General features: G+C 66.8%; 51 protein-coding genes, 4 pseudogenes and 3 riboswitches (1 of these 58 only partly in view). Of the genes and pseudogenes, 35 read left to right on the top strand and 20 right to left on the bottom strand.

The genetic code is table 11. The features are described from left to right. On the top strand, window positions 1-58 hold the final stretch of the coding sequence (locus tag GV001_RS16380; protein ID WP_160081716.1) for a chaperone modulator CbpM. Its footprint begins 254 nt before the window's first position; the window shows 58 of its 312 coding nt (coding positions 255-312); its start codon lies off the left edge, out of view; it ends in the stop codon at window positions 56-58. 8 nt (window positions 59-66) lie between these two features. On the opposite strand, the gene arsJ is transcribed toward GV001_RS16380, so the two are convergent. From arsJ to GV001_RS16365, 3 genes are all read right to left on the bottom strand, one after another. After that, window positions 67-1,284: an organoarsenical effux MFS transporter ArsJ gene (gene arsJ, locus GV001_RS16375; RefSeq protein ID WP_160081714.1), complete on the bottom strand. Its 1,218-nt coding sequence runs from the start codon at window positions 1,282-1,284 to the stop codon at window positions 67-69. Window positions 1,285-1,461: 177 nt separating this feature from the next. After that, window positions 1,462-2,466, bottom strand: a complete 1,005-nt coding sequence (locus GV001_RS16370; protein ID WP_160081712.1) for an ArsJ-associated glyceraldehyde-3-phosphate dehydrogenase — start codon at window positions 2,464-2,466, stop codon at window positions 1,462-1,464. A 29-nt stretch (window positions 2,467-2,495) separates the two neighbouring features. Beyond that, window positions 2,496-2,852, bottom strand: a complete 357-nt coding sequence (locus tag GV001_RS16365; RefSeq protein WP_160081710.1) for a metalloregulator ArsR/SmtB family transcription factor — start codon at window positions 2,850-2,852, stop codon at window positions 2,496-2,498. Between the two features lie 340 nt (window positions 2,853-3,192). On the opposite strand from GV001_RS16365, the gene GV001_RS16360 reads away from it, so the two are divergent. The 7 genes and pseudogenes from GV001_RS16360 to GV001_RS16340 all read left to right on the top strand — a co-directional run bounded on the left by GV001_RS16360 (window position 3,193) and on the right by GV001_RS16340 (window position 10,184). After that, a complete protein-coding gene (locus GV001_RS16360) occupies window positions 3,193-4,500 on the top strand; it encodes a dicarboxylate/amino acid:cation symporter (RefSeq protein WP_160081708.1) in 1,308 nt (435 codons plus the stop codon). Window positions 4,501-4,781: 281 nt separating this feature from the next. Next, window positions 4,782-5,372: a phosphatase PAP2 family protein gene (locus GV001_RS16355; protein ID WP_160081706.1), complete on the top strand. Its 591-nt coding sequence runs from the start codon at window positions 4,782-4,784 to the stop codon at window positions 5,370-5,372. Between the two features lie 182 nt (window positions 5,373-5,554). Next, entirely contained in the window at window positions 5,555-7,288 is a 1,734-nt protein-coding gene (gene aceK / locus GV001_RS16350) for a bifunctional isocitrate dehydrogenase kinase/phosphatase (protein WP_160081704.1), read from the top strand. A gap of 112 nt (window positions 7,289-7,400) precedes the next feature. Next, window positions 7,401-7,526, top strand: a complete 126-nt coding sequence (locus GV001_RS20210; RefSeq protein WP_256664946.1) for a PA1414 family protein — start codon at window positions 7,401-7,403, stop codon at window positions 7,524-7,526. Window positions 7,527-7,812: 286 nt separating this feature from the next. Next, window positions 7,813-8,091: pseudogene (locus GV001_RS20435) on the top strand (PAS domain-containing protein); the annotation flags it as partial. A 312-nt stretch (window positions 8,092-8,403) separates the two neighbouring features. After that, window positions 8,404-9,378: pseudogene (locus GV001_RS20430) on the top strand (methyl-accepting chemotaxis protein); the annotation flags it as partial. Window positions 9,379-9,584: 206 nt separating this feature from the next. Further along, on the top strand, window positions 9,585-10,184 hold the full coding sequence (locus GV001_RS16340; RefSeq protein WP_160081700.1) for a tRNA-uridine aminocarboxypropyltransferase: 600 nt from the start codon (window positions 9,585-9,587) through the stop codon (window positions 10,182-10,184). A 143-nt stretch (window positions 10,185-10,327) separates the two neighbouring features. Here the strand turns inward: GV001_RS16340 and GV001_RS16335 are convergent, their stop codons facing one another. The 3 genes from GV001_RS16335 to GV001_RS16325 form a co-directional block, all read right to left on the bottom strand. Further along, the gene (locus GV001_RS16335; protein ID WP_160081698.1) at window positions 10,328-11,686 is read right to left on the bottom strand and encodes an HlyD family type I secretion periplasmic adaptor subunit; all 1,359 of its coding nucleotides are present in this window, start codon (window positions 11,684-11,686) and stop codon (window positions 10,328-10,330) included. Between the two features lie 25 nt (window positions 11,687-11,711). Further along, complete coding sequence (locus GV001_RS16330; RefSeq protein WP_372238592.1) at window positions 11,712-13,859, bottom strand: type I secretion system permease/ATPase; 2,148 nt, start codon at window positions 13,857-13,859, stop codon at window positions 11,712-11,714. Window positions 13,860-13,934: 75 nt separating this feature from the next. Then, window positions 13,935-15,293, bottom strand: a complete 1,359-nt coding sequence (locus tag GV001_RS16325; RefSeq protein ID WP_160081694.1) for a TolC family outer membrane protein — start codon at window positions 15,291-15,293, stop codon at window positions 13,935-13,937. 463 nt (window positions 15,294-15,756) lie between these two features. Between GV001_RS16325 and GV001_RS20425 the strand changes: the two are divergent. Beyond that, window positions 15,757-17,497 (top strand): annotated as a pseudogene (locus tag GV001_RS20425) (retention module-containing protein); the annotation flags it as partial. A 255-nt stretch (window positions 17,498-17,752) separates the two neighbouring features. Here GV001_RS20425 and cobF read toward each other — a convergent pair. Genes cobF through GV001_RS16305 form a run of 3 tightly spaced genes read right to left on the bottom strand, consistent with a single transcriptional unit; the run spans window position 17,753 to window position 20,210 of the window. Next, a complete protein-coding gene (cobF, locus tag GV001_RS16315) occupies window positions 17,753-18,520 on the bottom strand; it encodes a precorrin-6A synthase (deacetylating) (protein WP_160081681.1) in 768 nt (255 codons plus the stop codon). Continuing rightward, the gene (locus GV001_RS16310; RefSeq protein WP_256665002.1) at window positions 18,517-19,227 is read right to left on the bottom strand and encodes a VWA domain-containing protein; all 711 of its coding nucleotides are present in this window, start codon (window positions 19,225-19,227) and stop codon (window positions 18,517-18,519) included. Before GV001_RS16310 ends, cobF begins: the two co-directional genes overlap by 4 nt. Further along, window positions 19,209-20,210, bottom strand: a complete 1,002-nt coding sequence (locus GV001_RS16305; RefSeq protein WP_160081677.1) for an ATP-binding protein — start codon at window positions 20,208-20,210, stop codon at window positions 19,209-19,211. Before GV001_RS16305 ends, GV001_RS16310 begins: the two co-directional genes overlap by 19 nt. A gap of 481 nt (window positions 20,211-20,691) precedes the next feature. Between GV001_RS16305 and GV001_RS16300 the strand changes: the two genes are divergently transcribed. Continuing rightward, entirely contained in the window at window positions 20,692-21,765 is a 1,074-nt protein-coding gene (locus GV001_RS16300) for a 3-deoxy-7-phosphoheptulonate synthase (protein WP_160081675.1), read from the top strand. Window positions 21,766-21,770: 5 nt separating this feature from the next. Here GV001_RS16300 and cobN read toward each other — a convergent pair whose 3' ends face one another. Both cobN and cobW read right to left on the bottom strand, forming a co-directional pair. Beyond that, window positions 21,771-25,505, bottom strand: coding sequence for a cobaltochelatase subunit CobN (gene cobN / locus GV001_RS16295; protein ID WP_160081673.1), 3,735 nt, complete (start codon window positions 25,503-25,505; stop codon window positions 21,771-21,773). Window position 25,506: 1 nt separating this feature from the next. Then, window positions 25,507-26,559, bottom strand: a complete 1,053-nt coding sequence (cobW, locus tag GV001_RS16290) for a cobalamin biosynthesis protein CobW (protein ID WP_160081671.1) — start codon at window positions 26,557-26,559, stop codon at window positions 25,507-25,509. A gap of 93 nt (window positions 26,560-26,652) precedes the next feature. Then, window positions 26,653-26,857: riboswitch (cobalamin riboswitch) on the bottom strand. A 60-nt stretch (window positions 26,858-26,917) separates the two neighbouring features. Then, a riboswitch (cobalamin riboswitch) is annotated at window positions 26,918-27,139 on the top strand. Window positions 27,140-27,380: 241 nt separating this feature from the next. Here cobW and GV001_RS16285 point away from each other — a divergent pair. Genes GV001_RS16285 through cobM form a run of 4 tightly spaced genes read left to right on the top strand, consistent with a single transcriptional unit; the run spans window position 27,381 to window position 29,463 of the window. Next, window positions 27,381-27,566 carry a CbtB-domain containing protein gene (locus GV001_RS16285; protein ID WP_160081669.1) on the top strand — a complete coding sequence of 62 codons (186 nt, stop codon included), beginning with the start codon at window positions 27,381-27,383 and terminating at the stop codon, window positions 27,564-27,566. An 11-nt stretch (window positions 27,567-27,577) separates the two neighbouring features. After that, complete coding sequence (locus GV001_RS16280) at window positions 27,578-28,291, top strand: CbtA family protein (RefSeq protein ID WP_160081667.1); 714 nt, start codon at window positions 27,578-27,580, stop codon at window positions 28,289-28,291. After that, window positions 28,284-28,682 carry a cobalamin biosynthesis protein gene (locus GV001_RS16275; RefSeq protein WP_160081665.1) on the top strand — a complete coding sequence of 133 codons (399 nt, stop codon included), beginning with the start codon at window positions 28,284-28,286 and terminating at the stop codon, window positions 28,680-28,682. Before GV001_RS16280 ends, GV001_RS16275 begins: the two co-directional genes overlap by 8 nt. A 13-nt stretch (window positions 28,683-28,695) precedes the next feature. Then, window positions 28,696-29,463 carry a precorrin-4 C(11)-methyltransferase gene (cobM, locus tag GV001_RS16270; RefSeq protein ID WP_160081663.1) on the top strand — a complete coding sequence of 256 codons (768 nt, stop codon included), beginning with the start codon at window positions 28,696-28,698 and terminating at the stop codon, window positions 29,461-29,463. Here the strand turns inward: cobM and GV001_RS16265 are convergent. Further along, window positions 29,432-29,728: a hypothetical protein gene (locus GV001_RS16265; RefSeq protein ID WP_160081661.1), complete on the bottom strand. Its 297-nt coding sequence runs from the start codon at window positions 29,726-29,728 to the stop codon at window positions 29,432-29,434. The genes cobM and GV001_RS16265 overlap by 32 nt on opposite strands. A gap of 73 nt (window positions 29,729-29,801) precedes the next feature. Between GV001_RS16265 and GV001_RS16260 the strand changes: the two genes are divergently transcribed. From GV001_RS16260 to GV001_RS16180, 18 genes are all read left to right on the top strand, one after another. Next, entirely contained in the window at window positions 29,802-30,473 is a 672-nt protein-coding gene (locus GV001_RS16260; RefSeq protein WP_160081659.1) for a DNA-3-methyladenine glycosylase I, read from the top strand. A gap of 44 nt (window positions 30,474-30,517) precedes the next feature. Beyond that, on the top strand, window positions 30,518-31,285 hold the full coding sequence (locus tag GV001_RS16255; RefSeq protein ID WP_160081657.1) for an NAD-dependent deacylase: 768 nt from the start codon (window positions 30,518-30,520) through the stop codon (window positions 31,283-31,285). A gap of 69 nt (window positions 31,286-31,354) precedes the next feature. Continuing rightward, window positions 31,355-31,960, top strand: a complete 606-nt coding sequence (locus GV001_RS16250; RefSeq protein ID WP_160081655.1) for a C40 family peptidase — start codon at window positions 31,355-31,357, stop codon at window positions 31,958-31,960. A 77-nt stretch (window positions 31,961-32,037) separates the two neighbouring features. Further along, on the top strand, window positions 32,038-32,559 hold the full coding sequence (locus tag GV001_RS16245; protein WP_160081653.1) for a C40 family peptidase: 522 nt from the start codon (window positions 32,038-32,040) through the stop codon (window positions 32,557-32,559). Then, the gene (locus tag GV001_RS16240) at window positions 32,556-33,218 is read left to right on the top strand and encodes an O-methyltransferase (protein WP_160081651.1); all 663 of its coding nucleotides are present in this window, start codon (window positions 32,556-32,558) and stop codon (window positions 33,216-33,218) included. Before GV001_RS16245 ends, GV001_RS16240 begins: the two co-directional genes overlap by 4 nt. Before the next feature lie 23 nt (window positions 33,219-33,241). Further along, window positions 33,242-33,462: riboswitch (cobalamin riboswitch) on the top strand. 146 nt (window positions 33,463-33,608) lie between these two features. Then, window positions 33,609-34,220, top strand: a complete 612-nt coding sequence (gene cobO, locus GV001_RS16235; RefSeq protein ID WP_160081649.1) for a cob(I)yrinic acid a,c-diamide adenosyltransferase — start codon at window positions 33,609-33,611, stop codon at window positions 34,218-34,220. Next, window positions 34,220-35,512: a cobyrinate a,c-diamide synthase gene (locus GV001_RS16230; protein ID WP_160081647.1), complete on the top strand. Its 1,293-nt coding sequence runs from the start codon at window positions 34,220-34,222 to the stop codon at window positions 35,510-35,512. The genes cobO and GV001_RS16230 overlap by 1 nt, the downstream gene beginning before the upstream one ends. Continuing rightward, window positions 35,509-36,159, top strand: a complete 651-nt coding sequence (gene bluB, locus GV001_RS16225; RefSeq protein ID WP_160081645.1) for a 5,6-dimethylbenzimidazole synthase — start codon at window positions 35,509-35,511, stop codon at window positions 36,157-36,159. Before GV001_RS16230 ends, bluB begins: the two co-directional genes overlap by 4 nt. Further along, the gene (cbiB, locus tag GV001_RS16220) at window positions 36,156-37,064 is read left to right on the top strand and encodes an adenosylcobinamide-phosphate synthase CbiB (protein WP_160081643.1); all 909 of its coding nucleotides are present in this window, start codon (window positions 36,156-36,158) and stop codon (window positions 37,062-37,064) included. The genes bluB and cbiB overlap by 4 nt, the downstream gene beginning before the upstream one ends. Beyond that, complete coding sequence (gene cobD / locus GV001_RS16215) at window positions 37,057-38,049, top strand: threonine-phosphate decarboxylase CobD (protein ID WP_160081641.1); 993 nt, start codon at window positions 37,057-37,059, stop codon at window positions 38,047-38,049. The genes cbiB and cobD overlap by 8 nt, the downstream gene beginning before the upstream one ends. A gap of 8 nt (window positions 38,050-38,057) precedes the next feature. Continuing rightward, window positions 38,058-39,512: a cobyric acid synthase gene (locus GV001_RS16210; protein WP_160083436.1), complete on the top strand. Its 1,455-nt coding sequence runs from the start codon at window positions 38,058-38,060 to the stop codon at window positions 39,510-39,512. Between the two features lie 63 nt (window positions 39,513-39,575). After that, window positions 39,576-40,097 (top strand): bifunctional adenosylcobinamide kinase/adenosylcobinamide-phosphate guanylyltransferase, encoded by a 522-nt coding sequence (gene cobU / locus GV001_RS16205; protein ID WP_160081639.1) that lies wholly within the window; start codon window positions 39,576-39,578, stop codon window positions 40,095-40,097. Next, window positions 40,094-41,143 (top strand): nicotinate-nucleotide--dimethylbenzimidazole phosphoribosyltransferase, encoded by a 1,050-nt coding sequence (cobT, locus tag GV001_RS16200; RefSeq protein ID WP_160081637.1) that lies wholly within the window; start codon window positions 40,094-40,096, stop codon window positions 41,141-41,143. Before cobU ends, cobT begins: the two co-directional genes overlap by 4 nt. Beyond that, on the top strand, window positions 41,143-41,715 hold the full coding sequence (cobC, locus tag GV001_RS16195; protein ID WP_160081635.1) for an alpha-ribazole phosphatase family protein: 573 nt from the start codon (window positions 41,143-41,145) through the stop codon (window positions 41,713-41,715). The genes cobT and cobC overlap by 1 nt, the downstream gene beginning before the upstream one ends. 2 nt (window positions 41,716-41,717) lie before the next feature. Beyond that, on the top strand, window positions 41,718-42,461 hold the full coding sequence (locus GV001_RS16190; RefSeq protein ID WP_160081633.1) for an adenosylcobinamide-GDP ribazoletransferase: 744 nt from the start codon (window positions 41,718-41,720) through the stop codon (window positions 42,459-42,461). 215 nt (window positions 42,462-42,676) lie between these two features. Next, window positions 42,677-43,885, top strand: a complete 1,209-nt coding sequence (locus tag GV001_RS16185) for an MFS transporter (protein WP_160081631.1) — start codon at window positions 42,677-42,679, stop codon at window positions 43,883-43,885. Then, entirely contained in the window at window positions 43,882-44,004 is a 123-nt protein-coding gene (locus GV001_RS20205) for a hypothetical protein (RefSeq protein WP_256664945.1), read from the top strand. Before GV001_RS16185 ends, GV001_RS20205 begins: the two co-directional genes overlap by 4 nt. Before the next feature lie 251 nt (window positions 44,005-44,255). Then, window positions 44,256-44,807 (top strand): glutathione peroxidase, encoded by a 552-nt coding sequence (locus tag GV001_RS16180; RefSeq protein WP_160081630.1) that lies wholly within the window; start codon window positions 44,256-44,258, stop codon window positions 44,805-44,807. 59 nt (window positions 44,808-44,866) lie between these two features. Here GV001_RS16180 and GV001_RS16175 read toward each other — a convergent pair whose 3' ends face one another. The 6 genes from GV001_RS16175 to GV001_RS16150 all read right to left on the bottom strand — a co-directional run bounded on the left by GV001_RS16175 (window position 44,867) and on the right by GV001_RS16150 (window position 51,571). Continuing rightward, window positions 44,867-46,150 carry an OmpP1/FadL family transporter gene (locus GV001_RS16175; protein ID WP_160081629.1) on the bottom strand — a complete coding sequence of 428 codons (1,284 nt, stop codon included), beginning with the start codon at window positions 46,148-46,150 and terminating at the stop codon, window positions 44,867-44,869. A 138-nt stretch (window positions 46,151-46,288) separates the two neighbouring features. Beyond that, window positions 46,289-46,768, bottom strand: coding sequence for a hypothetical protein (locus GV001_RS16170; RefSeq protein WP_160081628.1), 480 nt, complete (start codon window positions 46,766-46,768; stop codon window positions 46,289-46,291). Between the two features lie 354 nt (window positions 46,769-47,122). After that, window positions 47,123-47,800 carry a polysaccharide lyase family 7 protein gene (locus GV001_RS16165; protein WP_160081627.1) on the bottom strand — a complete coding sequence of 226 codons (678 nt, stop codon included), beginning with the start codon at window positions 47,798-47,800 and terminating at the stop codon, window positions 47,123-47,125. A 410-nt stretch (window positions 47,801-48,210) separates the two neighbouring features. Beyond that, the gene (locus GV001_RS16160) at window positions 48,211-50,748 is read right to left on the bottom strand and encodes a penicillin acylase family protein (RefSeq protein ID WP_160081626.1); all 2,538 of its coding nucleotides are present in this window, start codon (window positions 50,746-50,748) and stop codon (window positions 48,211-48,213) included. Window positions 50,749-50,865: 117 nt separating this feature from the next. After that, window positions 50,866-51,066 (bottom strand): SEC-C metal-binding domain-containing protein, encoded by a 201-nt coding sequence (locus GV001_RS16155; protein ID WP_160081625.1) that lies wholly within the window; start codon window positions 51,064-51,066, stop codon window positions 50,866-50,868. Window positions 51,067-51,073: 7 nt separating this feature from the next. Continuing rightward, entirely contained in the window at window positions 51,074-51,571 is a 498-nt protein-coding gene (locus GV001_RS16150) for an LEA type 2 family protein (RefSeq protein ID WP_160083434.1), read from the bottom strand. 112 nt (window positions 51,572-51,683) lie between these two features. Between GV001_RS16150 and GV001_RS16145 the strand changes: the two genes are divergently transcribed. Then, entirely contained in the window at window positions 51,684-52,214 is a 531-nt protein-coding gene (locus GV001_RS16145; protein WP_160081624.1) for a hypothetical protein, read from the top strand. Between the two features lie 33 nt (window positions 52,215-52,247). On the opposite strand, the gene GV001_RS16140 is transcribed toward GV001_RS16145, so the two are convergent. After that, on the bottom strand, window positions 52,248-52,715 hold the full coding sequence (locus GV001_RS16140; protein WP_160081623.1) for a YchJ family protein: 468 nt from the start codon (window positions 52,713-52,715) through the stop codon (window positions 52,248-52,250). A gap of 4 nt (window positions 52,716-52,719) precedes the next feature. Further along, window positions 52,720-53,217: a DUF6231 family protein gene (locus GV001_RS16135; RefSeq protein ID WP_160081622.1), complete on the bottom strand. Its 498-nt coding sequence runs from the start codon at window positions 53,215-53,217 to the stop codon at window positions 52,720-52,722. A gap of 431 nt (window positions 53,218-53,648) precedes the next feature. Here GV001_RS16135 and GV001_RS20200 point away from each other — a divergent pair. Next, window positions 53,649-54,002, top strand: a pseudogene (locus tag GV001_RS20200) (OmpA family protein); the annotation flags it as partial. Between the two features lie 122 nt (window positions 54,003-54,124). Further along, the gene (locus GV001_RS16125; RefSeq protein ID WP_160081620.1) at window positions 54,125-54,859 is read left to right on the top strand and encodes an OmpA family protein; all 735 of its coding nucleotides are present in this window, start codon (window positions 54,125-54,127) and stop codon (window positions 54,857-54,859) included. Window positions 54,860-54,982: the final 123 nt, after the last annotated feature.

Here is a 54,982-nt window from a genome sequence, read left to right as displayed (position 1 = left end):
CCTGATCGAGGAAGTGGCGCGGCTCAAGGGCCGGCTCAAGGCTGCCGGCCTGGACTGAGCCCCGCGCTAGCGTGACGCGCTGGCATGCCTGGGCAGGCCCAGGGAGATCAGCGCGGCGAGCAGGACGAAGGCCGAGGAAATCCACAGGCAGGCTGCCAGGCCATGGGCCTGGTAGATCCAGCCGGAGAGCAGGGTGCCGAGCAGGCGGCCGAGGGCGTTGGACATGTAGTAGAAGCCCACGTCCAGCGACACGCCGTCTTCCTTGGCGTAGCTGACGATCAGGTAGCTGTGCAGCGAGGAGTTCACCGCAAACAGCACACCGCACAGCAGCAGGCCGCCGAGCAGCACCCACTGCGCCGATCCGTCGACCTGCAAGCCGAGGGCGATGGCCGCCGGCAGGCCGGCCAGCAGCGCGGCCCAGACGAAGGCAGCGCGGCCGTCCGGCAGCTGGCCGCTGCGCTTGCCGGTGATGGCCGGGGCCAGGGACTGGACCATGCCGTAGCCGATCACCCAGCAGGCAAGGAAGCCGCCGACCAGCCAGAAGTCCCAGCCGAACACCGTGCTCAGGTACACCGGCAGGGCCACCACGAACCACACATCGCGAGCGCCGAACAGAAACAGGCGGGCGGCCGAGAGGATGTTGATCGCCCGGCTCTTGGACAGCAGCTCGCGGAACTTGGGTTTGGCCTTGGCCTTGCCCAGGTCTTTGCGCAGCAACCCCAGGCTGGCCAGCCAGATCAGCGCCAGCACGGCGGCCATGGCCAGCACCGCGCCGGTGAAGCCGAGCAGGGCCAGCAGGGCGCCGCCAAGGAAGAAACCGACGCCCTTGAGTGCGTTCTTCGAGCCGGTGAGGATCGCCACCCACCTATACAGCCTGCCTGGCTCGCCGGCGGGTACCAGCAGCTTGAGCGAGCTCTTGGCGCTCATCTTGTTGAGGTCCTTGGCGATACCCGACAGCGCCTGCGCGCCCATCACCCAGGGCACCGTGAGCCAGGCGGCTGGTACGCAGAGCATCAACAGCGCCGCCACCTGCAGGCCGAGGCCGAGGTTCATGGTGCGATTGAGCCCCAGGCGCGCGCCCAGGTAGCCACCGAGCAGGTTGGTGACCACGCCGAAGATTTCGTAGAACAGGAACAGCGCGGCGATCTGCAGCGGCGAGTAGCCGAGGCTGTGGAAATGCAGCACCACCAGCATGCGCAGGGCGCCGTCGGTGAGGGTGAAGGCCCAGTAGTTGCCGGTTACCAGCAGGTATTGGCGCACGGCGGGCGAGAGGCTGGCGAGCATGAGGTTATCCCGTGAACGGAGCGCAGGCTGGCGTCATGGGTGCGCTGCGCGCACCACAGAATGTAGGGTGGGTTAGTCGCGTAGCGACGTAACCCACCGTCGATGCCGATAGGCATCGCTATGGCGTAGCTCGTGGCCGGGTGGTGGGTTACGCCTTTGGCTAACCCACCCTACGGGTCAATTCGCCAGGCCGACCATCCGCGCCAGCTCCACGGTGCGGTTGGCGTAGCCCCACTCGTTGTCGTACCAGGCGTAGAGCTTCACCTGGGTGCCGTTCACCACCAGGGTCGACAGCGCATCGATGATCGAGGAGCGCGGGTCGCTGCGGTAGTCGATGGACACCAGCGGCCGTTCCTCGTAGCCGAGGATGCCCTTGAGCGGGCCTTCGGCCGCGGCCTTGAGCAGGGCGTTGACTTCCTCGGCCGTGGTGGCGTGCTCGACCTCGAACACGCAGTCGGTCAGCGAGGCGTTGGCCAGCGGCACGCGCACGGCGTGGCCGTTCAGCTTGCCGCGCAGTTCGGGGAATATCTCGGCAATCGCCGTGGCCGAGCCGGTGGTGGTGGGGATCAGGCTCATGCCCGAGGCGCGGGCGCGGCGCAGGTCCTTGTGCGGCTGGTCGAGGATGCTCTGGGTATTGGTCAGGTCGTGGATGGTGGTGATCGAGCCGTGGCGGATGCCCAGGTGCTCGTGGATCACCTTGACCACCGGCGCCAGGCAGTTGGTGGTGCAGGAGGCGGCGGTGACGATGCGGTGCACGGCCGGGTCGAACAGCTGCTGGTTGACTCCCATCACCACATTGAGCGCGCCGGCTTCCTTGACCGGGGCGCTGACCACCACGCGCTTGACGCCCTGGTCCAGGTAGCCCTGCAGCACGGCGACGGTCTTCATCTTGCCGCTGGCCTCGATCACCAGGTCGCAGCCGCTCCAGTCGGTATCGGCGATGGCCTTGTTGGCCGTGACCTTGATCGACTGGCCGTCGATCAGCACGCAATCGCCCATGCTGCTCGCCTCATGCTGCCAGCGCCCGTGTACCGAGTCGAAATTGAGCAGGTGGGCGTGGGTGGCGGCGTCGCCGGCCGGGTCGTTGATCTGCACGAACTCCAGCTCCGGCCAGCCCCAGGCGGCGCGCAGGGCCAGGCGTCCGATGCGGCCGAAACCGTTGATACCGACTTTGAGGGTCATGGAAGTATTCCTGAAAGATGTAGTGAGGGTTAGCAGCAGGCAGCGGCGCGCTCGGGGCGACCGCCCATGTTTTCCAGGCGCTGGGCGAGCGGGTCGAGCCAGTCGCGGTTGGCTTCCAGGGCGGTGCGCAGGATGTTCGGCACCCACTCCGGCAGCTCCGGGTGCAGGCTGTAGTACACCCACTGGCCCTGGCGGCGGTCGGCCAGCAGGCCGCAGGTGCGCAGCTGGGCCAGGTGGCGGGAGATCTTCGGCTGGCTTTCGTCCAGGGCGCAGGTCAGCTCGCAGACGCACAGCTCGCCTTCACGGGTAATCAGCAGCATCAGGCGCACGCGGGTGTCGTCGGCCAGGCATTTGAAGACGTCGGTCGGGGTCAGGGGTTCGCTCATGCTGGCGTTCTCCATACATTTGATTTTTCGAATATATGAAATTTCATATGTTAGGTAAAGCCATGGCGAGCGCAATGCGCCGGGCAGGGTGGGGAAAACCCGCCGCGTACTTGGCGGGAATCCGCCAAAAGCGTCGCTCTTGAGTGACCTTGTTATTTGTTAAGTAGTTGTTATTAAAGGGTTTTGTATAAATTAAGGCGGCTGGCACAAGCCTTGCGATAAGCGCTGCAGCTCCCCGGTGGAGCCCACAACAAATCCCTCCAGTGCAGGAGGGTTAGCGCTCAATGCGGCTGCGCGGCCTCGCGGACATCGAGGCAGGCGCAGCAAGAGAGGAACTGCCATGACCCGCAAACCGCTGTACAAGAGCCTGTACGCCCAGGTGCTGGTGGCCATCGCCATCGGTATCGCCCTCGGACATTTCTACCCGGAGACCGGCGTCGCGCTGAAACCGCTGGGTGATGGCTTCGTCAAACTGATCAAGATGGCCATCGCGCCGATCATCTTCTGCACCGTGGTCAGCGGTATCGCCGGCATGCAGGACATGAAAGCGGTGGGCAAGACCGGCGGCTACGCGCTGCTGTATTTCGAGATCGTCTCCACCGTGGCCCTGCTGATCGGCCTGATCGTGGTCAACCTGGTGCAGCCGGGTGTCGGCATGCATGTCGATCCGTCCACCCTGGATACCAAGGGCATCGCCGCCTACGCCGCCGCCGGCGAGTCGCAGAGCACCGTGGCCTTCCTGCTCAACGTGATTCCCAGCACCATAGTCGGCGCCTTCGCCAGCGGCGACATCCTCCAGGTGCTGTTCTTCTCGGTGATCTTCGCCTTCGCCCTGCAGCGCATGGGCGACCTGGGCAAGCCGGTGCTGCAGTTCATCGACCAGATCGCCCAGGTGATGTTCGGCATCATCAACATGATCATGAAGGTCGCACCCATCGGTGCCTTCGGCGCCATGGCCTTTACCATCGGCCAGTACGGCGTCGGTTCGCTGGTGCAGCTGGGCCAGCTGATGATCTGCTTCTATATCACCTGCGCGCTGTTCGTTCTGCTGGTCCTCGGCGGTATCGCCAAGGCCCACGGCTTCAGCATCCTCAAGTTCATCAAATACATCCGCGAAGAGCTGCTGATCGTGCTCGGTACCTCGTCCTCGGAGTCGGCCCTGCCGCGCATGCTGGACAAGTTGGAGAAGCTCGGCGCGAACAAGTCGGTGGTCGGCCTGGTGATTCCTACCGGCTACTCGTTCAACTTGGACGGCACCTCGATCTACCTGACCATGGCCGCGGTGTTCATCGCCCAGGCCACCGACACGCCGATGGACATCACCCACCAGATCACCCTGCTGGCGGTGCTGCTGATCGCCTCCAAGGGCGCGGCCGGGGTGACCGGCAGCGGCTTCATCGTGCTGGCGGCCACCCTGTCTGCAGTGGGCCACCTGCCGGTTGCCGGCCTGGCGCTGATCCTCGGCATCGACCGCTTCATGTCCGAGGCCCGCGCCCTGACCAACCTGATCGGCAACGGCGTGGCCACCATCGTGGTTGCCAAGTGGTGCAAGCAGCTCGACGAGACCACGCTGCAGCAGCAACTGGCCGCTGGCGGGCAGACCGTGCAGGCCGCGCCGGATCTGCTTGGTCAGCAGAAGGTCGCCTGACTGCCTGATTTCACCGCCCTGTCGGCAGGGCGGTACTCTCCTGGCCCGTCCTCGTGACGGGCTTTTTTTGTCTGCGTGCCGGGCGATTTGTTAGAGATGCTTCACAGCCTGAGCAGATCGCGCGGACAGCCGGGCGGCGGCTGCGCGTAGAATGGCCGCCCTCACGAACGACTCTGGAATGGATGCCATGTCGACTGATTCGCGCTCGCCTGCGCGCTGCATTAACCGTCCCCCGGCTTGCCGACTGAACCGCGCCGCTCTGGCGAGCGAGGGTTGAGCGGATGCAGAGTCACGATTTCTTCATCAACCTGATTCTCAGCGTGATCATGATCGTTGGGGTCTACCAGTTCTATTTCCTGACCCAGCGCTACACCCTGGTGGAAGTGCGCACCTTCCACTCGCGCCTGGACGAGAAGATGCCGTTCTGGCCGTCCTGGTCCTGGATCTACAGCTTCCTCTACTACCCGGCGATCCTCTACATCAACTGGCTGGTGGAGAGCCCGCGCGACTTCACCATCATCGCCTTCTCCTACATCGTCCTGCTGGTGATGCAGATGGTCTGCTTCAGCGCCTTCCCGGTGTCGACCCCCGAGCACTGGCGCAGCATCAACACCGGCAGCAGCTGGTCCGAGCGCTTCCTGCTGTTCGTCCAGCGTTTCGATGCGCCGTCCAACTGCTTCCCCAGCATGCACGTCTCGGTGGCCACCCTGACGGCGCTGCTGGCGCTGGGCTCGCTGGGGCCCTGGGTGTTCCTGTTTCCGTTGCTGATCGCCCTGTCCTGCACCTTCACCAAGCAGCATTACCTGGCCGACCTGCCCGCCGGCGCGCTGCTGGGCTGGGTAGCCTACCAGGTTTACCTGCTGCTGATCTGATAGCTCCTGCACTACATCAGTGCTTTAAGGCGGCGTTCCTTCCCCGGACGCCGCCTTCTTTTTTTGCTGGATAGCTCCTGGCAACCCGCACTTTTCTGCCTTGCCGGCGCGCGATTGCGACTTTCCCTGGCGCGCTGCTCTGGCTAAGCTCGCGGTTCCGCATCCGCAGCAGAGGTTCTCCCATGGCGCAGCAACGACCGGCCGCCGATATCGCCCGTCAGATCCTCGACGGTTTCGACGACTATCGCGAGCACTTCCGTGAGATCACCAATGGCGCCCGGGCGCGGTTCGAGAAGGCCCAGTGGCAGGAGGCGCAAGCCGCCTCGGCGGCGCGCATCAACCTCTACGAGGAAAAGGTCAGCGAAGTGGGCAAGCGCCTGCGGGCCAGCTTCAGCGACGACTTCCTGCTGGATGTCGAACTGTGGCCGCTGGTGAAAAGCGCCTACATCACCCTGATCGACCAGCGCTACGACGACGAACTGGCGGAGACCTGGTTCAACTCGATCTTCTGCGGCCTGTTCAGCCATGACCAGATCAGCGATGGCTGCATGTTCATCCACACCACGCGGCCGGCCCTGCGGCCCCAGGCCAGCGCGCCGCAAACCCGCATCTACCGACCGCAGGGCAACCTGCAGCAGGCCTTGCAGGCGGTATTCGGCGATTACCGCTTCAGCGTCGACTTCGAGAACCTCGAGCGCGATATCCAGCGCCTGGAAACCCAGCTGCGCAACAACCTGCCGGACTGGGTGTGCAAGGACCCGGAGCTGACCATCGAGCTGTTCTCCTCGACCCTCTACCGCAACAAGGGTGCCTATCTGGTCGGGCGCGTCTATACCCGCGACGAGCAGTGGCCGCTGGTGATCCCGCTGCTGCACCGCGAAGGGCAGGGCATCCAGATCGACACCCTGATCACCGACGAGGCGGAAGTCTCGATCATCTTCTCCTTCACCCGCTCCTACTTCATGGTGCGGGTGGAGATTCCGGCGGAGTTCATCGGCTTCCTCAAGCGCATCCTGCCGGGCAAGCACATCGCCGAGCTGTACACCTCGATCGGCTTCTACAAACATGGCAAGTCGGAGTTCTACCGTGCGCTGATCAACCACCTGGCCAGCACCGACGACAAGTTCATCATGGCTCCCGGCGTGCGCGGCATGGTCATGAGCGTGTTCACCCTGCCGGGCTTCAACACGGTGTTCAAGATCATCAAGGACCGCTTCTCGCACTCGAAGAACGTCGACCGCAAAACGGTGATCGAGAAGTACCGCCTGGTGAAGAGCGTCGACCGGGTCGGGCGCATGGCCGACACCCAGGAGTTCGCCGATTTCCGCTTCCCCAAGGCCAAGTTCGATCCGGAGTGCCTGGCCGAGCTGCTGGAAGTGGCGCCGTCCACGGTCGAGATCGAGAACGACGACACCGTGCTGATCCGCCACTGCTGGACCGAGCGGCGCATGATCCCGCTGAATATCTACCTGGAAAGCGCCAACGAGGCCCAGGTGCGCGAGGCCCTGGAAGACTACGGCCTGGCGATCAAGCAGCTGGCCGCGGCAAACATCTTCCCCGGCGACATGCTGCTGAAGAACTTCGGCGTGACCCGTCATGGGCGCGTGGTGTTTTACGACTACGACGAGATCTGCTACCTGACCGAAGTCAACTTCCGGCGCATTCCACCACCTCGCTATCCGGAGGACGAGATGTCTTCCGAGCCCTGGTATTCGGTGGCGCCGCTGGATGTGTTCCCCGAGGAGTTCCCGCCGTTCCTGTTCGCCGACATCCGCCAGCGCCGCCTGTTCAACCAGCTGCATGGCGACCTGTTCGACGCCGCCTACTGGCAGGGGCTGCAGGAGGCGATTCGCGCGGGCAAGGTGATCGACGTGTTCCCCTATCGGCGCAAGGAAGTGGCCGACACCATCCAGTAACGCGACCATTGATCTGCGACAGCCGGCGGCTGGCCGGCACGAACTAACCTATGCTCAGAAGTGGCCGCTGCCAGCGGCCATGACTGCATTGCCCCGGGCTGGAGGAAGTCGCATGAAAGCCAAATTGCACCGTCTTATCCGTCAGTGCCTGATTGCCCTCGGCCTCGTCGAGGCCCCACGCCTGCAGCCGATCCCGGTACGCCGCCAGCCGGCGCCGCGTGACCCGCGCCACAGTTAACAGGCAGCCTGCTAAGCGCTGCTACAAAGCACCTCGGAACAACTTCAGCGGGGCGGCGCAAGACGTCCCGCTGAAGTTGTTGCGCGTGGCATTTCCATTGCCGTCCTTGGGTCATCCTCGAACTCGCGTCGGCCGCGGCTTTTATCCGTACAGCCCCGTACTCTCTGGGCTGTAGCCTGATGTCGGAGTAATGGCACGGGCGTGCTGGTGAATTTTCAGGGCTGTGCTAGACACTATTGAGTGAGCCCGGAAGTCCGCCATCAACCTTATCCAAGGATGATCTCCCATGCGCCAGAATCTCCCCGTGTCTCAGCAGGAAAGAACCTTTCCCGCTGCGGAACGCTTGATCTCGACGACCGACCTGAACAGCAAGATCACCTATTGCAACGACGCCTTCGTCGCCATCAGCGGCTTCACCCGCGAAGAGCTGATTGGCCAGCCGCATAACCTGGTACGCCACCCGGACATGCCGCCGGCGGTATTCGGCCATATGTGGGAGACCATCAAGCAGGGCAAGCCCTGGATGGGCGTGGTCAAGAACCGCGCGAAGAATGGCGATTACTACTGGGTCAGCGCCTATGTCACGCCGATCTACGAGAACGGCAGGATGGCGGGTTACGAGTCGGTACGCTCGCTGCCCACGGCCGAGCAGAAGCGCCGCGCCGAGAGGCTCTACGCGCGCCTGCGGGGCGGCAAGCCGCCGGTGCCCACGCTCGAATCCTGGACCTATGACCTGATGCGTTGCTGGCCACTGATTCTGGCGGGCCTGGTGATACTGGGGTCGCATTGGGTACTCAGTGGTGTCTGGCTGCTCGCGTTCATTCTGGCGGTTATGTTCGCCCTGGGCTCCTTCCAGCTGTACAGCCAGCGGCAGTTGATCCGCAAAACCCTGGCCGAACACCCCAAGGCGTTCACCAGTGCCCTGGTGGCACTGACCTACAGCGATAATCGTGGCGCCCAGGCCTTGCTCGACATGGCGATGATCAGCGAAGAGGCGCGCCTGCAGACCGCCCTGACGCGCCTGGAGGATGCCGGCGAAAACGTGCGGCAACGCGCCGCGCAGTCCGCCGAGCTGTCGCGTTCGGGCGCCGAACTGCTGGACCAGCAACGCAGCGAGACGGATCAGTCGGCGACGGCGATCAACCAGATGGCCGCCACCATCCAGGAGGTGACGCACAACGTGCAGAACACCTCGCACGCCGCCGAGGAGGCCGATCGCCTGGCCCTGCAGGGGCGCCAGTTGGCCGACAGCAGCCTGCAGGCGATGCAGCACATGGCCGGGGCCGTGCATGAGATCGGCCAGGCGGTAAACGACCTGGCCGACTCGACCCAGTCGATCGGCAGCGTGGCCGACGTGATCACCTCGATTGCCGAGCAGACCAATCTGCTGGCCCTGAATGCCGCGATCGAGGCCGCTCGGGCCGGCGAGCAGGGTCGCGGCTTTGCCGTGGTGGCCGACGAGGTGCGGGCGCTGGCCGGACGCACCCGCGAATCCACCGAGCAGATCCACCAGATCATCGCCTCGCTGCGCAGTGGCGCGGATCGGGCGGTGCACACGGCGGGCAAGGGCGAGGCCATCTCCCGCGAGAGCGTGCAGAGCGTCGAGGAGGTGCGTGAGGCCCTGGTCGGGATCAGCACCGCGGTGACCCGCATCACCGGCATGAGCCAGCAGATGGCGGCGGCTTCCGAGCAGCAGAGCCATGTGGCGGAAGATATCAGCCGGCAGATCACCCGCATCGCCCAGTTGTCCGACCACAGCGCCGGGCAGGCGCATCAGGGCGCGGCGATAGGCCAGGAACTGGAACAGATGGCCGAATACCTGCACAGCCTGGCGGAGCGTTTCAACCGCTAGCTGGCCGGCACTGCCTGCGCTTCGATAGGGCGATAAAACGGCCGGCCAGAGCCTGGTCCACTGCCCACGGAAGACCCGGCCATGCCGGGTCTTCTGCCTTGTGCGCTGCCCGTTGCGCGCGGTGGCCATCCGCCTGGCGCCGGTGCTCGGTGCTCGGTGCTGCAGGGGCGCCTGTGGCACACTGCGCGGCCGAAGGAGAGCCCCCGATGTCCCGACCTTGCTGCGCGCGCTGTGCCCGGCCGCAGAGCCATTGCCTGTGCCCATTGCTGGCCAACCTGCCGAGCCGCACGCGGGTGCTGATCCTGCAGCATCCGGATGAGGTGCGGCATGCCCTGAACACGGCACGCCTGGCGGCGCTGGGCCTGCAGAATGCCGAGCTGCGGGTGGGCGAGGTATTTGCCGAGCTGGGGCAATGGCTGGACCCGGCCTATCGCGCCTGTCTGCTGTTTCCGGGGGAGGGCGCGCAGCCGTTGCCGCTGCTGCCTGAAGCTGGCGATGAGCGGCCGTTGCTGCTGGTGGTGCCGGATGGCACCTGGCGCAAGGCCCGCAAGCTGCTGCATCTGAACCCCTTGCTGGCCGCCCTGCCACGGGTCTGTCTGCCGTCGGGGCTGGTCTCGCGCTATCGCTTGCGCAAGGCGCCGGCCGAGGGGGCGCTGGCCACCATCGAGGCGATCACCGTTGCCCTCAACCTGCAGGAAGCGCCGGCCTGTTTCGATGAGCTGCTGCGGCCGTTCGAGGCGTTGATCGAGGGGCAGATCGCGGCGATGGGCGAGGCCACGTTCCGCCGCAACCACCTGCCGCAGTAGACCCTGTGTCGTCGGGCAGTCTCATTGCGCTTGTGCACGAACCGGGAGGCGAGCACTGGTTTGCCTGGGAGCAGCTTCAGCCGCAAATTTCGTGGATAAACCCCCTCCTGCAAGAGCGGCGCGGGCCGCAGCAAAGCCTGCGCCTAGCGCTCGCGCAGTGCCTCCGCCCGGGCCTTGAGCACGGGCTTGAGCAGGTAGTCCAGCACGCTTTTCTCGCCGGTGATGATGTCCACGGTGGCGACCATGCCGGGGATGATCAGCAGCGGGTGCTCGTCGCTGCCCAGGTGGCTTCTGTCGGTACGCACCTGGATCAGGTAGAAGCTGTTGCCTTCCTCGTCGGTGATGGTGTCGGCGCTGATCAGCTCCAGCTTGGCCTTGAGCCCGCCATAGATGGTGTAGTCGTAGGCCGTGAACTTGACCATGGCCTTCTGCCCCGGGTGCAGGAACGCCACATCCTGCGGGCGTACCCTGGCCTCGATCAGCAGGTTGTCTTCCAGCGGCACGACCTCGACCATGGCATCGCCGGGCTGCACGACGCCGCCGATGGTGTTGACCTTGAGCAGCTTGATCACCCCGTGCACCGGCGAAACCACGGTGGTGCGGGTCACCCGGTCATCGATGGCGACACTGGTGGAGGTGACCTTCTTCAGCTCGGTGCGCATTTCATTGAGCTCCTTGAAGGCATCCGAGCGAAAGGCCAGTTCGGACTCTTCGATGCGGCTTCTGATCTCCTCCACCGCCGACTCGGCCCGCGGGATGGCCAGGGTGGTGGCGTCCAGCGAGCCGCGCACCTCCACCGCGCTGCGGCGCAGGCGCAGGATCTCGACCTGGGAGATCGCCCCGGTTGCCACCAGTGGCTGCGACATGTTCAGTTCCTGCTGGATCAGCCCCAGGCTGGAGCGGTATTGCTGGGCCTTGGCACGGAACTCGGCGAGTTCCTGGGTCTTTTGCTGCAGCTGTTCGCGCAGGGTGTTCTGCTCACTCTGCAGGCGTTGCTGGCGCGAGCGATACAGGGCCAGCTCATCCTCGGCCAGCTGCGGTGCGGCTTTCACCAGATCGTCGGGCAGTGCCAGGGGGCGCCCCTCGGCTTCGGCGCTGAGACGTTCGACCCGGGCGACCAGGGCCATGCGGTCGGCTTCGGTCTCACCACGGTTGGAAAGGAAGCGGGTGTCGTCCAGACGCAGCAGGGTGTCGCCCTTGTTCACCACCTGGCCTTCGCGGACGAAGATTTCCGTGACGATGCCGCCTTCGAGGTTCTGGATCACCTGGACCTTGCTCGAGGGGATGGCCTTGCCTTCGCCGGTGGTGACTTCCTCCAGCACGGCGAACTTGGCCCAGACCAGGGCCACCAGCAGGCAGGCGCAGACCGCCCACACGGTAGCTCGGGCCAGCCAGGGCGAGTCTTCGAGGACGGCTCCGTCCACCTCGGGCATGAACTCGGTGTCCTGCTTGTGTTTCTGCAGGCTGCCGAAATAGTCACGAATCGATTGGCTCAGTTCCATGCACGACCTCCAGCGGGTCTGCGCGTCATACCGCCGCCGGGCCGACGCGCCCCTTGCGCAGGGCCTCGATCACGGCTTCTTTGGGGCCATCGGCGACGACATGGCCATTGTCGAGTACTACCAGGCGATCGACCAGGCTGAGCATCGAGGCCCGATGGGTAATCAGCAGCACGGTCTTGCCCTGCGCCAGGCTGTGCAGGCGGTTGCGCAGGATGTCCTCGCTGGTGTTGTCCATGGCGCTGGTCGGCTCGTCGAGCAACAGGACCGGCGGGTCGAGTAGCAGGGCGCGGGCCAGCAATACCGCCTGGCGCTGGCCGCCGGAGAGAAGCTGGCCGCGCTCGCCCACCGGGCGGTCGAAGCCCCGGGGATGCTGCCGGGCCAGTTCGGATACTCCGGTCAGCTCGGCCACTTCGAGCATGCGCGCATCGCTGACATAGCGCGCGCCGAGGGTCAGGTTGTCGCGCAGGCTGCCGGCCAGCAGCGGCAGGTCATGGGCGACATAGCCGATCTGGTGGCGCAGGTCGGCGACATCCAGCTGGCGCAGGTCGAGGCCGTCGAGAAGGATCTGCCCTTCATCCGGGGTGTAGAAGTTCATCACGAGGCGGGCCAGGGTGCTCTTGCCCGAGCCGCTGCGGCCGATGATGCCGACCCGCTCCCCGGCAGCCAGGTGCAGGCTGACCTTGGCCAGGGCCGGCGTGCTCTGCCCGGGATAGCTGAAACTGACCTGGCGCACGTCGATGGCGCCCTTGAGTTGAGTGCGCTCCAGCGGGCGCTGGTCGGCTTGGCGCTCCTGCGGCAGGGCCATCAGGGCGTCGGTGCTGGTCATGGTCAGGCGCGCCTGCTGATAGCGGGTAATCAACCCGGCAATCTGCCCGAGGGGCGACAGCACGCGGCTGCCGAGCATGTAGCAGGCAACCAGGGCACCGACACTCAGGTGGCCGGCAATGATGATGTAAACCCCGGCGACGATGGTGGCCATGCCGGCGAGCTGCTGGAAGAACAGGGTACCGTTGGTGGCCAGGGAGGCCAGGAAGCGACTGTGATTGTCCAGGCGGGTGAGGGCGCCGTGGGTCTTTTCCCAGCGGTGCTGGCGTTCGCTCTCGGCACCGCAGGCCTTGAGGGTTTCCAGGCCGCCGAGCGTCTCGATCAGCAGGGCCTGGCGTTCGGCCCCCAGGACCAGGCTCTTCTGTACCGTGTCGCGCAGGCGGGCCTGGATGATCAGCGCGAAGATCGCAGTGATCGGGAAGGCCAGCAGCGGGATCACCACCAGCCAGCCGCCGAGCAGGCCGATGATCACGATCATCAGGATGGAGAAGGGCAGGTCGATCAGGCTGGTCAGCGTGACCGCCGTGAGGAATTCGCGCAGGCCCTGGAAGTCGTGAATGCTCTGGGCGAAACCGCCAACCGTTGCCGGACGTGCCTTCATCGACATGCCGGTGATGCGTTCGAACAGGGTGGCGGACAGCACCACGTCGGTCTTCTTGCCGGCCACATCCAGCAGGTGGGCGCGCAGCACGCGCAGCAGCAGCTCGAAGCCGCTGCCGATGAACAGGCCGATGACCAGCACCCACAGGGTCGCGGTGGCCTGGTTGGGTACCACGCGGTCGTAGGTCTGCATGACGAACAGCGGCACCATCAGGCCGAGCAGGTTGATCAGCAGACTGGCAAGAACTGCGTCGGTATAGAGCCAGCGCGACAGCTTCAGGGTGTCGCGGAACCAGGCCTCGATGCGTGGTACCAGAGGGTTGCGTACATCCTCCAGCTCATGCCGCGGACGAGCGAACAGGGCCTGGCCCGAGTATTCCAGCGCCAAGTGCTCCCGGCTGACCCATTGCTCGCCGCCTTCGGCTTCGCACGGCAGGATCAGCAGCTTGTTCTGCGGGCCGATCATGCGCAGCACGGCGCTGCGGCCATCTTTGAGCAGCAGCAATACCGGCAGGTTGAGTGGCGAGATGGCGCTCAGCTGGCGCCGCAGGATGCGCCCCTGCAGCCCGGCCCTCGCTGCAGCGCGTGGCAACAGCTCGGCGGTCAGGCGTTGCTCGGGCATGGGCAGGCCGGCCGTGAGGCTGGCCCGGCTGGCGGAACAATCATGCAGTTTGCAAAGGATCAGCAATCCGTCCAACAGCGGGTCGTCATGACTCTGCCGTTGGTCATCGGAGGGTGTCCGCTCCATGGTGGTCAAGGTCACTACTCCTGAGAGGCCGCCAGCCAACAGTGGGCATGTTGGCCGGCGGTCTCTTCGCCGGGATCACTTCATTTCCGGCAGGCGGGCCTCGCTCTTCACTTCGGTGAGGGCTACAGCTTCGGCCGGCAACACCACGTTCTGTTTTTTCAACAGCTCCCCCGTGGCGGAAATCACGCGGTACATGGAGAACTCTTCGATATAACGCACCTCGGTGTAGCGACGGTTGGCGGTAAACAGTTCGTTCTCGCTGTCCAGCAGGTCGAGCAGGGTGCGTTGCCCCAGGCTGAACTGCTGCTGGTAGGCCTCGCGCACGCGCGAGGTGTAGTCAGCATAGTCACGAGCCTCGGGGGTTTGCAGGCGCGCGTTTTCCATGGCGTTCCAGGCCAGGGCCAGGTTCTCGTTGAGCACGCGCAGGGCATTGTTGCGGATGTCCATCGACTGGTTGATCTGGTGTGCTGCCGATTGCAGGCGCGCTTTGTCGCGCAGGCCGTTGAACAAGTTGTAGTTCATGACCACGGCTGCCCGCCAGGTGTTGTAGTGGCCTTCATCGCCCTGGACGTTGTCGTCGGCGGTGGTGGCCAGCTCGAGGTCGAAGCGTGGGTAGAAGGGCGACTTGGCCACTTCGTACTGCTTCTCGGCGGCATTCACATCCGCCTGCGCGGATTTCAGGTAGGGGTTGTTGTCGATCACGGTCTGGCGGGCCAGATTGATGTCCTGCGGGACTTCGCCTTTCACCGTGCTGGGTTGCTCCAGCTCGTCGGGCATGCGCCCGACCGCGCTGAAGAAGTTGGCTTGTGCATCCGCCAGGTTGACCTGTTCGGTGTACAGGTTGTTCTTGGCCAGGGCCAGGCGCGCCTCTGACTGGTCGAGGTCGGCAGTGCTGCCGACGCCCCGCTCGCTGCGCAGGCGGATCTGATCGTTGATGCGCTGGTGCGCCTGGAGGTTGTTCTCGGCCAGGCTCACCATCTCGCGGCGCTTCAGGACGTCCAGGTAGACCTCGGCGGTGCGCAGGGCCAGGCTTTCCGATGTGGCGAGTACGTAGTAGGCCCGCGAGTTGACGACGGCCTCGGTGCGCGCCACCTCGTTGGGGGTGTTGAAGCCGTCGAACAGCATTTGCCGCAGGCGCAGCTCGGCGTCGCGGTAGTTGAGGGTTTCCTTGTTGTGGTCGCCGTCCTGGGCGCGGGTGCTGGGGCTGTCGGTCTGCTCCCGGCCATAACCCAGCAGCAGGTCGACGGTGGGCAGGTAGCCACCTTTGGCAATCTTCACCTCTTCATCCGTAGAGAGGCGGTCATTCATGCTGGCATGCAGTTCCGGATGATTGTCGATGGTGCTCTGGATCGCTTCGGCGAGCGTCATGGCCTGCACCTGGGTACAGAACATGGCGAGCAGGATGCTGCTGCAGAGCGGTTTTAGAACGTGCATGAGGGACTCTCCTTAATTCATCTGCTCGGTCTGTTCGCCAAAATAATGGCACCTGGCTCCTAGAAAGGTGCTTCAGGTCTGTTACATCACAGCTAAGAACATCCTCAAGAGTAGCTAAGAAAAATTCAGAACAAGATTTATGAGAAATAAGTCTTATGCACTCCGTGATAACGGGCACATTGTTTCCTTCGTAAGCCGCGAGAAATGGGGTTTTCATGCCGTTTTGCGGTAACGAATGATGGTCAGTCGCGGTTTGGAGCATAAGGGCGGGGATCTACCCGATGGAGTAGGCCGGTGCAGTTAGGGCGACACTTTTTTGTCGCGTCGGCATGACAAATTAATAACGCACCGATTCAGTCCATCCTGCTTTCTTCCTTCGCACATACCTCGTGGCTCGAAAGGCGATTGACCCTTTTGAAACGTGTCGGCCACGGTCGGCAGTTGTGTTGTGGAGGAAGGACTCATGGCTACTTTGATTGGTATCGTCAGCCAGGTTGTCGGCGAAGTCTTTGCGGTAGCTGGCGATGGATCGCGTCGACCGCTAGTCGAAGGCGATCGTGTCTACAGCGGCGAACAACTCGTAACAGGCGCAGGCGGAGCCGTCTCCATCGCCATGACTAATGGCCAGGTCCTGACGCTTGGCCGTGACAGCAGCATGGGCCTTACCGAACAGCTGCTCGCCGGTGCGGAGGGGGCGTCACAGGGCGCGGCGCTGGACAGTGCTCCGGCGGCCCCGTCCGATGCCGATCTGACCGATGTCGAGAAGCTGCAGGCGGCGATCGAGGCGGGCGTCGACCCGACCCAACTGGGTGAAGCCACTGCTGCGGGCCCGGGCGCCGGTGGCGCTGCAGGCGCTGCAGGTGGCGGGCACAGCTTCGTGCTGTTGAGCGAGGTCGGTGGCGCGCTGGATCCGGTGATTGGCTTCCCCACCGAAGGCCTGGGTTATGTGCCGGAGTTTCCGGATCCCGAGCCTTTCATTGCGGCAGAGCCGGAAGCCGAAGACCCCGCTCCCGATATCGATATCCAGTACGAAGATGCCAATGGCGCCGTGATTGCCGGGCCCGCCACTGTCGACGAAGAGGCGCTGAGCGACGGCAGCAACCCCGACAGCACTGCCGAACAGGCCAATGGCGCGATCATCATCAACTCGCCGGATGGCGTGTCCGCCCTGGAAATCCAGGACGTCAATGGCAACTGGATCAATGTCACCAACGGCGGCGAGGTGCAGGGCAAATACGGCATCCTGACCGTGGATGCGGCCGGAAACTGGCTCTATACCCTCTCCGATAACACGCTCGATCACACCAATCCCAATGCTTCCGGCGCCGCCGACCAAGTCGGCGAGAGTTTCTCGGTGCGCGCCTTCGACCTGGATGGCGATGTGTCGCCAACCCAGCAGCTGAATGTGCAGATCAACGATGACAGCCCCGAAGTCCAACTTGTCCAGGGTGGGGTCTCCGGGCTGATCGTGGATGAGACGGACTTCAGCCTTACCGATACCGGCAATTTTGCCGGAGCATTCCAGGCAGACTTCGGCGCCGATGGCGGCGTCTTGGCCTATTCGCTGGCGATCAACACCCTCGACAGCGGCCTGCGGGATGCCGCCACGGGGGCGAGCATCGAGTTGCACCTGGTGGACGGCGTGATCCAGGGCTGGGTCGGCGGTGACCCCTTGCTGGTGGCTTTCACCGTCAAGGTCAATGCTTCCGGCGATCTGACGCTGACCCAGCTGCGCTCCCTGCAGCATCCGAACCCGGAAAGCGTCGACGAGCCGGTGGCTGTGGCGGGTGGGGTGATCCGGCTGGTGGCGATTGCCACCGATGGCGATGACGATACCGCCAGCGCCAGTCTGGACCTGGGTGGGCTGCTGGTGTTCCGTGACGACGGACCGACTGCTGTGGACGATGGCGCCTTGACCCTGGAAGACACGACGCTGACCGTCAACGTGCTGGCCAATGACGCCGGCGGAGCCGACTCGCCGACCCAATTGGTGGGCGCACAACTTACCGGTGGCAGCGGCACGCTGAGCTTCCTGTCCAATGGAGCGGTGACCTTCACCCCGGCGGCGGGCTTCGAAGGCCTGGCAACCGTCCTCTACACCATCCGCGATGCCGATGGCGATGAGTCGCAGGCGACGCTGAGCATCACCGTAGGACCGGACTCGACGCCGACGGTGAACACGCCGGACCTCAACGGTGACGGCGNGATGAGTTCTTACTGGCCGCCACTGCCCAGAATTTGAGGCGAATGGCTCTGTGGCTGATGCCGAAAATGCAGAAAGGGGTAAATGGCCTGGTGATTTGATCGAAACAGGGGCTTTCGCCTTCAGAAATCCAGATCGATATCCTGAGAAATCACTACTCGCCCAGAGCAACCTGGCGCCAGGTCGAACGGCGCTCAATTGCGAGGCGAGTTTTTCAACGGAATAGGCCGTAACCAGTCGTCCATGCAAGTAGTACTCAACCGCCCGCCGCATCCCTTTTCCTCAACAAATAACTATCCATAATCCACCCATTGCTCTCCCGCGCCTCTGCGCGAGTCGCCGCAATCCGCTGCGCCACCTGATCCAGCGCCCCGGCAATCAGAATCTCGTCCGCCGTCCCCACATAGGCCCCCCAATAGATATGCAGCTCCTGCCCAACAAATCGTAGGTAGCTGTCCTTGGCATCGAGCATCACCGCCACGCTATCCACCCCCTGCGGCCAGCCCTCGGCCAGCAGGCGGCCGGTGGTGATTTCCACGGCGCGGCCGATCTGGTTCAGCGGTATGCGGTGGCGGGCGGTGAGGGCCTGCAGGCTGGTGATGCCGGGGATCACGTCATAGCTGAGGTCGCTGCGCGCGCTAGCGATGGATTCGATGATGCGGATGCTGCTGTCGTACAGCGAGGGGTCGCCCCAGACCATTAAGGCGGCGACTTCGCCGTCGCCCATCTGCTCGTCGATCAGTTGCTCGAACACCGCCTGCTTGTCGCGGTTCAGCTCGTCCACGCTGGCGCGGTAGTCGGCGACGTCGCGTTCGCGCTCCGGTTGCACTCCTTCCGCGAAACGTGGAGTGCAGCCGTCCAGGAAGCGCTCGCAGATTTCCCGGCGCAGGGCATTGAGCTTGTGTTTGGCCGGGCCCTTGTCCATCAGGAAGATCACATCGCTGCGGCGCAGGGCCTTGATCGCCTGTTGGGTGATGTAGTCCGGGTCGCCGGCGCCGATGCCGACCAGCAGCAGTTCTTTCATGGTCTGTTCCAGGTAGGCGCTCGGCTAACGGGCGCCAGTTCGTCGATAGGGTGGTAGTCGGCGCCCAGCTCAATGGCCAGTTGGCGGGCGCGGCCGAGGCGGATGGGCGCGCGCTCGATGTCCAGCAGCAGACCAGGGCAGGGTAGCGGGGCAAGCCGCGGCCAGTCGCGCAGGCGGCCGTCGGTGAGCAGCAGCATCCGCTGTTGTTCGCCCGGTTTGTGGCGTTGCCGGCGGATGAGCCAGGACGTGGCCAGTTGCAGGGCCTCGATGATCGGTGTGCCGCCGCCGGCGCCGAGCTGGTTCAGCCAGGCGTGCAGTTCAGGCGATGCCTTCTGCCCCTGCCACAGCCAGCGGGCCTCGGCGCCGCCGGCTTCGAGCACGGCCAGGCGCGCGCGCTGGCGGTAGGCGCTGGCGAACAGCTCGGCGAGCAGGCCCTTGGCCTGGGCCAGGGCGCCATGCCGCCGGGTGCTGGACGAAGCATCGACTATCACCAGCCACAGCTCGCCAGGGCGCAGGCGGCGGGCGTGCCAGTGCAGGTCGGCGCGGCGGCGCGGGCGGCCGTGGGCGAGGGTCGTCGGCCAGTCGATGCGCGTGGGCGTGCCAGTGCCGCGAGCGCCGCTGCGTCCGCCTTGGGCCTGGCCGGGTTGGGGGAGGGCATCCGCGCCTGGGGCCTGGCGCGGGCGGATGCTCAGGGCTTTTTTGGCCAGGCGGGCGGCTCGCGCCGTTCGCCGACCGCTACGGCCTGTGGTGGCAGCGCGCCCCACTGGCCTTGACCCTGGTCCTGTTGCGCGTGTTGTGGTTCCGGCCGGTTGGGCGCCGGTGCCTGGCTGGCGGCGGGTGGCATGTGTTCGCGGCGGCGATGGGCGAGGACGAAGGATTCCAGGGCGTCGATGTCCTGCGCTTCGATCCGGCTGGCGCCACGCCAGGCGGCATGGGCGCGGGCGCCGCGCAGCCATACCAGGTCGGCGCGCAGGCCGTCCACGGCAGCGGCGAAGCAGCGCTGGGCGATGGCGTCCAGGCTGGCGTCGTCCAGCTCGATTGCGCTCAGGCGTTGACGTGCCTCGGTGCAGCGCTGGCGCAGGGCGTCCTGCTCGTTCTGCCACTGGGCGAGGAAGGCTGCGGGGGCGTCGTCGAAGGCCAGGCGGCGGCGGATGATCTCGGCGCGTTGCGTCGGCTCGGGCGTGCCGCCGAGCTGCACCTTGAGGCCGAAGCGGTCGAGCAGCTGCGGGCGCAGCTCGCCTTCCTCGGGGTTCATGGTGCCGATCAGCACGAAGCGCGCCGGGTGGCTGTGCGACAGGCCATCGCGCTCGATGTGGTTGATGCCGCTGGATGCCACGTCGAGCAGCAGGTCCACCAGGTGGTCGGGCAGCAGGTTGACCTCGTCGACGTAGAGCACGCCGCCGTGGGCGTTGGCCAGCACGCCGGGGGAGAAGCGTACGCGGCCCTCGCCGAGGGCGGCGTCGAGGTCGAGGGTGCCGACGATGCGCTCCTCGCTGGCGCCCAGCGGCAGGGTGACGAAGCGTCCGCCGTCGAGCAGGTCGGCCACGCCGCGTGCCAGGGTGGACTTGGCCATGCCGCGCGGGCCTTCGATCAGCACGCCACCCAGGGCCGGATCGATGGCGGCCAGGCACAGCGCCAGCTTGAACTCGTCGGCGGCCACCACGGCGGCCAGGGGGAAGTGGGGCTGCATGGGGTTACCTCGGATCGAAGGTTGAAAGAGAGTGGGGCGATGGGTTAGCGTGGCAACCATCGTTTTGGAGATCAGCATGTCGTCTCGTCCTTCCCTGAACCGCCTCGTTCGCTCCGCCGCTGTCGGCGTGGCTGGCGTGTGCGTGCAGGTCGAGGCCGTCGCTTATTTCTTTTATGGGTATTGGTTTAGCCAGCGGCGCGCCTGATACCCCACAGGCGCCCCAGAGCAGAGGGTCGCCACCAGAGCGTTTCACGAAACCCCGGTCGGCCACCCGACCGGGGTTTTTGTTTTTTCGGCCCACAAGGCCAACACGATGCACACAGAGGATCGAAACATGACCGCTTACACCGCCTATTACCGCAGCTACCGCAACTCCGCCTGGCGATTTAGCAGCGCTGCCGCGCACCACAGAGACTCCAGTCGAACACCCAGATAGCGCGCCGCGCGTGGCATGAGGCCACGCCGGGCGAGGACCACCGCCATGAATGCTTCCGTTACCGCTCTGCGCGCACCAGCCGTGCCGCCAGCCACCACTCGCCGCCGCGCCACGCCGCTGCCGAGCCCCACCGATCTGCGCCAGCGCCTGCCGCTGTCCGCCGCTCTCACCAGCCAGGTACAGACCCAGCGCGAGGCCATCCGCGCCGTGCTCGACGGCTCCGACCCGCGCCTGCTGGTCGTCGTCGGCCCCTGTTCCCTGCACGATCCGATTTCCGCCCTCGAATACGCCGACCGCCTGGCCGCGCTGTCCTTTGATGTGAGCGACCAGCTGCTGCTGGTGATGCGCGCCTACGTCGAGAAGCCGCGCACCACCATCGGCTGGAAGGGCCTGGTCTACGACCCGCAGCTGGACGGCAGCGGCGACATGGCCGGCGGCCTGGAACTGTCGCGCCGGCTGATGCTGGCCATGCTCGAGCGCGGCCTGCCAGTGGCCACCGAGTTGCTGCAGCCGCTGGTGGCCGGTTATTTCGACGACCTGCTGGGCTGGGCCGCCATCGGCGCGCGCACCAGCGAGTCGCAGGTGCACCGCGAGCTGGTCAGCGGCCTGGATGTGCCGGTGGGCTTCAAGAACGGTACCGATGGCAGCCTGTCGATTGCCTGCGACGCCATGCGCTCGGCGGCGCATCCGCACCAGCACTTCGGCGTGGATGGCCTGGGCCGCCCGGCACTGGTCGAGACCGCCGGCAACCCGGACACCCACCTGGTGCTGCGCGGCGGCCATGGCGGGCCGAACCATGATGCGGCCAGCGTGGCTGTGGCGCGGGCGAGCCTGCAGAAGCAGGGCATCGCCGCGCGCATCATGGTCGACTGCAGCCACGCCAACAGCGGCAAGGACCCGCTGCGCCAGCCGGCGGTGCTGCGCAATGTGCTTGACCAGCGCCTGGCCGGCGACGCCAGCCTGCGTGGGGTGATGCTGGAGAGCCATCTGTTCGACGGTTGCCAGGCGTTGTCCGCCGAGCTGCGCTACGGCGTGTCGATCACCGACGGCTGCCTGGGCTGGAGTGGCACCGAGGCGATGCTGCGCGAGGCGGCCGAGCGGCTGCGGGCAGGGCGCTGAGGGCATCAGGACTCCTCCGCATCCAGCAGCAGGTTTTCCAGCTGCGCCCGGTAGTCGCCGGGTTGCTGCCAGAGGCCGCGCTGCTGGGCTTCCAGCAGGCGTTCTAGCATGTCCTGCAACGCGCCGGGGTTGTGCTGCTGGATGAAATCGCGGGTGTCCTTGTCCAGCAGGTAGGCATCGGCCAGCAGGGCGTACTGATGGTCGTCGACCAGCTCGCTGGTGGCGTCGAAGCCGAACAGGTAGTCGACCGTGGCGGCCAGCTCGAAGGCGCCCTTGTAGCCGTGGCGCTTCATCCCGGCGATCCACTTGGGGTTCACCGCGCGGGCGCGCACCACGCGCCCCAGTTCTTCCTTGAGGGTGCGGATGCGCGGGTTGTCCGGCTGGCTGCTGTCGCCGAAGTAGCTGGCGGCCTTGGCGCCGCGCAGGGTCTCGACCGCCGCCAGCATGCCGCCCTGGAACTGGTAGTAGTCGTTGGAGTCGAGGATGTCGTGTTCGCGGTTGTCCTGGTTGTGCAGTACGGCCTGTAGCTGCTGTAGGCGTTCGGCGAACTGCGCGCGGGCGGGCAGGCCCTCGGCGTCCTGGCCGTAGGCGTAGCCGCCCCAGTTCAGGTAGACCTCGGCCAGATCGGCGCGGGTCTGCCACAGGCGTTCTTCCACCGCGTTCTGGATGCCGGCGCCATAGGCCCCCGGCTTGGCGCCGAAGATGCGCCAGCCGGCCTGGCGCCGCGCCTCGACCGGATCGAGGCCCTGGTCCTGATGGCTCAGGGTTTCCTGCCACACGCGTGCGGCCAGCGGGTTCATGTCCTCGGGTTCGTCCAGCTCCGCCACCGCCTGCACGGCCGTATCGAACAGGCGGATCAGGTTGGCGAAGGCGTCGCGGAAGAAGCTGGACACGCGCAGGGTCACGTCTACCCGTGGGCGGCCGAGCTGCTCCAGCGGCAGCACCTCGATGCGCTCGACCCGCTGGCTGCCGGGCTGCCACACCGGACGCACGCCGAGCAGGGCCAGGGCCTGGGCGATGTCGTCGCCGCCGGTGCGCATGGTCGCCGTGCCCCACACCGACAGGCCCAGGCGCTGCAGATGCTCGCCCTCGTCCTGCAGGTGACGTTCGAGCAGGCGCTCGGCGCTCTGCACGCCGATGCGCCAGGCGGTGGGGGTGGGCAGGTGGCGCACGTCCACCGAATAGAAGTTGCGCCCGGTGGGCAGCACGTCCAGGCGGCCGCGGCTGGGTGCGCCACTGGGTCCCGGCGGCACGAAACGGCCCTGCAGGGCGGCGAGCAGGCCGTGCATTTCGGCGGTGCCGCAGCTATCCAGCAGCGGGGCGATATGGCCGCGCAGTTCGTTCAGCACCGCGGCGCTGGCCGGGCCGGGAGCTGACGATTCGGGCTGTTCGATCAGTTGCAGAGCCAGCAGCTCCAGGCGCTCACGGGTATCGCCACGGCTGCGCCAAGGCTCATCGCTGAGTGTTTGCAGGCAATCTGGGCGCGGACCGTGCCAGGGCTCGGCCGGCTCGCCGCCCAGCGGGTCGAAGTCCAGCGCCAGGTCCTGGGCCAGGGCGCGCAGCAGACTGGCGTGCCGGCCCTGGCCGTCGCCACGGGGGATGCGTACCAGGGACAGCAGGGTGTCGCGGCGCAGGCGTCCGCTCGGTGATTCGCCGAAGCAGTGCAGGCCGTCGCGGATCTGCGATTCCTTGAGGTCGCACAGGTAGGCGTCCAGTTGCGGCAGCCAGCTGTCCGGGGCGTCGTTGACCTGCAGGCCCAGCTCGCGGTCGAGGCTGGCCTCGCGCACCTTGCGCTGGATCTCGCCGCGCAGTTCCAGGGCGCGGCGCGGGTCGAGCTGGCTGGCCTCGTAGTACTCGTCGGCCAGGCGCTCCAGGTCGCGCAGCGGGCCGTAGCTCTCGGCGCGGGTCAGCGGCGGCATCAGGTGGTCGAGGATCACCGCCTGGGTGCGGCGCTTGGCCTGGGCGCCCTCGCCGGGGTCGTTGACGATAAAGGGGTAGAGATTGGGCAAGGGACCCAGGATCGCGCTCGGCCAGCAGGCCTCGGACAGGCCGACGCTCTTGCCCGGCAGCCACTCCAGGTTGCCGTGCTTGCCGACGTGGATCAGCGCGTCGACAGCGAACGCCGTGCGCAGCCAGCAATAGAAGGCCAGATAGCCGTGCGGCGGCACCAGATCCGGGTCGTGGTACACCGCCGCGGCATCCAGCTGGTAGCCGCGTGCCGGCTGGATGCCGACGAAGCACAGGCCGAAGCGCAGGCCGGCGACCATCAGCCGGCCGCCGCGGTACAGCGGGTCCTGCTGGGGCGGGCCCCAGCGCTCCAGTACGGCGCGCTGGTTGGCCGCGGGCAGGCTGGCGAACCAGCGCTGGTAGTCGTCCAGCGCCAGGCTCTGGGCGCAGGGACGCAGGTCGAGATTGTCCAGATCGTTGGTCACGCCGCCGAGCAGCCGGTGGATCAGCGTGGTGCCGTCGTTAGGCAGGCCTTCGACCGGGTAACCCTGCTGCTGCAGGGCACGCAGGATATTCAGCGCGGCGGCCGGGGTGTCCAGGCCGACGCCGTTGCCGATACGGCCGTCGCGGGTCGGATAGTTGGCCAGGATCAGGGCGATGCGCTTGTCGGCGTTGGCCTTGGCCGCGAGCCGGGTCCAGCGCAGCGCCAGCTCGGCGACGAAGTCCATGCCCGGCAGGTGCGGGCGGTAGCGCACCACATCGCTCTGGCTGCGCTCGCTGCGCGCGGCCACGCCCTTGAAGCTGATCGGCCGAGTGATCAGGCGGCCGTCCAGCTCGGGCAGGGCGATATGCATGGCCAGGTCGCGCGGGCCCAGGCCCTGGGCGCTGGCCCGCCACTGCTCTTCGCTGTCCAAGGCGCAGAGCGCCTGCAGCACCGGCACGTCGCGGCGGAACAGCCGCTCCTGTGGTGCTTCAGGGTTGGATTGGGCGAAACCGGTGGTGTTGAGAATCACCGCCGCCTCGGCCTGATCCAGCCAGTTCTCGACCTGCGCCAGGCATTCGGCTTCCTTGAGGCTGGCCACGGCGATGGGTAGCGGGTTGAGCCCCTGGGCCTGCAGGCGCTGGCAGAAGGTGTCGACGAAGGCGGTGTTACCGGCCTGCACCTGGGCGCGGTAGAACAGCAACGCCGCCACCGGCCGGCCCGGCTGCCAGTCGGCGCGCCAGTGCTCGAGGCTTGCCTCGCTGTGGCGCGGGTGATGGATCAGCGTGCGCGGCAGGGCGCGTGGCTCGCTCCAGGGGTAGTCGCGGTCCAGCCAGCGGCTGGCGAGGCAGTAGAGCAGGTGCCGCGCATTGTCAGCGCCGCCCTGGCGCAGGTACTGCCACAGGCGCTGGCTGTCCTCGGCCGGCACGTTGCTCAAGTTGGTCAGCTCGGGATCGGGGCTGTCGTCGCCGGGCACCAGGATGATCCTGGCGCCCTGGCGGCCCAGCTCGACCAGGCGCTCGATGCCGTAGCGCCAGTAGCTGACGCCGCCGTGCACCGAGATCAGGATGACCTTGGCATGGCGCAGGACCTGCTCGACATGGAAATCCACCGAGGCGTGGTTGGGCAGCTGCGCCGGGCTGGCCAGGCGCAGGCTGGGGAAGTTCGCGGGCAGCTCGCGCGCCACCTCGGCCAGCAAGGAGAGGTGCGAGTCGCCGGTGCAGAGGATCACCAGCTCGGCCGGGGTCTGGCCGAGGTCGGCGATGCTGTCGGCCGGCAGGGTGACGCCGGCCTGGGCGCGCAGCAGGTGCATGTCAGCCGGCCAGCGCGGCCTGCAGCTGCGCCTCGATGGCGGTGCGGTCGAGGTCCTGGCCGATCAGCACCAGGCGGCTGACGCGCGCTTCGCCTTCGCCCCAGGCGCGGTCGAAGTGGCGGTCGAAGCGCTGGCCGACGCCCTGCACCAGCAGGCGCATGGCCTTGCCGGGGATGGCGGCGAAGCCCTTGACGCGCAGGATGCCGTGCTCGGCCACGGTGTCCTTCAGAGCGGCCAGCAGGCGTGCTTCCTCGGCCTCCGGCAGGACCAGGTCGAAGGAGTCGAACTGGTCGTGGTCGTGGTCCTCGTCTTCCTCGTCGTGGTGGGTGCGGCGGGCGTCGATATGCAGCTCGGTCGCGCAGTTCAGGCCGAGCAGCACGTCCAGCGGCAGCTCGCCACCCTGAGCCTCGATCACCTTGACCGCAGGCGGCAGTTCCTCGGCCACCTCGGCGCGCACGGCGGCGAGGGCTGCGGCGTCGAGCAGGTCGGTCTTGTTCAGCAGCACCAGGTCGGCGCTGGTCAGCTGGTCGGCGAACAGCTCGTGCAGCGGCGACTCGTGATCCAGGTTCGGGTCCTGCCTGCGCTGGGCGTCCACCTGCTCGGGGAAGGCGGCGAAGGTGCCGGCGGCCACGGCCGGGCTGTCGACCACGGTGATCACCGCATCCACGGTGCAGGCGGTGCGGATTTCCGGCCAGTTGAAGGCCTGCACCAGCGGCTTGGGCAGGGCCAGGCCGGAGGTCTCGATGAGGATATGGTCGAGCTCGCCGCGGCGCGCCACCAGCTCGCGCATCACCGGGAAGAACTCCTCCTGCACGGTGCAGCACAGGCAGCCGTTGGCCAGTTCGAAGATGCGGCCTTCGGCCTCTTCCTCGCTGCAGCCGATGGCGCATTGCCTGAGGATGGCGCCGTCGATGCCCAGCTCGCCGAATTCGTTGACGATCACCGCGATGCGACGGCCACCGGCATGGGCCAGCAGGTGGCGCAGCAATGTGGTTTTACCGGCGCCGAGAAAGCCGGTGACTATGGTGACGGGAAGTTTGGCGAGAGGTTGCATGGCGGCCCCGGAAGCGTCGTGAAAGGGACGGACGGGCAGGGCGGGGCCGCGCGCACGAGCGAGGGCCGAACACCACCGGATCACCCCGCCCGGTTGTCGAAACGTTTGCGAGGCAGGTCTCCTGGCTCACGGCGTGGAGCCCGGGGGGCTCCTGATCCTTCGCCTTCCCACCCATTCAGGGCAGTGGCGTTTCGAAGGATGTCATCCGTTCACAGTTGCGGGGGCAGCCAGGGCATGAACCCTGTTCCCTCTTAGCTTCTTCGGCTGGCGAAGAAGAACCTCGGAAAGGCTGTAAGGCTACGCAGTGCCCGGAGGGCGGTCAACCGCGCGGTTGACGCTGGGCGCGGCTTCGTGATGTTCTAGAAAAGCTGTTTCAGGTGCCTCTCGCCGCCGTGCGCGAGGTGAAACGGGAAGCCGGTGGGCCCTTCTCCGCGTGGAGTGGGCCAGTCCGGCGCTGCCCCCGCAACGGTAAGCGATCGACGGGTCCCCAATGCCACTGTGCCTCGCGCATGGGAAGGCCGACCCGGTTCCTGCAAAGGCGTCGCAAGCCCGGAGACCGGCCTGAATCTTTCGTTAGAACCTTTTCAAGGTCTCGCGAGCTAGCGCCATGCAAGGCAAAAGCAGGCGAGGAAGCGCAGTGTACGAGCGGTACATGAGCATCCGAGCCTGCTTTTAACGCAGCAGGGCCGACGCGCAGCAGACATTGAACTGGTTCGTTGGCAACCCGCGGTGGGCGGGCGTACGCCGGTTTATGGCCCAGGGCGGGCCATTTCCTTGCTGCGACCTTCTGCCGGAATACCCATCCCAGGAAGGTGCTCATCATGTCCAGCCGTACGCTGTCGTCCTCCGCCGCCGTTTCGCTCCCGCTGTCCAAACGTCTGGCCATCGCCGCCGGCAGCTGCCTACTCGGCGCGCTGCTGATCTTCTTCGCCGGTTTCTCGCCCATCGAGGCGATGCACAACGCCGCCCACGATACCCGCCACAGCGCCGCCTTCCCCTGCCACTGAGACCGCCCGCCATGCTCAAACGCATCGCCCAGACCGCGGGCTTCGCCGGCCTGCTGGCCGCCATCGTGCTGACCCTGCTGCAGAGCCTGTGGGTCACCCCGCTGATCCTGCAGGCGGAAACCTTCGAAACCGCCGAACCGGTGGCCGAGCACAGCCACGAGGCACAGGCCGCCACTCATCAGCACGAGCACGAAGGCCATGGCCACGACGGCGAGGCCTGGTCGCCCGAAGATGGCTGGCAGCGCACCCTGGCCACCGGCCTGAGCAACCTGGTGGTGGCTGTCGGTTCCGCCCTGATACTGGCCGGTCTGTTCAGCCTGCGTGCGCCGAGCCGCACCTGGCAGGGCCTGCTCTGGGGCCTGGGCGGCTTCGCCGTGTTCAGCCTGGCACCGTCCGCCGGCCTGCCACCGGAGCTGCCGGGCACCGCCGCCGCCGACCTGCTGCTGCGCCAGTACTGGTGGGTCGGCACGGCTGTCGCCACCGCCGCCGGCCTGGGCCTGATCGCCTTCGCCCGCCACTGGGCGCTGCGTGGCGTCGGCCTGGTGCTGCTGGCCGTGCCGCACCTGATCGGCGCGCCGCAGCCGGACGTGCACCAGAGCCTGGCGCCCGAGGCGCTGGAGCATGAGTTCATCCTCGCCTCGCTGCTGACTAACGCGCTGTTCTGGTCTGCGCTGGGTCTGGCTGCGGCCTGGTTCTTCGCCCGTGGTGCCCGGCAGGATGCCTGATCCGGTGATCATCGCCGGCCTCGGCTGCCGTCGCGGCTGCACGGCGGCCGAACTGCACGAGCTGCTGGAAAAGACCCTGGAGCAGTTCGCGCTGCCGCTGAGCGCGCTGGATGGCCTGGCCAGCAGCACGCGCAAGCGGGGCGAGGCGGGGCTGCTGCAACTGGCCGCCGGCCTCGGCTTGCCGCTGGATTTCTACACCGCCGAGCAACTGATGCCCTACGAGTCGCAACTGAGCGAAGGCTCGGAGTTCGTGCGCGAGTTGACCGGCGCCGCCAGCGTGGCCGAGGCCAGTGCCCTGGCTGGTGCCGTCGAACGCACGGGGCGCTCCGCCTCGTTGCTGTGCCGCAAACGGCGCAGCACCGCTGCCACCCTGGCCATCGCCCGCGCCTGAATCGGAACCTTCCATGACCGTCTATTTCATCGGTGCCGGCCCCGGCGACCCGGAGCTGATCACCGTCAAGGGCCAGCGCCTGATCCGCAGCTGCCCGGTGATCCTCTATGCCGGCTCGCTGGTGCCGGTGGCCGTGTTGCAGGGCCACAACGCCGAGCAGGTGGTGAACACCGCCGAGCTGCATCTGCAGCAGATCATCACGCTACTGGCCGAGGCCCATGCCAGGGGCCAGGACGTGGCCCGCGTGCATTCCGGCGACCCCTCGCTGTACGGCGCCATCGGCGAGCAGATCCGCGAGCTGCGGGCGCTGCAGATTCCCTTCGAGATAGTCCCCGGCGTCACCGCCACGGCGGCCTGTGCGGCGCTGCTGGAGGCCGAGCTGACCCTGCCCGAGGTATCGCAGACGCTGATCCTCACCCGCTACGGCCACAACTCGCCCATGCCGGCGGGGGAGGCGCTGAGTGCCCTGGCCAGCCACCGCGCGACCCTGGCCATCCATCTGGGCGTGCAACACCTGCCGCGCATCGTCACGGAGCTGCTGCCGCACTACGGCGCCGATTGCCCGATCGCCGTGGTCCATCGCGCCAGCTGGCCGGATCAGGACTGGGTGCGTGGCACCCTGGCGGACATCGAGGCCAAGGTGGCCGCGAAGGGCTTTCGCCGTACCGCGCTGATCCTGGTCGGCCGGGTGCTGGGCGCCGAGGAGTTCGCCGACTCGGCGCTGTATGCCGAGGCCACTCGCCACCTGTTCAGGAAAGACGGCGCAGGCAATACAGACTGAGGTCGCTGTTGCCCTGGTTGTCGGCTATGACGATCTCGCCGCCTAGTGCCTTCAATCGCGTGTTCAGTTCGCTGGCGTACAGCGCCTGGCGAAAACGCGGGTAGTCGAGCTGCGGCGCCAGCCACTGCTGCAGCTGCGGCAGCCGGAAGGCCCAGTAGTCGGCCTGGCAAGCGAAGCCGGCCGCCTGCAGGCGAGCGAGCCGGTCGGTATCGCCGGCGAGCACGGCCTGGCACTGGGCGAAAAAGCTTTCCACGGGATCGTTCATGGCGGCGAATATTGCGTGCCAGTGGGGGTTGCGGGCAACCTGTGCGACCAGAGAAATGCAGCAAGGACCGATCATGCGCGACTACCAATGGCTGCACGAATACTGCCTCAACCGCTTCGGCTCGGCCGCGGCGCTGGAGGCCATGCTGCCGCAGCCGAAGAGCGACGCCGAGTTGCGCGCCCTGGGCGACGACCGCTACCTGTCGCTGATCGCCCTGCGGGTGTTCCGCGCCGGCCTCAAGCACAGCCTGGTGGACGCCAAGTGGCCGGCCTTCGAGGAAGTGTTCTTCGGCTTCGTCCCGGAGAAGGTGGCGCTGATGAGCGCCGAGCACCTGGAGCGGCTGATGCAGGATGCGCGCATCATCCGCCACCTAGGCAAGCTCAAGAGCGTGCCGCGCAACGCCCAGTTCGTGCTGGACGTGCAGAAGGAAAGAGGCAGCTTCGGCGCGCTGATCGCCGACTGGCCGGTGACCGATATCGTCGGCCTGTGGAAGTACCTGGCCAAGCATGGCAGCCAGCTCGGCGGGCTGTCGGCACCGCGCCTGCTGCGCATGATCGGCAAGGACACTTTCATCCCCACCGACGACATGGTCGCGGCGCTCAAGGCCCAGGAAATCATCGACAAGGCGCCGACCAGCCTCAAGGAACTGGCCACCGTGCAGGCGGCCTTCAACCAGTGGCACGCCGAAAGCGGCCGGCCGCTGTGCCAGCTGTCGGTGATGCTGGCGCATACGGTCAACCATTAAGCGGGGCTCTGGCGTAGGGTCGACGGGCTCAACAGGAGAATGCGATGGAGCAGGACATCATCCGCGTCGCCCAGGCCATCGAGCGGGCCGAGCGCATTCTGGTCATCACAGGCGCCGGCCTGTCCGCCGACTCTGGGCTGCCCACCTATCGCGGCCTCGGCGGCCTGTACAACGGTGTGACGGCCGAAGGCCTGCCGATCGAGGCGGCGCTGTCCGGGCCGATGCTGCGGCGCGACCCGGCGCTGTGCTGGAAGTACCTGGCCGAGCTGGGCAAGGCCTGCCTGGGTGCCCGAGCGAATGCCGGCCATGCGGCCATCGCCGAGCTGCAGCGGCGCAAGCCCGGTTGCTGGGTGCTGACGCAGAACATCGACGGCTATCACCGCCAGGCCGGCTCGCCGCTGGAGCGGCTGATCGAGATCCACGGCCAGCTGGCGCCGCTGTATTGCCAGTCGTGCGGGGCCGAGGACCCCGAGCTGGCCGCGCACCTGCAGCGGCCCTTGCCGCCACGCTGTGCCCAATGTGGGGGCATCCTGCGCCCGCCGGTGGTGCTGTTCGAGGAAATGCTGCCGGAGCAGGCCATCGGCAAACTCTACGAAGAGGTGCGCAAGGGCTTCGAGGTAGTGCTGGCGGTGGGCACCACGGCGAGCTTCCCCTACATCGTCGAGCCCCTGCTGCAGGCCCGCAGGAACGGGGGTTTCACCGCGGAAATCAACCCTGCGACAACTGACCTCAGTGGCTGGGTGGACGCCCACATAATGCAGGGGTCGTTAGATGTTTTGCCGGAACTACTGAGTCACATTTCTCGGCATTGAATTTGCAATCCTGGTCTTCAGCGGGCATAGTCGCCCCCTCATAAAAACCAGACAAACACGGTCGTGCCCATGCTGAAGCGCTTCGCACCCCTCGTGCCACTTGCACTGATCAGTCTCCTGGCGGCCTGTGCCGGCCAGGTTCCGCAGCAGCCCATCGAGCAGCTTGCGGTCGAGCCGGAAGCCGTCGAGTACATCTCCGACGAGCAGATGATGGCCGATATCACCGACGACAAACCCTATGCGCTGCCGCAGCTGGCAGACAGCATCCTCAGTCAGGGCCTGTCCCTGGTCGGCACCAAGTACCGTTTCGGCGGCACCTCGGTGAAAACCGGCTTCGACTGCAGCGGTTTCATCGGTTTCCTGTTCCGTGAAGAGGCCGGCATGAAGCTGCCGCGCTCGACCCGCGAAATGATTAACCTGGATGCCCCGCTGGTGGCCCGCGAAGAGCTTGAGCCGGGCGACATCATCTTCTTCAACAACCGTGGCCGTGGCCGCGTCAGTCATGCCGGCATCTACCTGGGCGATGACCAGTTCATCCACTCCAGCAGCAGCCGCAGCGGTGGCGTGCGCATCGACAGCCTGGACGACAGCTACTGGAACCGCAGCTACATGGAAGCCAAGCGCGCCCTGGCGCTGGCTCCGCAGCTGCAGGCTCAGCGTTCGGTCCAGCGTTGAGCCTGCACGGGCACAGGGCTTGCACCTGTGCCCGGCGCGCGGCAGAGTAGGGCGCATTCCGGCCAGGATCGCCCGCCATGCATGTAACGGCTCGCTTCGCCCTGCTAGCCCTCGCCGCGCTGCTCACCGCCTGCGCCGGCCATTCGCCCTCTCCTGATTACCCCGTCGACCCATTTCCCATCGTGGGCAACGAAAATGCCGACGATGTGCTGATGAGCGCCATCGGCCTGGTCGGTACGCCCTATCGCTATGGCGGCAACACCCCGGACGGCGGCTTCGACTGCAGCGGCCTGATCGGCTACGTGTACCGCAACTCGGCCGGCATCCAGCTGCCCCGTTCGACCCGCGAGATGATCAACCTGCGCGCGCCGACGGTCAGCCGCAATGCCCTGCAGAGCGGCGACCTGGTGTTCTTCGCCACCAACGGTGGCGGCCAGGTCAGCCATGCCGGCATCTATGTCGGCGAGGGGCGCTTCGTCCATGCGCCGTCCAGCGGCGGCACGGTACGCCTGGACACCCTGAGCACGGCCTACTGGCAGAAGGCCTACCTCAGCGCCAAGCGCGTGCTGGCGCCAGCGCAACTGGCGCGTCAGCCATGACCAATCGCACCCTCACCCTCGACGACAACCTCTACCAGTACCTGCTGGATGTATCCCTGCGCGAGACGCCGCTACTCAAGCGCCTGCGCGACGAAACGGCGCAGCTGGCCACGGCTCAGTGGCAGATCGCCCCCGAGCAGGGCCAGTTCATGGCCCTGCTGGTGCAGCTGACCGGGGCCAAGCGGATTCTCGAGATCGGCACCTTCACCGGCTACAGCGCCCTGTGCATGGCCGCCGCCATGCCGGCCGACGGCCAGCTGATCTGCTGCGACCTGCCCGGCGACTACAACGCCATCGCCCGCCGCTACTGGCAGGAAGCCGGCCTGCTGGAACGTATCGACCTACGCCTGGCACCGGCCCTGGAAACCCTCAACGCGCTGGAGCGCGGCGGGCAGGCCGAGTGCTTCGACCTGATCTTCATCGATGCCGACAAGGCCAACTATCCGGTGTACCTGGAGCACGCCCTGGTCCTGGCGCGCCAGGGCGGGCTGATCCTGTTCGACAACGTGCTGTGGAGCGGCCGGGTGCTCGAGCAGAACCCGGACAGCGCCGACACCCGCGCGATCCAGGCGCTCAACCGCACGCTTAAACGCGACCGGCGCCTCGACCTGTCCCTGCTGCCGCTGGGCGATGGCCTGACCCTCTGCCGCAAGCGTTGACGCTCCACCCCCCAACCTTCTACCCTGCGCCCCTTGCAACAGGTGCCCCGGTCGCGACGCGTCCACGGGGTGAAACAGGGAAGCCGGTACATTCGCTCGCGAAGAATCCGGCGCTGCCCCCGCAACGGTAGGTGAGTCAAGGATCGCATCCAGCCACTGTGTCATTCGGCACGGGAAGGCGCGGTCGGGGAGCCAAAGGCTCCGCTCACAAGCCCGGAGACCGGCCTGAAGCGATCCACGGCATTGCGGCGGGCTTTGCGAGTGGGTGGGCCTGCTCGGCCTCCCCGCGTGTTGTCCTGCTGCTGCCTCCATTCTGTTTCGGCGCCGCGCCTATCGAAGGTCGTGGCGCCGGTGCATTGGCGCGCCGCAGCCGGTCGCGAGGAGTTGTAGATGAGCGAGTCCGCCGCGCGCGACGAACGCCACAAGGCGCGCATGCAGCGCAAGAAAGCGCTGATCGACGAGAAGATCGCCCAGGCCCAGGACGAATATGGCCTGCTGCTGGTGCACAGCGGCAACGGCAAGGGCAAGAGCAGCTCGGCCTTCGGCATGGTTGCCCGTGCGCTTGGCCACGGCATCAAGGTCGGTGTGGTGCAGTTCATCAAGGGCGCCGCCAGCACCGGTGAGGAAAGCTTCTTCCGCCGTTTTCCCGAGGAAGTCAGCTACCACGTGATGGGCGAGGGCTTCACCTGGGAAACCCAGGACCGCCAGCGCGACATCGACAAGGCCCGCGAGGCCTGGGCAGTGGCGGTGCAGTTGCTCAGCGACCCGCAGATCGGCCTGGTGGTGCTCGACGAGCTGAATATCGCCCTCAAGCACGGCTATCTGGAGCTGGATGCGGTGCTCGCCGACATCGAGGCGCGGCCGCTCTCGCAGCACGTGGTGGTGACCGGCCGCGGCGCCTTGCCGGGGATGATTGAGGCGGCGGATACCGTTACCGAGATGAGCCTGGTCAAGCATGCCTTCAAGGCCGGCGTCAAAGCGCAGAAGGGCATCGAATTCTAATGAGTGCTCGTCACTGCCCGGCCCTGCTGATCGCCGCCCCGGCGTCCGGCCAGGGCAAGACCACCGTCACCGCCGCCCTGGCGCGCCTGCATACGCGGGCCGGCAAGCGCGTGCGGGTGTTCAAGTGCGGGCCGGACTTTCTCGACCCGATGATCCTTGCCCGTGCCTCGGGCCAGGCGGTGTACCAGCTCGACCTGTGGATGGTCGGCGAGGACGAATGCCGGCGCCTGCTCTGGGAGGCGGCGGGCGAGGCCGACCTGATCCTGATCGAAGGGGTGATGGGGCTGTTCGACGGCAGTCCCTCGGCCGCCGACCTGGCGCGGCGCTTCCAGGTGCCGGTGCTGGGGGTGATCGACGGCAGCGCCATGGCCCAGACCTTCGGCGCCATGGCCTATGGCTTGGCCAACTTCCAGCACAACCTGCCGTTCGCCGGGGTGCTGGCCAACCGCACTGGTAGCACGCGGCATGGCGAGATCCTGCGTGACAGCCTGCCGCCGGCGCTCCGCTGGTATGGTGCCTTGCCGCGCAGCGCCGCGCTGGAGCTGCCCAGCCGCCACCTGGGCCTGGTCCAGGCCGAGGAGCTGGCCGATCTGGATTCGCGCCTGGACGCGGCGGCCGATGCGCTGCTGGCCAGCGCCGGCGATGCCCTGCCGGACCCGGTGTGCTTCGCCGCACCGGTGGAGGAAGCGCTCGAACCGCTGCTGGCCGGTGTGCGCATCGGCGTGGCCCGCGACACCGCGTTCGCCTTTCTCTACCAGGCCAACCTCGACCTGCTGCGCCGGCTCGGCGCCGAGCTGTGCTTCTTCTCGCCGCTCAGCGAGCGCCAGTTGCCCGCGGTGGACAGCCTCTACCTGCCCGGCGGCTATCCGGAGCTGCACCTGCAGCAGCTGGCCGAGAACCTGGCGATGCGCGAGGCGATTCATGTGCATCAGGCCGCCGGCAAGCCGATCCTCGCCGAGTGCGGCGGCATGCTCTACCTGCTCGACCGCCTGACCGACAAGGCCGGGCACAGCGCCGAACTGCTCGGCCTGCTGCCCGGCCAGGCGCAGATGCAGCCGCGCATGGCGGCCCTTGGCCTGCAGCAAGTAGAGCTGCCGGAAGGCCTGCTGCGTGGCCACACCTACCACCATTCGCAGCTCGACTCGCCCGTCGAGCCACTGGCGCGTGGCAGCAGCCCGAACCAGCGCCCGGCCAGCGAGGCGGTCTATCGCCTGGGTCGGTTGACCGCCTCCTATATCCACTTCTACCTGCCGTCCAACCCGCAGGCCGCCGCCGGGCTGCTGTTGCCATGAGCGAGCATGCCTTCAGCCCTGCGGAACGTGCCGCGGTGTACCGGGCCATTGCCGAACGCCGCGATATGCGCCACTTCGCCGGTGGTGTGGTGGCTCCGGAGCTGCTCGCGCGGTTGTTGGAGGCGGCGCACCAGGCGCCCAGCGTCGGTCTGATGCAGCCCTGGCGCTTTATCCGCATCACCCGCCCGGTGCTGCGCGAGGCCATCCATGGCCAGGTCGAGGCCGAGCGGGTGCGCACCGCCGAGGCGCTGGGCGAGCGTAGTGACGAGTTCATGCGGCTCAAGGTCGAGGGCATCCGCGACTGCGCCGAGCTGCTGGTGGTGGCGCTGATGGACGAGCGCGAGAAACACATCTTCGGCCGCCGGACCCTGCCGGAAATGGACCTGGCCTCCCTGGCCTGCGCCATCCAGAACCTCTGGCTGGCCTCGCGCGCCGAAGGCCTGGGGCTGGGCTGGGTCTCGCTGTTCGAGCCGCAGGCGCTGGCTGAGCTGCTGCACATGCCGGCCGGCAGTAAGCCGCTGGCGATTCTCTGCCTGGGTCCGGTCACCGAGTTCTACCGCGAGCCGATGCTGGTCCGGGAAGGCTGGGCCACGCCGCGCCCGCTGCAGGAGCTGCTGTTCACCGACAGCTGGGGGCGGCACGAATGAGCCTATTGTTGGCCACCCTGGCCGGAGTGACCCTGGACGGCCTGCTCGGTGAACCCAAACGCTGGCACCCGCTGGTGGCCTTTGGCGGCCTGGCGCAACGCATCGAACAACGCCTCAACAGTGGTGGTCACGGCTGGCGTAGCCACGGCGTTACCGGCTGGTGCCTGGCGGTGCTGCCGCTGACCCTGATCAGCCTGCTGCTGGCGCGCCTGCCCTATCTCGGCTGGCTGGTGGAAGTGCTGGCCCTGTACGCCGCCCTCGGCCTGCGCAGCCTCGGCGAGCACGCGCTGCCGGTGGCCCAGGCCCTGCGCCTGGGCGATCTGCCCGAGGCGCGCAAGCGCGTCGGCTATCTGGTCAGCCGGCAGACCGCCGAGCTGGACAGCGAGGGCGTGGCCCGCGCCGGCACCGAGTCGGTGCTGGAGAACGGCTCGGACGCAGTGTTCGCCGCGCTGTTCTGGTTCCTCGTCGCCGGTGCACCGGGCGTGGTGCTGTATCGCCTGAGCAATACCCTGGATGCCATGTGGGGCTATCGAAATGAGCGTTTCGAACGCTTTGGCTGGGCCGCGGCGAAGATCGACGATGGCCTCAACTACATCCCCGCGCGCCTGGTGGCACTGACCTACGCACTGCTCGGCAACACTGCCCTGGCCCTGCGTTGCTGGCGCCAGCAGGCGCCGCAGTGGGACAGCCCCAACGCCGGTCCGGTGATGGCCGCCGGTGCCGGCGCCCTCGGCGTCAGCCTGGGCGGCGCGGCGACCTACCACGGCGAGCTGCATGTGCGCCCGGTGCTGGGCGCCGGCCCGGCGGCGCGGGCGCGGGATATCGAACGGGCGCTCAATCTGGTCAATGGCGGCGTACTGCTGTGGCTGGTGCTGTTGCTAATCGGGAGTCTTTACCTTGCTTGAACACGGTGGCCGCCTGCGTGCGGCGGCGCAGCGCTATGGCATCGCCCTGGCCGACTGGCTCGACCTGTCCACCGGCATCGCGCCCTACGGCTGGCCGTTGCCGGCGATTGCGGCGACGGCCTGGAGCCGCCTGCCCGAGCCGGACGATGGTCTGGAGGCGGTGGCGCGCGACTACTACGGCGTGCCCGCCTTGTTGCCGGTGGCCGGCTCCCAGGCGGCGATCCAGGCCCTGCCGCAGTTGCGCCGACCGGGGCGAGTGGGGATCGTCTCGCCGGCCTACGCCGAGCATGCTGAGGCCTGGCGCCGCGAAGGGCATCAGGTCACTGAACTCGGCGAAGGCGCGGTGGGCCGCGCCCTGGAACGCCTGGATGTGCTGCTGCTGATCAACCCCAACAACCCGACCGGGCGGCTGCTCGCGCCGCAACAGCTGCTCGACTGGCACGCCCGCCTGGCCGAGCGCGGCGGCTGGCTGGTGGTGGACGAGGCGTTCATCGACTGCACCCCCGAGCACAGCCTGGCGGCGTTCAGCCAGTTGCCGGGGCTGATCGTGCTGCGCTCGTTCGGCAAGTTCTTCGGTCTGGCCGGTATCCGCCTGGGGTTCGTTCTGGCCGAACCGACCCTGCTGGAACGCTTGACCGAGCGTCTCGGCCCCTGGACCATCAGCGGCCCGACGCGGGCGGTCGCCACCACCATCCTGCAGGACAGCGTCGGCCAGCAGGCCCAGCGCGAACGTCTGCAGGCCGACGGTCTGCGCCTGGCCGTGCTGCTCAGCGCCCAGGGCCTGGCACCGGCGGGCGGCACCGCACTGTTCCAGCTGGTCGCGCAGCAGCATGCTGTCGGCCTGCACGGCTACTTCGCCCGCCGCGGCATCCTCCTGCGTCTGTTCGCCGAGACCCGCTGCCTGCGCTTCGGTCTGCCCGCCGACGAGACCGGCTGGCAGCGGCTGGAGCAGGCGTTGCAGTCCTGGCAAGAGGAATTCGCATGAGTACAGCGATGGCTGCCACCTTGATGGTGCAGGGCACCACCTCCGATGCCGGCAAGAGCACCCTGGTGACTGCCCTGTGCCGCTGGCTCAAGCGCCAGGGCATCGCTGTGGTGCCGTTCAAGCCGCAGAACATGGCGCTCAACAGCGCGGTGACGGCCGACGGTGGCGAGATCGGCCGGGCCCAGGCGGTGCAGGCCCAGGCCGCTGGCCTCGCACCGCACACCGACATGAACCCGGTGCTGCTCAAGCCCAACAGCGATACCGGCGCCCAGGTGATCATCCACGGCCGCGCCATCGGCAACATGCACGCGGTGGCCTACCACGACTACAAGCAGACGGCGCGCGCCGCCGTGCTGGCATCCCACCAACGCCTCAGCGCGCAGTACCCGGTGGTGATGGTCGAGGGCGCCGGTTCGCCGGCGGAGATCAACCTGCGCGCCGGTGACATTGCCAATATGGGCTTCGCCGAAGCGGTGGACTGCCCGGTGATCCTGATTGCCGATATCGACAAGGGCGGCGTGTTCGCCCATCTGGTCGGCACCCTCGAATTGCTCAGCCCATCGGAGCAGGCGCGGGTGCAGGGCTTCGTGATCAACCGTTTCCGCGGCGACCTCAGCCTGCTGCAGCCGGGCCTGGACTGGCTGGAGCAGCGCACCGGCAAGCCGGTGCTGGGCGTGCTGCCGTACCTGATGGACTTTCACCTGGAGGCCGAGGACGCGGTCGCCACGCGCCAGGTGACCCAGGCCGGGACACAACTCAAGATCGTGGTACCGGTGCTGCCGCGCATCAGCAACCACACCGACTTCGACCCGCTGCGCCTGCACCCGCAGGTCGACCTGCAGTTCATCGGCCCCGGCCAGGCCATCCCGCCGGCCGACCTGATCATCCTGCCCGGCTCGAAAAGCGTGCGCGCCGACCTGGCTTTCCTGCGCGAGCAAGGCTGGCCGGGGGCCATCGACCGCCACCTGCGCTACGGCGGCAAGCTGCTCGGCATCTGCGGCGGCCTGCAGATGCTCGGCACGCGCATCGACGATCCCCACGGCCTGGAAGGCGCGCCCGGCAGCAGCGCCGGCCTGGGCCTGCTGGACTTTGCCACCGTGCTGGAGCCGGAGAAGCAACTGCGCAATGTGCAGGGCGTGTTGTGCCTGGAGCAGGCGGCGGTGAGCGGCTACGAGATCCATGCCGGGGTCAGCACGGGTGCCGGGCTGAATGGCGCGGTGCGGCTGGATGACGGTCGGCCGGACGGCGGTCTGAGCGCCGATGGCCAGGTGCTCGGTACCTACCTGCATGGGCTGTTCGAATCGAGCGAGGCCTGTGGCGCGCTGCTGCGCTGGGCCGGCCTGCGCGAGGTGCAGACGGTGGACTACCATGCCCTGCGCGAACGCGATATCGAGCGCCTGGCCGATCTGGTCGAGGCCCATCTGGACACCGCCAGGCTGCGCCAGCTGTGTGGTCTGGCGTAGGGTGCGCCGTGCGCACCGCAAGCCCCATCAATGGTGCGCACGGCGCACCCTACGGGAGAGCTCATGCTTGAACTGATTTTGGGCGGCGCCCGTTCCGGCAAGAGCCGTCTGGCCGAGAAGCTGGCGGCCGATAGCGGCCTGGCGGTGACTTATATTGCCACCAGCCAGGCGCTGGACGGCGAAATGAGCGAGCGCATCGCCCAGCACCGCGCGCGGCGCCCGGCCGGCTGGGCGCTGGTCGAGGAACCACTGGAGCTGGCCCGGGTGCTGCGCGAGCAGGCGGGCGAGGGCCGCTGCCTGCTGGTCGACTGCCTGACCCTGTGGCTGACCAACCTGCTGATGCTGGACGACGAAGCGCATCTACAAGCCGAGCGCGCGGCGCTGCTGGAGTGCCTGGCCGAGTTGCCGGGGCGGATCATCCTGGTCAGCAACGAAACCGGTCTCGGCGTGGTGCCGCTGGGCGAGCTTACCCGCCGTTATGTCGACGAAGCCGGCTGGCTGCACCAGGCCCTGGCCGAACGCAGCCAGCGGGTGGTATTCACCGTCGCCGGCCTGCCCATGGTTCTGAAAGGAGAACGCCTGTGAATGCATTCTGGTGGCAGGCGAGCTTCCGACCGCTCGATGAGCAGGTGGCCGCCCAGGCCCTGCGGCGCCAGGCCGAGCTGACCAAGCCGGCCGGCGCCCTCGGCCAGCTGGAGCCGCTGGCGGTACGCCTGGCCGCCCAGCAGGGGCGTGTGCGTCCCGAGCTGGAGCGGGTGTGGATCAGCATCTTCGCCGGTGACCATGGCGTGGTCGCCGAAGGCGTGTCGGCCTATCCGCAGGCGGTGACCGTGCAGATGCTCGGCAACTTTGCCGGCGGTGGCGCGGCGATCAGCGTGCTGGCCCGCCAGCTGGGCGCGACTCTGGAAGTACACAACCTTGGTACGGTCGAACCGGCGCCGGCCATGGCCGGGGTCTGCCAGCATCAACTGGCGCCGGGCACGGCCAATTTCACCCAGGCGCCGGCGATGAGCGGCGAACTGTGCCTGGCGGCGCTGCAGGTCGGCCGCGCGGTGGCCGAGCGCGCTGCGGCCGCCGGCTGCCAGCTGTTTATCGGCGGCGAGATGGGCATCGGCAACACCACGGCGGCCAGCGCCCTGGCCTGTGTGCTGCTGGACAAGCAGCTGAGCGAGTTGGTCGGCCCCGGTACCGGGCTGGACAGTGCCGGTGTGGCGCGTAAGATCCGCGCCGTCGAATCCGCCCTGGCCCTGCACGGTCAGGCCCGCGCACCGCTGGATTGCCTGCAGCGCCTGGGCGGCCTGGAGATCGCCGCACTGACCGGTGCCTACCTGGCCTGCGCGCAGCAGGGCGTCAGCGTGCTGGTCGACGGCTTTATCTGCAGCGTCGCGGCCCTGCTGGCGGTGCGCCTGAATCCGGGCGTGGCCGACTGGCTGCTGTTCAGCCACAGCGGCGCCGAGCCGGGCCATCGTCACGTGCTGGCTGCCCTCGACGCCGAGCCGTTACTGCAACTGGGCCTGCGCCTGGGCGAGGGCAGTGGCGCGGCGCTGGCGGTGCCGTTGTTGCGCCTGGCGTGCGCCCTGCACGGGCAGATGGCGACTTTTTCTGAAGCAGCAGTACAGGAGCAAGGTTGATGAGTTTGCAGCTGGATCTTTTGCGCCACGGTGAGACCACCGGCGGCAACGGTTTTCGTGGCAGCCTGGACGACGCCCTCAGCGAGCGCGGCTGGCAGCAGATGCACGCGGCCCTGGCCGAACAAGGCGACTGGGACCTGATCATCAGCTCGCCGCTGCAGCGCTGCGAGGCCTTCGCCCGCCAGTTGGCCGAGACCAAGGGCTTGCCGCTGCGCATCGAGGCCGATCTGCGCGAGCTGCACTTCGGCGACTGGGAAGGGCGCAACGCCGCGCAAATCCTTCTCGAAGACACCGAGGCGCTGGGCAGCTTCTGGAACGATCCGTTCAACTTCACCCCGCCGAATGCCGAGCCGGTGCGCGACTTCGCCGCACGGGTGATGGCCGCCATCGAGCGCCTGCAGCAGGAACTGGCCGGCCAGCGCGTGCTGCTGGTGACCCACGGCGGCGTGATGCGCCTGCTGCTGGCCCAGGCTCGCGGCCTGCCGCAGCAGCAATTGCTGCAGGTCGAGGTCGGCCACGGCGCGCTGCATCGCCTGCAGGTTGCGGCCGACCTGAGCCTGCGCGAAGCCTGAGCATGCGCCCGGCCGAGCCGCTGCTGATCGCCCTGCAGTTCCTCACCCGCCTGCCGGTGAGCCTGGCGGGCATGCCGGCGCCCCGGCAGCTGGGACGTTCGCTGCTGTGGTACCCGGCGGTCGGGCTGCTGCTCGGCGGCCTGTTGCTGCTGGCGCAGCTGCTGCTCAGCGGCGCGCCGGTCTTGCTGCAGGCGGCACTGTTGCTGGCGCTGTGGGTCGGCCTGAGCGGCGGCCTGCACCTGGACGGCCTGGCCGACACCGCGGATGCCTGGGTCGGCGGTTATGGCGACCGCGAGCGTACCCTGGCGATCATGAAAGACCCGCGCAGCGGGCCGATCGCCGTGGTGGTGCTGGTATTGCTGCTGTTGCTCAAGTTCACCGCCCTGGTCGCACTGCTGCAGGCCGGGCAGTGGAGTGCGCTGTTGCTGGCGCCCTGGCTGGGACGCGGGTTGTTGCCGTTGCTGCTGCTCACCACCCCTTATGTGCGCGCCGGCGGCCTGGGCCAGGCGCTCAGCGAACACCTGCCACGTCAGCAACTGCCTGCGGTACTGGCTGGCAACGCCCTGCTCATGCTGCTTTTTGGCTGGGCAGGGTTGCTGGCCATCGGCGCTGCGCTGCTGGCTTTCTTCCTGCTGCGCCGCGCCTGCCTCGCCCGCCTGGGCGGCACCACCGGCGATACCGCCGGGGCGCTGCTGGAGCTGGTCGAGTGTGCAGTTTTGCTGACCCTGGCGCTCGCCCTGGCATAGGCTGCATCGCGGGGGCATTGGTGCGCGCGGCGCACCCTACAACTGTGCTGCTGGTTTAGTGATTAGCTGTGTTTGGCGCGCTGCGCGTTGCCGGTATATACAGCCTGTATCTTGCCGTCGGCATGCGCCTTCCTGGTTCCATATCTGACTAGGCGCGCACTGGCGAGCTTCTTATTTCGCGCACCGGCGGGATCACCCGCCCACAAGGATCAAGCATGACTTCGGTATGGCGTACCAGCGGCTGGGTGTTGCTCGGGGCATCACTGATCCTGGCGCTGTCGCTGGGTATCCGTCACGGCTTCGGCCTGTTCCTCACGCCCATGAGCAGCGAGTTCGGCTGGGGCCGTGAGGTGTTCGCCTTCGCCATCGCCCTGCAGAACCTGATCTGGGGCCTGGCGCAGCCGGTGACCGGGGCCATCGCCGACCGTTTCGGCGCGCGCCGGGTGATCGCCGTCGGCGGTCTGCTGTACGGGGTCGGCCTGCTGCTGATGGCCCATGCCGACTCGGCCGCGTCGCTGTCGCTGAGCGCCGGGCTGCTGATCGGCATCGGCCTGTCGGGTACGTCTTTCTCGGTACTGTTGGGCGTGGTTGGCCGCGCCGTGCCGGTGGAGAAACGCAGCCTGGCCATGGGCATCGCGGCGGCGGCCGGCTCCTTCGGCCAGTTCGCCATGCTGCCGGGCTCGCTCGGCCTGATCGGCTGGCTGGGCTGGTCCGCCGCCCTGCTGGCGCTGGGTCTGCTGGTGGCGTTGATCGTGCCGCTGGCGCTGCTGGTGCGCGACCAGCCGCCGCCCTCGCTGGGCGCCGAGCAGAGCCTGGGCGAGGCGCTGCGCGAAGCCTGCGCGCACTCCGGCTTCTGGCTGCTGGCGCTGGGCTTCTTCGTCTGCGGCTTCCAGGTGGTGTTCATCGGCGTGCACCTGCCGGCCTACCTGGTCGACCAGCACCTGCCAGCCACGGTCGGCACCACGGTGCTGGCGCTGGTCGGGCTGTTCAACGTGTTCGGCACCTATATCGCCGGCTGGCTCGGCGGCCGGCTGTCGAAGCCGCGCCTGCTGACCGCGCTTTACCTGGCGCGCACGGTGGTGATCGTGGCGTTCTTCTATGCGCCGCTGAGCGCGTGGAGCGCCTACGGCTTCGGCATTGCCATGGGCCTGCTGTGGCTGTCCACCGTGCCGCTGACCAATGGCACGGTGGCCACCCTGTTCGGCGTGCGCAACCTGTCGATGCTGGGCGGCATCGTCTTCCTCTTCCACCAGCTCGGCGCCTTCCTCGGCGGCTGGCTGGGCGGCTACCTGTATGACCACACCGGCAGCTACGACCTGGTCTGGCAGATCTCCATTGCCCTCGGCCTGCTCGCCGCGGCGCTCAACTGGCCGGTGCGCGAGCAGCCAGTGGCCCGTCTGCAGGCGGCGCACGGCCTGGCATGAGCCGGCGCCAGCTGACCCTGCTCGGCGTTCTGGCCGGTGCCGGCCTCCTGCTGCTGGCCTGGTGGGGCTGGCAGCGGGTCGGCCTGGCGGCATTGCAGCTGGGCATGGGCCTGTGCTGAGAACCTGTTTTCGATCTCCTGACTCGCGGCCATACTGCGTTAAAAACGGCCTCGGAATGCTCATTTACAGCTCGTAAACTGCGCTTCCTCGGCGTTTTGACCAGCCGAAGGCTGTTACTACGTAGCGCCTTGTCTGGCTCTAATTCAGAAGATCGTAAATAGGTTCTGAGAGTCAGGGCAGGTCTACGGCGTTGCTGGCGGCGGCCAAGGCGCGTAGCGTGGCCTGAGGATTGAGTGCGGAGGTTGTCATCATGAGCATGTCGCGGAGTGCCCTGGCGCTGCTGGTCGGGCTGTTTAGCGGGTCGCTGCTGGCGGCCGAATGCCCGCCGCTGCTGCAGGGCGAACTGCAGCAGTTGCGCTCGCAGGAGCGCATCGACCTGTGCCAGCGCTTTGCCGGCAAGCCGCTGCTGGTGGTCAATACCGCCAGCCACTGCGGCTTCGCTCCGCAGTTCAAGGGCCTGGAGGCGCTCTATCAGCGCTACAAGGGCCAGGGCCTGGAAGTGCTCGGCGTACCGTCCAATGACTTCAGGCAGGAAGCGGACAATAGTGAAGAGACGGCCACCGTGTGCTTCGTCAACTACGGAGTGACCTTCGCCATGAGCGAGCCGCAGGTGGTCAGCGGCGCCGACGCGCTGCCGCTGTTCCGCGAGCTGGCGGCGCAGAGCAGCACGCCGCGCTGGAACTTCTACAAGTACGTGGTTGGCCGCGACGGCAAGGTGATCGCCAGTTTCTCCAGCCTGACCAAGCCGGACGATCCGGACCTGATCGAGGCCGTGGAGCAGGCCATCGCCAGCCAGCCCTGAAATGAAGACATGAAAAAGCCGGGGCAATGCCCGGCTTTTTCATGTGCGGCGATTGGTCGTCAGAAGCGGTAGGTCAGCTGCATGCCCACACCGTGGGCGCTGTTCTTGTAGGTGGCACTGTAGCCGGGGCCGACGTCGACGCCGGCGATCTTGGTGGCGTGCTGGTCGACCCTGGACTCGCTCTCGCGCAGGTAGGAGTAGGCCAGGTCGATGGTCATGTCCGCCGAGGGCGACCAGCCGGCGCCGACGGCGAAGACCTTGCGGTTGCCCACCGGGATGCGCACGGTACGGTTGTCGTTGGCGGCCGGCGAGGCGTCCAGGGCGAAGCCGCTGCGCAGCACCCATTGCCGGTTCAGCTGGTAGGCCGCGCCGATGGCGTAGGACCAGGTGTCCTGCCAGTTCATCTCTTCGCTGACTTCGCCGATCGGCTGCATGCCCAGCAGGCTCGGCGTGCCTTGGTTGTGCACGGTGATGGCCTGCAGACGGCTCCAGCGGGTCCAGGTGGCGCCGCCGTAGAGGGTCCACCGCTCGTCCAGCTGGTAGGTCAGCGAGCTGTCGACCATTTCCGGGGTGGTGAAGTCCAGCTGGGCGTCGTAGTCGCCGTTGAACTGGCCGAAGACCGGGCCTTCGCCGCCGGTGACGCGGGTGCGGCCTTGCAGGGTGTAGTCGACCCTGGAGTGGTAGGTCAGGCCCCAGGCCAGTTGCTCGGTGATGTCCATCAGCACGCCGGCATTGAAGCCCAGGGCGGTGTCGTCGCCCTTGATATCGATTTCGGTGTCGCCGCTGCCGCCTACGGCGCCATCGTTGAGCTTGCTGACCAGCTTGCCCTTGATCTTGTTGAAGGTCGGGCCGAAACCGAGGGAAACCCGCTCGTTGATCCGGTAGCTCAGGGTCGGTTGCAGGGTGACCACTTCCACCTTGCTGTACTGGCCCTTGTAGCGGCCGCCGAAGCCTTTCTCGTAGTCGCTGATCAGGGCGAATGGCACATACAGGCCGATGCCGTAGTGCCAGTCATCGTTCAGCGGGCTGGCGTAGTAGGCGAACGGCACGGCAGCCGTGGGCACCATGTCGCCTTCGCTGGAGTCGGCGCTGGCGTCATCGATGTCGATGTTGGCCTTGACCACGCCCAGGCCGCCGACCGCTTCGGCACGCTTGAGCTTGCTCAGGCCGGCCGGGTTGCCGAACAGGGTGGTGGCGTCCTGTGCCGATGAGGCGCGTCCGGCGAAGGCGGTACCCATGCCGCTGACGCTTTGTTCGTTGATGGCAATTCCGTTGCCCAGGCTGTGAGTGGAAATGGCGCCGATGGCCAGAGCGAGGGTGGTTTTGAACCAGGGGTGTTTCATCGGTAACTCGTCGACAGCAAAACGGGGGCGGCAAGCTACCCCTTTTGCAAGCCCTTGCCAACCGCTCTATTCCGGTATTTACAAGGTTATTCGTCGGAATAATGCAGGGTGTAAATCTGACCGCTTGGTCATGTCTTTTCAGGCGGCGTGGGGCCGGCTGTCGACGCACAGTTGCCAGGCCTGGAGGAAGTCGCGCAGGCGCCCGTGTGGCTGGAAGACCTGGCGCCAGATGCGCGCCAGCGCCGGCAGATCGTCGGCCGCGGGCAGGGCGCTGCCCTGGGCCTCGACCAGCATCCAGGCGATGGCGGTGGCATAGCGCAGGTTGACGATCAGTTCGAGGTGGGGTGCGCAGAGGAAGGCGTGCTGGCTGGCCAGGCCGCGCACCAGGCTGGCCAGGTCCGGGTCGCGTGCCAGGTGCTGGTCCCATAGCAGCTGGTGGCGGCGAGTGCTGATGCGGTAGAGACCGTGGCCGTGCGGGTCGTCGAGGGCGGCGCCGAGTGCCGATTGGCTGGCGGCGGCGCCCAGCAGCAGGGCTTCGGCAGTGGGAGAGTGGCGCCCCAGGTAGAGCAGAGTGGGGCGGATGACGTGCTGGCACAGCTCGCTGGCGGCAATTCCCATAAGGCCCTCGCGAAGGGTGCCGGCGGGGGCAATGTTTGGCAGCTGTTCTTGGTTTTAATAAAGCCCCGCCGGGAGCGGGGTTAGCCGCTCGTTTTGAAGTGTAGTGCGATAAAAACGCTGTAAAAGGCTGTTTTTAAACTGTTTAAGGATTTTGGTAAGGCTTCATATATCGACCAGCACTTACGCATCCAGTGTTTGGTACTAGGCGGAGGCAATGACTGGTCTGGATGCTGGGGCGCTTGCGCAGGCGAAAGCCGCGGTCATCGCCATTGGTCTTGAGTGGGGCTCGTTGGGATGGCTGGTGCAGCAGGTGCTGCGCCAGGGGGGGGGCGCCCCGGCCGGGGCACCGGGGCTTCAGAGGTGTTCGATGAGCAGGTTGGTGAAGTTCACCGCGCCGGCTTCGCTGGCATCGCCGAGGTTGTCCTGCACATAGGAGCCGGCCTTGAAGTAGAAATTCTGCGTGGCCCAGCTGGGGTCGAGCTTGGCCGTCCACTTGCTGGTGGTGCTGCTCGGCGTCTTCACATTGACCACCAGGGTGCCGCTGGGAGTCAGGCGGATGGTGTAGGAGAAGCTCTGGTTCAGCGGCACGTCGCGGAAAACCGTCACGCTGGTGGTGTCGATGCCCGGCTTGAGGCGGTAGATGACGACGATGTTGCCGGTCCTGGTGTCGCTCTTGTACTGGTAGGACAGCTTGATCGGCGGGTCGTCGCCTTCCAGGTTGTGGATCTGGCCAATCACGATCTTGCCGGTGGAGGGCACCTGGGTGACTTTCAGCGAGGCGCGCAGGTAGTTGTCGGCCGCGCTGTATTTCCAGTTGCGCAGGCTGCCATCGGCATAGGTTTCGCGCAGTTCGCTGCGCGGATATTGGGCGTTGGGGGTGGTCGAGCCACTGACCGGGGTCCAGAAGAACAGTGCGCCGTTGATGGACTGGAAGTAGTCGTCCTGGTAGCCGCCGACCAGCAGCGGCGTTTCGATGGTGGTGGCCGGTTCGCCGACGGGGATGGTGAGGTTCCAGGTGTTGAGGTCGATCATGATGGTTACAGACTCCGAGAAAATGCCTAAATCATTCGCGGTGCCTATCGATCCCGAATCTGAAACTATCCGGCTGCCTTGCCGGTAACTTACGCGCCGAATGAAGCCCTAGCAGTTCGCCCGGCCGGTGGCTGTGGAGCGAACATAACTGTTTTATAGAGCCTGGCGGTGGCGGCGGTAATCACCGCTTGTCGTTGAATTGGCGTCATTAAAGTGTCGATGTATGGAATTGGAATTCCGCTTCTGTTCCTGATTTGCTGACGGCAAAGCGTTTTTTTCACGGAACCTGACTGCGCGCCGATGCCCTGCGGCAGATGTGCCTTTGTGAGGTTTTGTGCGCTTGCGCACGTTTCGTGCGGGCATGAAAAGGGCGCCAGAAGGCGCCCCGAGGTGCAGGCCTGAGCGGTCGGCTACTTGCCTGGCATCAGCAGCAGGCGCTTGCTGCCATAGACCTTGTCGATATTGCGGCTCTGGAACGGGAAGCTCATGTAGCCGCCCTTGAGCCAGGCGTCGATGCCGTCGGCATAGTGCGGGCTGGCCGGGTTGCCGGACTGGCCGGAGCTGTTGAGGCCGATCATCGGCTCCTCGCGGCCGAAGTCGACGACCACGCGCATGGCCGGAATCAGCCAGGTATCGAAGCCCTCGCCCCAGTGGTAGGCCGCCACGTTGAGCGTGCCGTGGTCGCCGCCGGCCGGGTAGGGGCCGCGATCGAGGTAGCCCTGGATGGCATTGATGCTGCTGCGCTCGCTGGCGCCGAGATGGGGCGCCATCTTGGTTGCGTTGCTGGCCCAGGTGTACTGGTGCAGCTTGCCCCACTGCCAGGCCTTGTGGTCGGCGCCCAGCCTGCTTTCTGCCAGGGTCACGGCGGCAGCCAGGGTGCGGGCGAGGATGGCCGGCTTGTCTTCCTTCTGCGCGGTGCGGATGTCGTCCCAGAACGGGCTGTCGTCGCGGCCGAGCAGGTGGTCGGCCTGGGCCGAGTAGGAGTCGTTGGCGGTGTCCACCAGCGCCTGCCAGGCTGGATTGCCCTCCGGTCCCAGCTCGTCGAGGAAGGTCTGCCGCGCGCTTTCATGCAGGAAGGCGCCGTACAGGGCGGCGTCCGCCGAAGTCGCGCTCATCCGCCCGTCGAAGGCCATCAGGCGTTGGTAGGCTTGCTCGGCCTTGCCGCGCTCGGCGGCGGGCAGGGTGGCGATGGCCTGGCGCAGCGGCTGGGCCATGCCGGGGGCGTCGAGCATCGCCTGCAGCTTGCCGGCGAACGGCGTGGTCTGGTCGTACTGCATGGCGATCATGCTGCGCTGGTCGTGCTTGCCGGCGCCGGCCAGTTGGGCGATGCGCTCGGCGCGCTCCGGGTAGAACCAGGAGTTGGACAGCTGCATGCCGTAGCCGCGCGGCACGCTGCGCTGGTTGGCGGTGCCCAGCCAGCCCTGCATGGGGTCCTGGTCGTAGGGATGCAGCATGGGGTCGGCGTAGCCGTCCCAGTCGTAGGCGCCGTCCCAGCCGGGCGAGGGCAGCAGGCCCAGGCCCTGCTTGCGGTTGGGGTAGCGGCCGGTGACCTGCCAGCCGATGTGCTGGGCGTCGGCGAACACCAGGTTGAGGGCCATGGCGCGCACTTCGCGGGTGGCCTCGAAGGCCTGCTCCACCGATTGCGCGCGGGACAGGTCGAAGAAGGCATCGATCGAGTGATCTTCCTCGAACTGCGCGGTGCGCAGGGCCAGGCCATAGCCGCTGTTGAACTGCAGCGGCTGCATGGGGTGCTTGCGCTCGCCCAGCACCGAGTTGAGCAGCGGGCCGTGGCGGGTCTCGTAGAGGGTTTCGCGGATCGGCCGCTGGCCCTTGATGAAGAAGGTTTCCTGGCGCTCGCTGGCCGGCTGCCATTGGCCGTCGGCCAGGTAGTACAGGCGGCTGCCCTGGCGCTTGACCTTCTCCAGGAACAGGTCCTGGTTGTCGCCCATGACCATGGTCATGCCCCAGGCCAGCTTGCCGTTGAAGCCGGCGACCACGGCCGGCACACCGGCGATGGAGACGCCGGCGGCCTGGAACTTCGGCGAGCGGATCTGCACGTAGTTCCACACCGAGGGCATGGACAGTGGCAGGTGGGTGTCGTTGGCCAGCAGGCTCTTGCCGCTTCGGCTGCGCTGCGGGGCGATGGCCCAGTTGTTCGAGGCGGCGACACCGAGCATGTTCAGCTTGGCCACCTGGCCAGCGGCCTGATTGATCGCGACCAGGCCCTGGATCTGCCCGTCGAGGTTGAGACCGCGCAGCTTCTCGGCTTCCTCGAAGGGCAGCGGTTCGTCCGGGTAGGTCGGCAGCAGCCAGGCCAGCTTGTCGGCACCGACCTTGCCGGTCAGGGTCAGGGCGGAGATCTCCTCCTTGAGGTTGACCGCCAGGCCGAAGTTGAGCAGGCAGAACACCAGCACCGAGTCTTCCGGCTTCCAGTAGGTCGGGCGGTAGCCGGACTCGGCCAGGTCCATCGGCAGCTTGTCCTGATAGCGGAACAGGTAGGCGTTGACGCCGCGGGCGTAGACCTCGAAGAACTGCTTCATCCGCGGCGAGGCGTTCTTGTACAGCCCCTCGGCGCTCTTGCGCAGGTTGACCGCGCGCATGAAACGGTCGATTTCCAGCACGCCGGGGCCGTTCATCTCGGCCAGGCGGCCCTCGGCCAGCAGACGCATGCCGACCATCTGGCTGAGACGGTCGCTGGCGTGCACGTAGCCCAGGGCGAACAGCGCATCGTGGAAGGTGGTGGTCTCGATCAGCGGCATGCCCAGCGGGTTGCGCCGCACCACCACGCTCTGCGCCAGGCCCTGCACGCGGACGATGCCCTGGTCCGGGGGCACGCTGTTGGCGTAGCGGCTGTTGAGGAACGACTGGCAGCCGCTGAGGAGCAGGCTGCTGCACAGGGTGGCCGCCGTGGCGAGCAGCAGCGGGCGAGGCAAGAGGCGCGAACCCATGGACTGGCTCCTGGCGCGAAAAGAGTTTGCAAAGGCGGGGATTGTAGAGGGCGCGGCGGGGCGGCGGTAGGGCCGCGGCGGGCAGAACCAGAGGCGGTTCTGCCGGGCGGGATCAGCTCAAGCGCCGTGGCACTTCTTGAACTTCTTCTGGCTGCCGCAGGGGCAGGGGTCGTTGCGGCCGATTTCCTTCAGCGGGTTGCGCACCGGCTCCTGGTGGGCGTGGTTGCAGTGCGGGCCGTGCACGTGGCCGTGATCATGGTGGTCGTGGTCATGCTCATGGTTGCAGTCGGGGCCGTGGACATGGGGTTGCTGGTTCATCGGTACATCACTCCGGAAGGTAATCGCCAGGGATTATCTCGCCATTGCGCGAAAGGTGCACGCTGCGGCCGAACAGCAGGCCGGTTTTCACCGTGCCCTGGAAGCTGTAGTGGATCGGTTCCTCGGTTCGTTCCAGGGCGCGCACGATGCCCTTGAGGTGGCGCCACAGGTTGGTGCGCACCGGCACGTCGAACTGCAGGTGGCTGTGCGGGGGCACGGTGAACCATTCGCTGGATTCCCCTTCGGCCAGCAGCACGCCATTGAGGCTCACTCGGTAGTCCAGGCGGCGCACCGGCAGGCTCGCGGCGTTGGGGTTGTCGATGCGAAAGCGCAGGATGAACCGTTGCTCCATGAGCTTGGCCTTGACCAGATCGACCTTGACCAGGCGCACCTGCGGGTCTTCGAAGCCATCGCTCAGCCAGGTTGAGCAACCGGCGATGCCCGCGGGGAGGGCGAGGCAGAGGAATAGGCTGATAATTCTTATCATTTGCGCCTGATAAAACATTTCAATCTCCGGCTGATGCCTCAGTTTAACAAGCGGCTGCTTGGTGGCAATCTGTTGTTGCAGGAAAAAAACCTGCGCCATACTGGGCAGCAAAATAGACAGGAGTGTGACGATGAGCCTCTACGAGATCGCCTTTGCCGGGCAACTGGTGCCGGGCGCTCAGTTGCCGCAGGTCAAGGAGAACCTGGCGCGGCTGTTCCAGGCCGACGCCCAGCGCATCGAACTGCTGTTTTCCGGGCGGCGCATGGTGATCAAGAGCGGCCTGGATGCGGCGGGGGCGGAGAAGTACCGTGCCACCCTGGAGCGGGCCGGAGCCCTGGCCATGGTGCAGGCCCTGGATGTGCCGGTCGAGGAAGTCGAACTGGCCCCGGCCCCCGTGCCAGCGGCCACGGCGGCGCCGGCGGCCGCAGGGGCGCGGGTGGTTCCGCGGGATGAGTACATGGCGGCCTTTGCCGATGTGCAGGCGCCGGATTTCGGCATCGCCCCGGTCGGTGCCGACTTGCAGGATAGCCGGCCCGCCGCGCCAGCGCCGCAGGTCGATCTGTCGCAGTACAGCCTGGCCCCGGTGGGCAGCGACATGGGCCAGGCCAAGGCCGGCCCGGCCGCGCCGCCGCCGGATGTGTCGCACCTCAAGCTGCAATGATCGACGGGCCCGCTGCATGCGGGCCCGTTCATTTCACAGGTAGGGCGCGCAGCACTTCTTGAATTTCTCGCCGCTGGCGCAGGGGCAGGGGTCGTTGCGCCCGGCCTTGAGCGGCACGGTCGGGTCGATGAAATACCAGCGCCCGGCATGCTGGACGAAGGCCGAGCGCTCACGGTGACTGTGCTCGCCAGCGTCATCGTGCCAGCGGGCCGTGAAGGTGACGAAGGCGTGCTCGGGCTGCCCGGCGATTGGCTCGGCACTCTCCACCTCCAGGCCGAGCCAGGTGCTGCCCAGGCTCCAGGCGCTGATGGCGGCGCGATCCAGGCCGGCCTGCTGGGCCGGCAGGGTGGTGGCGATCAGGTAGTCGACCAGGCCCAGAACATAGGCGCTGTAGCGCGAACGCATCAGGCTTTGCGCGCTGGGGGGCGGGGTGCCGGCGTGGTAATGGCCGCAGCATTGTGCGAGCGAATCGCCGCTGCCGCAGGGGCAGGCCTGGTTCATGGCTTTACCACCAGTACTTGCCGAAGTTTTCCGGGTTGGCCCAGAACTTGGCATTGAGCCAGTCCGGCACCTGCTTGTAGTCGCGCAGGTCGTAGGTGAACAGGCGCAGGGTCTGTTCGTCGCGCTGGAAGCTCTCGCTGTTCTGCAGGGCCAGGGCGAAGAAGTCGGTTTCCTGCCAGTCGCAGGCCTGCAGGTCAACCAGCACGGCGATCCGGCTGGCGTTGAGGTTGCGGATCCCGCCGAGCAGTTCCAGGGCGGTGCGCTTGGGCAGGTGCTCCAGGCAGTCGACCACCAGGGCCAGATCGAAGCGCTGCGCCGCCAGCTCGGCCGGCAGGGCGCCGGCTGCGGTAGTGGCGACCTCGCTCGTGGGGTGGGCGGTCCGGAAGGCCTCCAGTGCCGGCAGATGGCTGGCGCCAATCAGCAGCAGGCGCTGCGGGGCGTGGTGTTCGAGCAGGGCGGCCAGCGCCTGCTGCGGCGTACGGGTGGAAAGTCTGTCAGTCATTGCCAAATTCCGAACTTGTAGGTAAAGACTAACCTGCCGCAGGGAAATGGCCTAGTAATGACATGGGTCACTGAAGTTTCCTAATAGCTGGCAGATTGTAAAACAGCTGTCTTTACTACTTGAGTGTCGGTTTGGTGCCGATTATTACAGGAGAGCAAAAAATGAGCATTACGAGGAAAGCTGTACCCCTGTTGTTGGCAAGCGGCCTGTTGACTGGTTGCTCCGGCCTGCAGAAAACCGATTGGCCTACCTGCGCGGCCGTTGGCGGTGTGGGTGGTGCTGCTCTGGGTGCGATCGAAAGCTCCAGCTGGGCGGGCGGCGGTGCTGTGGTTGGTGCGGGCATGGCCGCGGCCTACTGCTGGGTGCATGGTGCCGAGGAGCAGGTCGCCGTAGTCGAGGAAGCCGTAGTCGAGGAAGTGGTGGCAGAGCCTGCCGAGCCGGTGCGTGTCGAACTGGATGTGAAGTTCGACTTCGACAAGGCCGCCGTCAAGGAAGAGAGCCAAGGCGATATCAAGGCCCTGGCCGACTTCATGAGCCAGTATCCGCAGACCACCACCGTGGTTGAAGGTCACACCGACTCCGTGGGCACCGATGCTTACAACCAGGGTCTGTCCGAGCGCCGTGCGAATGCCGTGCGTGACGTGCTGGTCAACCAGTACGGCCTGTCGCCGGATCGCGTCAATGCTGCCGGTTATGGCGAGAGCCGCCCGGTTGCCGACAACGCCACCAGTGACGGTCGCGCCATCAACCGCCGCGTTGAGGCCGAGGTCGAAGCGCGTCCCTGATGATCCCCTCCCTTAGCCTGTGTTCACCGACGTGTCAGTGACTACCGGCTTGTACACTTAGGGGGACGGGTCTTTACTCCTGTGTTACCGGTAATCAACCGGTGACACAGGAGATCACCGCCATGAGAACAAGACTCTCAAGGGCTGCAGTACCCCTTCTCTTGGTCAGCAGTGTTCTTTCTGGTTGCGTCACGACTTCCAGTACGGGAGATGCGCCGCTCAACCAAGGGAACTGGCCTGTTTGTACGGCGATTGGCGGCTTGGCCGGCGGCGGTCTTGGCGCAATCGAAAGCTCAGCCTGGGCAGCAGGAGGGGCGGTGGCCGGTGCGGTCATCGGAACCCTGGTGTGCTACGCCCAAGATGGCGACGCAGACGGCGATGGCGTATTCGACCGGCGTGATCGTTGCCCCGATACCCCAGCCAATACCCCCGTCCGGCACAATGGTTGCCCGCTGCCGGTCTATCCGAGTGGCGAGGAGCCCGTGGCCCCGGTTGCCGAAGTCAGCGATGCGGTGCGCGTCGAATTGGACGTGAAGTTCGACTTCGACAAGTCCGTGGTCAAGGAAGGCAGCTTTGCCGACATCCAGAGCCTGGCCGACTTCATGAAGCAGTATCCGCAAACTTCCACCGTGGTTGAGGGGCACACCGATTCTGTCGGTACCGATGCCTACAACCAGGGCTTGTCCGAGCGTCGTGCCAATGCCGTGCGCGATGTGCTGGTTAACCAGTACGGGGTGGAGAGTGGTCGGGTGTCGTCGGTAGGTTATGGCGAGTCGAAACCGGTCGCCGACAACGAAACCGATGAAGGCCGAGCAGTCAATCGTCGGGTAGAGGCCGCGGTCGAGGCGCAACCCTAGTCAGGGATTGGTCCTTGTTCTCGCCGCCTGTGCCGGCACGGCACTCCCGTGTCACCCGGTTTGCGGGTGACACGGCCCTTCAGATTTCCTGCGGCCTCGTTCGGGTCTTGTAGTCCTGTTGCA

This window comes from Pseudomonas sp. 8AS, from assembly GCF_902506505.1.
GTDB lineage: Bacteria > Pseudomonadota > Gammaproteobacteria > Pseudomonadales > Pseudomonadaceae > Aquipseudomonas.
This window is presented reverse-complemented; position numbering and strand designations above follow the sequence as displayed.

Coding starts and splice junctions, on each gene's coding strand:
- GV001_RS16370 (WP_160081712.1), bottom strand. CDS start 2,466: ATGACCCTCAAAGTCGGTATCAACGGTTTCGGCCGCATCGGACGCCTG.
- GV001_RS16190 (WP_160081633.1), top strand. CDS start 41,718: ATGCGCCCGGCCGAGCCGCTGCTGATCGCCCTGCAGTTCCTCACCCGC.
- GV001_RS16180 (WP_160081630.1), top strand. CDS start 44,256: ATGAGCATGTCGCGGAGTGCCCTGGCGCTGCTGGTCGGGCTGTTTAGC.
- GV001_RS16155 (WP_160081625.1), bottom strand. CDS start 51,066: ATGAACCAGCAACCCCATGTCCACGGCCCCGACTGCAACCATGAGCAT.
- GV001_RS16185 (WP_160081631.1), top strand. CDS start 42,677: ATGACTTCGGTATGGCGTACCAGCGGCTGGGTGTTGCTCGGGGCATCA.
- GV001_RS16135 (WP_160081622.1), bottom strand. CDS start 53,217: ATGACTGACAGACTTTCCACCCGTACGCCGCAGCAGGCGCTGGCCGCC.
- GV001_RS16300 (WP_160081675.1), top strand. CDS start 20,692: ATGAATGCTTCCGTTACCGCTCTGCGCGCACCAGCCGTGCCGCCAGCC.
- GV001_RS16140 (WP_160081623.1), bottom strand. CDS start 52,715: ATGAACCAGGCCTGCCCCTGCGGCAGCGGCGATTCGCTCGCACAATGC.
- arsJ (WP_160081714.1), bottom strand. CDS start 1,284: ATGCTCGCCAGCCTCTCGCCCGCCGTGCGCCAATACCTGCTGGTAACC.
- GV001_RS16165 (WP_160081627.1), bottom strand. CDS start 47,800: ATGATCGACCTCAACACCTGGAACCTCACCATCCCCGTCGGCGAACCG.
- GV001_RS20210 (WP_256664946.1), top strand. CDS start 7,401: ATGAAAGCCAAATTGCACCGTCTTATCCGTCAGTGCCTGATTGCCCTC.
- GV001_RS16280 (WP_160081667.1), top strand. CDS start 27,578: ATGCTCAAACGCATCGCCCAGACCGCGGGCTTCGCCGGCCTGCTGGCC.
- GV001_RS16245 (WP_160081653.1), top strand. CDS start 32,038: ATGCATGTAACGGCTCGCTTCGCCCTGCTAGCCCTCGCCGCGCTGCTC.
- GV001_RS16240 (WP_160081651.1), top strand. CDS start 32,556: ATGACCAATCGCACCCTCACCCTCGACGACAACCTCTACCAGTACCTG.
- bluB (WP_160081645.1), top strand. CDS start 35,509: ATGAGCGAGCATGCCTTCAGCCCTGCGGAACGTGCCGCGGTGTACCGG.
- GV001_RS16335 (WP_160081698.1), bottom strand. CDS start 11,686: ATGGAACTGAGCCAATCGATTCGTGACTATTTCGGCAGCCTGCAGAAA.
- GV001_RS16360 (WP_160081708.1), top strand. CDS start 3,193: ATGACCCGCAAACCGCTGTACAAGAGCCTGTACGCCCAGGTGCTGGTG.
- cbiB (WP_160081643.1), top strand. CDS start 36,156: ATGAGCCTATTGTTGGCCACCCTGGCCGGAGTGACCCTGGACGGCCTG.
- GV001_RS16285 (WP_160081669.1), top strand. CDS start 27,381: ATGTCCAGCCGTACGCTGTCGTCCTCCGCCGCCGTTTCGCTCCCGCTG.
- GV001_RS16355 (WP_160081706.1), top strand. CDS start 4,782: ATGCAGAGTCACGATTTCTTCATCAACCTGATTCTCAGCGTGATCATG.
- cobF (WP_160081681.1), bottom strand. CDS start 18,520: ATGAAAGAACTGCTGCTGGTCGGCATCGGCGCCGGCGACCCGGACTAC.
- GV001_RS16230 (WP_160081647.1), top strand. CDS start 34,220: ATGAGTGCTCGTCACTGCCCGGCCCTGCTGATCGCCGCCCCGGCGTCC.
- cobN (WP_160081673.1), bottom strand. CDS start 25,505: ATGCACCTGCTGCGCGCCCAGGCCGGCGTCACCCTGCCGGCCGACAGC.
- GV001_RS16150 (WP_160083434.1), bottom strand. CDS start 51,571: ATGTTTTATCAGGCGCAAATGATAAGAATTATCAGCCTATTCCTCTGC.
- GV001_RS16325 (WP_160081694.1), bottom strand. CDS start 15,293: ATGCACGTTCTAAAACCGCTCTGCAGCAGCATCCTGCTCGCCATGTTC.
- GV001_RS20205 (WP_256664945.1), top strand. CDS start 43,882: ATGAGCCGGCGCCAGCTGACCCTGCTCGGCGTTCTGGCCGGTGCCGGC.
- cobU (WP_160081639.1), top strand. CDS start 39,576: ATGCTTGAACTGATTTTGGGCGGCGCCCGTTCCGGCAAGAGCCGTCTG.
- GV001_RS16125 (WP_160081620.1), top strand. CDS start 54,125: ATGAGAACAAGACTCTCAAGGGCTGCAGTACCCCTTCTCTTGGTCAGC.
- cobM (WP_160081663.1), top strand. CDS start 28,696: ATGACCGTCTATTTCATCGGTGCCGGCCCCGGCGACCCGGAGCTGATC.
- GV001_RS16260 (WP_160081659.1), top strand. CDS start 29,802: ATGCGCGACTACCAATGGCTGCACGAATACTGCCTCAACCGCTTCGGC.
- GV001_RS16330 (WP_372238592.1), bottom strand. CDS start 13,859: ATGGAGCGGACACCCTCCGATGACCAACGGCAGAGTCATGACGACCCG.
- cobW (WP_160081671.1), bottom strand. CDS start 26,559: ATGCAACCTCTCGCCAAACTTCCCGTCACCATAGTCACCGGCTTTCTC.
- GV001_RS16250 (WP_160081655.1), top strand. CDS start 31,355: ATGCTGAAGCGCTTCGCACCCCTCGTGCCACTTGCACTGATCAGTCTC.
- cobC (WP_160081635.1), top strand. CDS start 41,143: ATGAGTTTGCAGCTGGATCTTTTGCGCCACGGTGAGACCACCGGCGGC.
- aceK (WP_160081704.1), top strand. CDS start 5,555: ATGGCGCAGCAACGACCGGCCGCCGATATCGCCCGTCAGATCCTCGAC.
- GV001_RS16170 (WP_160081628.1), bottom strand. CDS start 46,768: ATGGGAATTGCCGCCAGCGAGCTGTGCCAGCACGTCATCCGCCCCACT.
- cobO (WP_160081649.1), top strand. CDS start 33,609: ATGAGCGAGTCCGCCGCGCGCGACGAACGCCACAAGGCGCGCATGCAG.
- GV001_RS16265 (WP_160081661.1), bottom strand. CDS start 29,728: ATGAACGATCCCGTGGAAAGCTTTTTCGCCCAGTGCCAGGCCGTGCTC.
- GV001_RS16175 (WP_160081629.1), bottom strand. CDS start 46,150: ATGAAACACCCCTGGTTCAAAACCACCCTCGCTCTGGCCATCGGCGCC.
- GV001_RS16305 (WP_160081677.1), bottom strand. CDS start 20,210: ATGCAGCCCCACTTCCCCCTGGCCGCCGTGGTGGCCGCCGACGAGTTC.
- GV001_RS16275 (WP_160081665.1), top strand. CDS start 28,284: ATGCCTGATCCGGTGATCATCGCCGGCCTCGGCTGCCGTCGCGGCTGC.
- GV001_RS16255 (WP_160081657.1), top strand. CDS start 30,518: ATGGAGCAGGACATCATCCGCGTCGCCCAGGCCATCGAGCGGGCCGAG.
- GV001_RS16340 (WP_160081700.1), top strand. CDS start 9,585: ATGTCCCGACCTTGCTGCGCGCGCTGTGCCCGGCCGCAGAGCCATTGC.
- GV001_RS16145 (WP_160081624.1), top strand. CDS start 51,684: ATGAGCCTCTACGAGATCGCCTTTGCCGGGCAACTGGTGCCGGGCGCT.
- GV001_RS16160 (WP_160081626.1), bottom strand. CDS start 50,748: ATGGGTTCGCGCCTCTTGCCTCGCCCGCTGCTGCTCGCCACGGCGGCC.
- GV001_RS16365 (WP_160081710.1), bottom strand. CDS start 2,852: ATGAGCGAACCCCTGACCCCGACCGACGTCTTCAAATGCCTGGCCGAC.
- GV001_RS16210 (WP_160083436.1), top strand. CDS start 38,058: ATGGCTGCCACCTTGATGGTGCAGGGCACCACCTCCGATGCCGGCAAG.